Source organism: Streptomyces lancefieldiae (assembly GCF_031845825.1).
In the GTDB taxonomy this organism is placed as follows: Bacteria; Actinomycetota; Actinomycetes; order Streptomycetales; family Streptomycetaceae; genus Streptomyces; species Streptomyces lancefieldiae.
Genome location: NZ_JAVRFH010000019.1, coordinates 1 through 57671 on the forward strand (window position 1 = coordinate 1; position 57671 = coordinate 57671).

At 72.0% G+C, this 57671-nt stretch carries 43 protein-coding genes, 2 tRNA genes and 1 pseudogene (1 of these 46 running past the window's edge); 38 read left to right on the plus strand and 8 right to left on the minus strand.

Translation table 11 applies throughout. From position 1 onward, the window contains the following. From RM812_RS19635 to obgE, 8 genes and pseudogenes are all read left to right on the plus strand, one after another. Nucleotides 1-342 (plus strand): annotated as a pseudogene (locus tag RM812_RS19635) (hypothetical protein); the annotation flags it as partial. Between the two features lie 79 nt (nt 343-421). Further along, entirely contained in the window at nt 422-1489 is a 1068-nt protein-coding gene (locus RM812_RS19640; RefSeq protein ID WP_311574195.1) for a hypothetical protein, read from the plus strand. A 48-nt stretch (nt 1490-1537) separates the two neighbouring features. Then, nucleotides 1538-2314: a TIGR03936 family radical SAM-associated protein gene (locus tag RM812_RS19645; RefSeq protein WP_311574197.1), complete on the plus strand. Its 777-nt coding sequence runs from the start codon at nt 1538-1540 to the stop codon at nt 2312-2314. 274 nt (nt 2315-2588) lie between these two features. Beyond that, nucleotides 2589-6704: an Rne/Rng family ribonuclease gene (locus RM812_RS19650; protein WP_311574199.1), complete on the plus strand. Its 4116-nt coding sequence runs from the start codon at nt 2589-2591 to the stop codon at nt 6702-6704. 141 nt (nt 6705-6845) lie between these two features. Continuing rightward, the gene (locus RM812_RS19655) at nt 6846-7907 is read left to right on the plus strand and encodes an iron-containing alcohol dehydrogenase family protein (protein WP_311574201.1); all 1062 of its coding nucleotides are present in this window, start codon (nt 6846-6848) and stop codon (nt 7905-7907) included. 201 nt (nt 7908-8108) lie between these two features. Continuing rightward, a complete protein-coding gene (gene rplU / locus RM812_RS19660; RefSeq protein ID WP_004931419.1) occupies nt 8109-8429 on the plus strand; it encodes a 50S ribosomal protein L21 in 321 nt (106 codons plus the stop codon). 14 nt (nt 8430-8443) lie between these two features. After that, nucleotides 8444-8698 (plus strand): 50S ribosomal protein L27, encoded by a 255-nt coding sequence (rpmA, locus tag RM812_RS19665; protein ID WP_003976205.1) that lies wholly within the window; start codon nt 8444-8446, stop codon nt 8696-8698. A 105-nt stretch (nt 8699-8803) separates the two neighbouring features. Beyond that, complete coding sequence (gene obgE / locus RM812_RS19670; RefSeq protein ID WP_311574226.1) at nt 8804-10240, plus strand: GTPase ObgE; 1437 nt, start codon at nt 8804-8806, stop codon at nt 10238-10240. 488 nt (nt 10241-10728) lie between these two features. On the opposite strand, the gene RM812_RS19675 is transcribed toward obgE, so the two are convergent. The 4 genes from RM812_RS19675 to RM812_RS19690 form a co-directional block, all read right to left on the minus strand. Continuing rightward, on the minus strand, nt 10729-11943 hold the full coding sequence (locus tag RM812_RS19675; protein ID WP_311574227.1) for an acyltransferase family protein: 1215 nt from the start codon (nt 11941-11943) through the stop codon (nt 10729-10731). 452 nt (nt 11944-12395) lie between these two features. After that, the gene (locus tag RM812_RS19680; protein ID WP_311574402.1) at nt 12396-13595 is read right to left on the minus strand and encodes a glycosyltransferase; all 1200 of its coding nucleotides are present in this window, start codon (nt 13593-13595) and stop codon (nt 12396-12398) included. Nucleotides 13596-13600: 5 nt separating this feature from the next. Further along, entirely contained in the window at nt 13601-16450 is a 2850-nt protein-coding gene (locus RM812_RS19685; protein WP_311574229.1) for a bifunctional glycosyltransferase/CDP-glycerol:glycerophosphate glycerophosphotransferase, read from the minus strand. A gap of 370 nt (nt 16451-16820) precedes the next feature. Then, nucleotides 16821-19067 (minus strand): bifunctional glycosyltransferase/CDP-glycerol:glycerophosphate glycerophosphotransferase, encoded by a 2247-nt coding sequence (locus RM812_RS19690; protein WP_311574231.1) that lies wholly within the window; start codon nt 19065-19067, stop codon nt 16821-16823. A 344-nt stretch (nt 19068-19411) separates the two neighbouring features. Here RM812_RS19690 and galE point away from each other — a divergent pair, with 344 nt between their 5' ends. After that, nucleotides 19412-20380: a UDP-glucose 4-epimerase GalE gene (galE, locus tag RM812_RS19695; protein ID WP_311574232.1), complete on the plus strand. Its 969-nt coding sequence runs from the start codon at nt 19412-19414 to the stop codon at nt 20378-20380. Nucleotides 20381-20421: 41 nt separating this feature from the next. Here the strand turns inward: galE and RM812_RS19700 are convergent, their stop codons facing one another. Then, a complete protein-coding gene (locus RM812_RS19700; RefSeq protein WP_394816487.1) occupies nt 20422-22626 on the minus strand; it encodes a hypothetical protein in 2205 nt (734 codons plus the stop codon). Between the two features lie 266 nt (nt 22627-22892). On the opposite strand from RM812_RS19700, the gene proB reads away from it, so the two are divergent. From proB to RM812_RS19725, 5 genes are all read left to right on the plus strand, one after another. Beyond that, nucleotides 22893-23996 carry a glutamate 5-kinase gene (gene proB / locus RM812_RS19705; protein ID WP_311574404.1) on the plus strand — a complete coding sequence of 368 codons (1104 nt, stop codon included), beginning with the start codon at nt 22893-22895 and terminating at the stop codon, nt 23994-23996. Between the two features lie 137 nt (nt 23997-24133). After that, the gene (locus RM812_RS19710; RefSeq protein ID WP_311574235.1) at nt 24134-24682 is read left to right on the plus strand and encodes a hypothetical protein; all 549 of its coding nucleotides are present in this window, start codon (nt 24134-24136) and stop codon (nt 24680-24682) included. Nucleotides 24683-24800: 118 nt separating this feature from the next. Then, nucleotides 24801-26087, plus strand: coding sequence for a glutamate-5-semialdehyde dehydrogenase (locus RM812_RS19715; RefSeq protein WP_311574237.1), 1287 nt, complete (start codon nt 24801-24803; stop codon nt 26085-26087). Nucleotides 26088-26219: 132 nt separating this feature from the next. Further along, nucleotides 26220-26789 carry an SCO2584 family spore wall biosynthesis protein gene (locus RM812_RS19720; RefSeq protein WP_449657844.1) on the plus strand — a complete coding sequence of 190 codons (570 nt, stop codon included), beginning with the start codon at nt 26220-26222 and terminating at the stop codon, nt 26787-26789. Nucleotides 26790-26875: 86 nt separating this feature from the next. Further along, complete coding sequence (locus RM812_RS19725; RefSeq protein WP_311574241.1) at nt 26876-27940, plus strand: SCO2583 family membrane protein; 1065 nt, start codon at nt 26876-26878, stop codon at nt 27938-27940. Between the two features lie 269 nt (nt 27941-28209). Here the strand turns inward: RM812_RS19725 and RM812_RS19730 are convergent, their stop codons facing one another. Then, on the minus strand, nt 28210-29352 hold the full coding sequence (locus RM812_RS19730) for a M48 family metallopeptidase (protein ID WP_311574405.1): 1143 nt from the start codon (nt 29350-29352) through the stop codon (nt 28210-28212). 142 nt (nt 29353-29494) lie between these two features. Between RM812_RS19730 and RM812_RS19735 the strand changes: the two genes are divergently transcribed. The 19 genes from RM812_RS19735 (at nt 29495) to holA (ending at nt 47487) form a co-directional block, all read left to right on the plus strand. Continuing rightward, nucleotides 29495-29656, plus strand: a complete 162-nt coding sequence (locus RM812_RS19735; protein ID WP_311574243.1) for a hypothetical protein — start codon at nt 29495-29497, stop codon at nt 29654-29656. A gap of 121 nt (nt 29657-29777) precedes the next feature. Continuing rightward, complete coding sequence (locus RM812_RS19740) at nt 29778-29945, plus strand: hypothetical protein (protein ID WP_311574244.1); 168 nt, start codon at nt 29778-29780, stop codon at nt 29943-29945. A gap of 58 nt (nt 29946-30003) precedes the next feature. Continuing rightward, nucleotides 30004-30714 carry a nicotinate-nucleotide adenylyltransferase gene (gene nadD / locus RM812_RS19745; RefSeq protein WP_311574246.1) on the plus strand — a complete coding sequence of 237 codons (711 nt, stop codon included), beginning with the start codon at nt 30004-30006 and terminating at the stop codon, nt 30712-30714. Between the two features lie 16 nt (nt 30715-30730). Beyond that, nucleotides 30731-32539, plus strand: coding sequence for an LCP family protein (locus RM812_RS19750; RefSeq protein ID WP_311574248.1), 1809 nt, complete (start codon nt 30731-30733; stop codon nt 32537-32539). 85 nt (nt 32540-32624) lie between these two features. Then, nucleotides 32625-33071 carry a ribosome silencing factor gene (rsfS, locus tag RM812_RS19755; protein ID WP_311574250.1) on the plus strand — a complete coding sequence of 149 codons (447 nt, stop codon included), beginning with the start codon at nt 32625-32627 and terminating at the stop codon, nt 33069-33071. Then, nucleotides 33068-33739, plus strand: coding sequence for a histidine phosphatase family protein (locus tag RM812_RS19760; protein ID WP_311574252.1), 672 nt, complete (start codon nt 33068-33070; stop codon nt 33737-33739). The genes rsfS and RM812_RS19760 overlap by 4 nt, the downstream gene beginning before the upstream one ends. Nucleotides 33740-33859: 120 nt before the next feature. Beyond that, nucleotides 33860-33932 (plus strand) — tRNA-Ala (locus RM812_RS19765). A gap of 201 nt (nt 33933-34133) precedes the next feature. Next, a complete protein-coding gene (locus tag RM812_RS19770) occupies nt 34134-34307 on the plus strand; it encodes a hypothetical protein (protein ID WP_311574253.1) in 174 nt (57 codons plus the stop codon). Between the two features lie 3 nt (nt 34308-34310). Next, the gene (locus RM812_RS19775; protein ID WP_311574255.1) at nt 34311-34544 is read left to right on the plus strand and encodes a hypothetical protein; all 234 of its coding nucleotides are present in this window, start codon (nt 34311-34313) and stop codon (nt 34542-34544) included. A gap of 134 nt (nt 34545-34678) precedes the next feature. After that, a tRNA-Ala gene (locus tag RM812_RS19780) sits at nt 34679-34751 on the plus strand. 597 nt (nt 34752-35348) lie between these two features. Next, nucleotides 35349-38243: a leucine--tRNA ligase gene (gene leuS / locus RM812_RS19785; RefSeq protein ID WP_311574257.1), complete on the plus strand. Its 2895-nt coding sequence runs from the start codon at nt 35349-35351 to the stop codon at nt 38241-38243. Between the two features lie 176 nt (nt 38244-38419). Next, nucleotides 38420-39172, plus strand: a complete 753-nt coding sequence (locus RM812_RS19790) for a hypothetical protein (RefSeq protein WP_311574259.1) — start codon at nt 38420-38422, stop codon at nt 39170-39172. A gap of 73 nt (nt 39173-39245) precedes the next feature. Then, complete coding sequence (locus RM812_RS19795) at nt 39246-40091, plus strand: DegV family protein (protein WP_311574260.1); 846 nt, start codon at nt 39246-39248, stop codon at nt 40089-40091. A 113-nt stretch (nt 40092-40204) separates the two neighbouring features. Then, entirely contained in the window at nt 40205-41314 is a 1110-nt protein-coding gene (locus RM812_RS19800; RefSeq protein WP_311574262.1) for a ComEA family DNA-binding protein, read from the plus strand. Between the two features lie 281 nt (nt 41315-41595). Beyond that, nucleotides 41596-44160, plus strand: coding sequence for a ComEC/Rec2 family competence protein (locus tag RM812_RS19805; protein WP_394816488.1), 2565 nt, complete (start codon nt 41596-41598; stop codon nt 44158-44160). A 4-nt stretch (nt 44161-44164) separates the two neighbouring features. Then, the gene (locus tag RM812_RS19810) at nt 44165-44992 is read left to right on the plus strand and encodes an arylamine N-acetyltransferase family protein (protein ID WP_311574264.1); all 828 of its coding nucleotides are present in this window, start codon (nt 44165-44167) and stop codon (nt 44990-44992) included. A gap of 236 nt (nt 44993-45228) precedes the next feature. After that, nucleotides 45229-46110, plus strand: a complete 882-nt coding sequence (locus tag RM812_RS19815; RefSeq protein ID WP_311574266.1) for a YceI family protein — start codon at nt 45229-45231, stop codon at nt 46108-46110. A 42-nt stretch (nt 46111-46152) separates the two neighbouring features. Then, complete coding sequence (locus tag RM812_RS19820; RefSeq protein ID WP_311574268.1) at nt 46153-46398, plus strand: hypothetical protein; 246 nt, start codon at nt 46153-46155, stop codon at nt 46396-46398. Between the two features lie 99 nt (nt 46399-46497). Then, nucleotides 46498-47487 carry a DNA polymerase III subunit delta gene (gene holA, locus RM812_RS19825; RefSeq protein ID WP_311574270.1) on the plus strand — a complete coding sequence of 330 codons (990 nt, stop codon included), beginning with the start codon at nt 46498-46500 and terminating at the stop codon, nt 47485-47487. A gap of 310 nt (nt 47488-47797) precedes the next feature. Here holA and rpsT read toward each other — a convergent pair whose 3' ends face one another. After that, nucleotides 47798-48064, minus strand: a complete 267-nt coding sequence (gene rpsT, locus RM812_RS19830) for a 30S ribosomal protein S20 (RefSeq protein ID WP_311574272.1) — start codon at nt 48062-48064, stop codon at nt 47798-47800. Nucleotides 48065-48349: 285 nt separating this feature from the next. Here rpsT and lepA point away from each other — a divergent pair, with 285 nt between their 5' ends. The 5 genes from lepA (at nt 48350) to RM812_RS19855 (ending at nt 57016) form a co-directional block, all read left to right on the plus strand. Then, the gene (lepA, locus tag RM812_RS19835) at nt 48350-50218 is read left to right on the plus strand and encodes a translation elongation factor 4 (RefSeq protein WP_311574274.1); all 1869 of its coding nucleotides are present in this window, start codon (nt 48350-48352) and stop codon (nt 50216-50218) included. A 294-nt stretch (nt 50219-50512) separates the two neighbouring features. Beyond that, entirely contained in the window at nt 50513-52390 is a 1878-nt protein-coding gene (locus RM812_RS19840; RefSeq protein WP_311574276.1) for an AMP-dependent synthetase/ligase, read from the plus strand. A gap of 200 nt (nt 52391-52590) precedes the next feature. After that, the gene (locus tag RM812_RS19845) at nt 52591-55077 is read left to right on the plus strand and encodes a SpoIIE family protein phosphatase (RefSeq protein WP_311574278.1); all 2487 of its coding nucleotides are present in this window, start codon (nt 52591-52593) and stop codon (nt 55075-55077) included. Nucleotides 55078-55104: 27 nt separating this feature from the next. After that, complete coding sequence (gene hemW / locus RM812_RS19850) at nt 55105-56337, plus strand: radical SAM family heme chaperone HemW (RefSeq protein ID WP_311574280.1); 1233 nt, start codon at nt 55105-55107, stop codon at nt 56335-56337. Nucleotides 56338-56437: 100 nt separating this feature from the next. After that, nucleotides 56438-57016 carry a Uma2 family endonuclease gene (locus RM812_RS19855; protein ID WP_311574282.1) on the plus strand — a complete coding sequence of 193 codons (579 nt, stop codon included), beginning with the start codon at nt 56438-56440 and terminating at the stop codon, nt 57014-57016. On the opposite strand, the gene RM812_RS19860 is transcribed toward RM812_RS19855, so the two are convergent. Beyond that, nucleotides 56994-57671 carry the 3' portion of a DUF3097 domain-containing protein gene (locus RM812_RS19860; RefSeq protein WP_311574284.1) on the minus strand. It continues 135 nt past the right edge of the window, so 678 of the gene's 813 nt are visible here — the last part of the coding sequence; its start codon lies off the right edge, out of view; it ends in the stop codon at nt 56994-56996. The genes RM812_RS19855 and RM812_RS19860 overlap by 23 nt on opposite strands.

A 57671-nucleotide genomic window follows, 5' to 3' on the forward strand; every position in this document is an offset into this window, starting at 1 on the left:
GTGTTGTACGACAACGGTCAGGCGAGTGACGGTGCGAACCGTACGGCGTTGTGGACGTTGAGCAGTACGGGTGCCGGGTTCGGTGCGCCGGTCCGCAAGTGGGACAGCACCGGGGCCATCAGCTGGGGCTGGGAGCGTTCCAAGGTGACGTCGGGTGATTTCGACGGGGACGGCCGCACTGATGTGGGTGTGCTGTACGACAACGGTCAGGCGAGTGACGGTGCGAACCGTACGGCGTTGTGGACGTTGAGCAGTACGGGTGCCGGGTTCGGTGCGCCGGTCCGCAAGTGGGACAGCACCGGGGCCATCAGCTGGAACTGGGGGCGCAGTGAGCTCACCTGACCCCGCGCGCCGCGCGTAGGCCGCGGCACACCGGGCGGTCCGTGGGAGCCGGGCGGGGCGTTTCGGCGTCTGTGCCGGTATGGACCTTGAGAAACGGCCCCTCGGCGGGGACCCGCAGGAGCCGCTGGAGCCGCCGCGGCGATCGGACGCCGAGGGGTGTCTCGTCGTGGCGGTCCGGATACCGGTGCGGATCGCCGTCCTGGTGCTGGTCGTGCCGGTGCGGATGGTGTGGGACGCGCTGGTCGTCGGCGGGCGGGCGCTGCGGGACACGGTGCTGCGCCCGTTGGGGCGGGCGTCGTGGTGGCTCGGGCGGGCCGTGTTCGTGTGGCCGCTGGTCGGGGTGTGGCGGTATGCCGTCGTGCCGGTGGCCAAGGGCCTCGCCCGGCTCGGGAACGTGCTGCTCGTCGTACCGACGGTGTGGGTGTACCGGTGGGTGCTGACGCCGGTCGGGCACGCGATCGCCCGGTTCCTCGAGGGCGTGGGCGCCGTGCTCGCCGCCCTCGGGCGCGGGCTGTACGCCGGTCTCGCGTGGCTCGCGCGGTGTCTCGTGGTCGTACCGGCGGTGTGGCTCCACACCTGGGTCCTCACTCCGGTCGGGCACGCGCTCGCCTGGTGCGGGAAGGGGCTGGTCCGGTGCCTGGGCCTGGTCGTCACCGGGGTCGGCGCGGCGCTGTACTGGACCGCCCGGCTGCTGCTGGTGCTGCCCGCTCTCGCGCTGTGGCGGTGGGTGCTCGCGCCGGTCGGCCGGGGGGTCGCCGTGATCGGCCGTGAGGTCGGGGACGCCCTCGGGCACGCCTGGCGGATCGCGGGGCACCTCTCGCGCGCCGTGGGGCGGTTCCTCGGCACCGTTGTGCGGTGGGCCGTCGCCGAACCGGCGCGATGGGTGTACCGGAGCGTGCTGACCCCGGTGGGGCACGTGGTGCGGGACTCCGTCCTGCGGCCCGTAGCCGAGGCCTCGCGCAGCGTGGGGCAGGCAGCCCGGCAGGCGCTCGCCGCCGCCCGCCTGTCCGTGCGGCAGGCCCGCGCCGACGTGCGGCGGGTGCTGTTCGGGGAGCCGGAACGGGCGCGGCCGGTGGACCGGCGGGAACCATCCGCCGTCGAGGCACGTACTCTTGGTAGCAGTACGACCGCTCTCACGAAGGACTGAACGACACTGGGCAAGCGACAGCCCGAAGGCCCGCCGCCCGTACCCGCGGTGCAGCGCATCCGACTGCGCTACACCAAGCGCGGCCGCCTCCGGTTCACCAGCCACCGTGACTTCCAGCGCGCCTTCGAGCGTGCGCTGCGCCGCGCCGAGGTGCCCATGGCGTACTCGGCGGGGTTCACGCCCCACCCGAAGGTGTCGTATGCCAATGCCGCACCCACCGGCACCGGCAGTGAGGCGGAATACCTGGAGATCGCGCTCACCGAGGCGCGTGACCCGGAGCGGCTCAGGCTGCTCCTCGACGAGTCGCTGCCCGCCGGGCTCGACATCGTCGAGGCGGTCGAGGCCCGGACGTCCGGGCTCGCCGACCGGCTGACGGCTTCCGTGTGGGAGCTGCGGCTGGACGGGGTGGAGGCCGCGGACGCCGAGCGCGCCGTGGCGGCGTTCAACTCGGCCGAGGCCGTCGAGGTCCAGCGCAGGACCAAGAACGGCGTCCGCACCTTCGACGCACGCTCCGCCGTCGCGAGTCTCGAGAGTGCCGGAGCAGACGGTTCACCGGCCGATAGGCCGACCGACCGGCCCTGTGCGATACTGCGGCTGGTTGTTCGGCACGTGACGCCTGCCGTACGACCCGACGACGTCCTGTCCGGTCTCAGCGCCGTGGCCGACCTGGCGCCGCCGGTCCCCGCAGCGGTGACCAGGCTGGCGCAGGGGCTGTTCGATGAAGAGACCGGTGCGGTGACCGACCCGCTCGCGCCCGACCGCGAGGCAGAAGCGCCCGAGCCGCATCCGGCCGCCGCTGCTGCCGCCGCGAAGGCGTCGGCGTAAGGAAGGTTCCGCGTAGGGACGGACGTCGTAGCGCCGCCCTCGAACTCGGGAGCCACCTGGGTCGGGCAGCGCACCGACCACAAGACTTTCGCCAGGCCGTAGCCGACAAGGGGTGCGGAACCGGCGAGACAAGACACGGAGAGCTCCCGAGCGGCGCCCGCGCCCCGGACGGCGGCGACCGCGCATCGCGCGAGCCGCGGACGTCACCGGCGGTCGGCATGACCGACGCCGGACCAGGCGCGGCGCCCGGGAGCCTGACGGGAGAAACCCCCGCATGCCCGAATCGATTGACACCACAAAGTCCTCGACTTCCTCGACGGCGTCGACGGACTCCGAGCTGAACACCCCCAGCGACACCCTGCCGCCGCGTCGTCGGCGCAGGGCCGCGTCCCGCCCGGCGGGTCCGCCCTCCGGTGCGTCCGGCAGGTCTGTGGAGACCGTCGCGCCTGCCGAGGTGACCGCCGCGACCGACGAGGTCGACGAGGCGGAAGAGACCGATGAGGCCGCCGCGGTGACCGAGGCCCCCGAAGCGGCCCCGGAGCCCGTGCCCGCGGCTCGGCCGCGACGCCGCGCGGTGCGCCGCGCCTCCGCGCCCGCCGGGGCTCCGGCGTCGGTGGAGGCGGCCGAGACCGTCGTCCCGGCGGCCTCCGCCCCCGAGACGCCCGTCGAGCCCGAGCCCGCCGAGGCCACCAAGGTCACGGAGGAGGCCGCTCCGCGCCGTACCCGTCGTCGTGCCACGCGCAGTGTGACCTCGCCCGCCGAGCCGGCCGTCGCCGAGGTGGCGGCGTCCCCCGCCACGGAGGCAGCCGCGCCCGCCGAGGCCGCTCCGGCGACCGCCGAATCCACGGAGGAGGCCGCTCCGCGCCGTACCCGACGTCGTGCCACGCGGAAGGTGACCGCACCTGCTCCGGAACCGGCCGCCGCCGAGACCGGCACCGACATGGGTGAGCCCGCGCCGTCCGTCGAGCCCGCCCCGGCCGCCGAGGCCGCGAAGGTCCCCGGGACCGCCGCGCCCGCCGAGCCGGTCGAGGAGACCGCTCCGCGTCGTGCGCGCCGCCGGTCCGCCCGTAAGGCCGCCACCGGTTTCGCCGCGCCGGCCGGGACCGCCGCCGCGGCGTCCGACGAGGGGGAGGCCCCCAAGCGTCCGTCGCGTCCCGCGGTGGCCGTGTTCCAGGCGCCCGTGTTCGCCGAGCCGAAGTTCCAGACGCCCGAGCGGGCCGCGGCCGAGGCCGCCGCCGAGGCGGCCGGTGCCGGTTCGGCACAGGCGCCGCAGGCGCAGGCGCCCGAGGAGACGGAGGAGCTCCCGGAGGAGCAGGCCGCCGGGGCGCGCCGCCGCCGTCGGCGCCGTGGTGCCGCCGCCGAGGAGGGCACCGAGGAGCGGGCCGCCACCGTCGCGCAGGAGGAGCCCGAGACCGAGGCCGACGTCGACGTCGACGCCGACGAGACGGGCGAGGACCACGACGACGCCGAGGGCACCGAGGAGTCCGGCTCGCGCCGTCGCCGTCGCCGGGGCGGCCGCCGCCGTCGCCGGGGCGATGCCTTCGAGGGCGAGTCCGGCGAGTCCGTGGACGGTGACACCGAGCAGGTCGCCGCCGAGCAGGCCGCCCAGGACGCCGAGGACACCGCCGAGCAGGCCGAGGAGGACGCCGAGGAGGGCGAGGACGCCTCGGGCGAGGGCGGTGGCTCCAGCAGCAGCCGTCGTCGCCGTCGGCGCAGGCGCCGTGCCGGGGACGGCTCCGGTGAGCCCGAGTCGTCCGCCGACGACCCCGAGCGCACCGTCGTCAAGGTCCGCGAGCCCCGCGCGAAGGCCGAGCCGTCCGACGAGGTGCAGTCCATCAAGGGCTCGACCCGCCTGGAGGCCAAGAAGCAGCGCCGCCGGGAAGGCCGCGAGCAGGGACGCCGACGCGTTCCGATCATCACCGAGGCCGAGTTCCTGGCCCGCCGCGAGGCCGTCGAGCGCGTCATGGTCGTCCGCCAGCACGGCGAGCGCACGCAGATCGGCGTCCTGGAGGACGGGGTGCTCGTCGAGCACTACGTCAACAAGGAGCAGGCCACCTCGTACGTCGGCAACGTCTACCTCGGCAAGGTGCAGAACGTGCTGCCGTCGATGGAGGCCGCCTTCATCGACATCGGCAAGGGCCGCAACGCCGTCCTGTACGCCGGTGAGGTCAACTTCGAGGCGCTGGGCATGGCGAACGGCCCGCGCCGCATCGAGTCCGCCCTCAAGTCCGGCCAGTCGGTCCTCGTGCAGGTCACCAAGGACCCGATCGGCCACAAGGGCGCTCGCCTGACCAGCCAGGTCTCCCTCCCCGGCCGCTACCTGGTCTACGTGCCCGAGGGCTCGATGACCGGTATCAGCCGCAAGCTGCCCGACACCGAGCGGTCCCGGCTGAAGACCATCCTCAAGAAGATCGTCCCCGAGGACGCGGGCGTCATCGTGCGCACCGCCGCCGAGGGCGCGAGCGAGGACGAGCTGCGCCGCGACGTCGAGCGGCTCCAGGCGCAGTGGGAGGAGATCCAGAAGAAGGCCAAGAGCGGCGGCAGCTCGAACGCGCCCTCGCTGCTGTACGGCGAGCCCGACATGACCGTCCGGGTCGTGCGCGACATCTTCAACGAGGACTTCTCCAAGGTCGTCGTCAGCGGCGACGACGCCTGGCAGACCATCCACGGCTACGTGTCCCACGTGGCCCCGGACCTCGCCGACCGGCTGTCCAGGTGGACCTCCGAGGTCGACGTCTTCGCCACCTACCGGATCGACGAGCAGCTCGCCAAGGCGCTGGACCGCAAGGTGTGGCTGCCCAGCGGCGGTTCGCTGGTGATCGACCGGACCGAGGCGATGATCGTCGTCGACGTCAACACCGGCAAGTTCACCGGGCAGGGCGGCAACCTCGAGGAGACGGTCACCAGGAACAACCTGGAGGCGGCCGAGGAGATCGTGCGCCAGCTCAGGCTGCGCGACCTCGGCGGCATCATCGTCATCGACTTCATCGACATGGTGCTGGAGTCCAACCGGGACCTGGTGCTGCGGCGTCTGCTGGAGTGCCTGGGCCGGGACCGGACCAAGCACCAGGTCGCCGAGGTGACCTCGCTGGGCCTGGTGCAGATGACCCGCAAGCGGGTGGGCCAGGGGCTGCTGGAGTCGTTCTCGGAGACCTGCGTCCACTGCAACGGGCGCGGTGTCATCGTCCACCTGGACCAGCCGGCCTCCGTCGCCGGTGGTGGCGGCAAGCGCCGCAAGCGGGCGCGGGCCGGTGCCGAGCAGCCGCACGAGTACGAGGCCGTGGCCGGCGTCGAGACCGGTCCGACGGCGGAGCAGGAGGCGGACACCGAGTCCGAGGCGGAGGTCGCCGCCGAGGTGGCCGAGCCGGTCGCCCTCCCGGCGCCCGAGTTCGTCCCGGACGAGGAGCTGTACAGCAGCGCCGCCGAGGCCGAGGCCGCCGCCACGCGTGGTCGCGGTCGGCGTCGCACGGGCCGGCGGGCGTCGGCCCCGGCGGGCGCCCCGAAGGCGGCCAGGGGCGAGGCCGCCCGGAGGGAGGCGGCGGCGCTCGCCGAGGCACCGACGGCGCAGGACGTCACGGCCGAGGAAGAGGTCGAGCGTCCGGTCGTGCGGCAGTCGGCCGCCGAGGTCCTGTCCGAGCCCGCGGCCGTCGAGGACGCCGTGTCCGGTGCCCCGGCCCCGGCCGCCACCGAGGCCGCGGCTGCCGCGCAGGCCCCGTCCGGTACCGAGGTGCCGGCCCCGGAGGAGGCCGCGCCGAAGGGCCGTACCCGCCGTCGGGCCACCCGGAAGGTGTCCGCACCGGCCGGTTCCCCCGCGGGCGCCGAGGCCGCCGTGCTGACGGTCCCCGAGACCGTGCCGTCCCGGGAGCCCGCGCAGCCCGAGCAGGCGCCGCAGGCCCCGGCGGCCGCGGAGCCGTCCGCGGAGCCGTCCGGGACGGTCGCCGAGAGCGCCGCCCCGGGCCGTCCGCGGCGTCGGGCCGTGCGCAAGCCCACCACGCCCACCGCGTCCGAGGAGACGGCCGTCGTGGTCGTCCCGTCGGCCCCGGCACAGGACGTGGCGGAGCAGGCCACGGCCGTGGAGGCACCCGAGGCGGAGGCCGCCGAGGAGGCCGCGCCGGCCAAGAAGGCGGCGGCCCGCAAGACGGCCAAGAAGGCCACGGCGAAGAAGGCCGCCACCAAGCAGGCCGCCACCAAGAAGGCCGCCACGAAGAAGGCCGCCACCGAGAAGACCGCGGCCAAGAAGACGACGACCGCGAAGAAGGCCACGGCCAAGAAGGCGGCCAAGACGACGACCGCCAAGAAGGCCACGGCCAAGAAGACGGCGTCGAAGAAGACCGCGGCGGCCGCCCAGCAGGCACCGTCGTCGGTCACGGCCCCCACCGACGAGGGCTGAACCGGCCCGCTGCCGACACACGTGTGGTCCTGTCCGCTCGCAATCCGTCCGGACAGGACCACACGTTTGCCCGGACTTCCTCGGGCGCATCATCACCGACAGCCGTGCCACCGACCCGCCCCCGCGAGGAGAGATGATCACGTGCCGGTACTGACGAGGCTCATTCCCTCGCCGCTCGTCGTGGACATCCGGCCGGGCGCCCTCGACGACCTGGCGAGCGTCCTCGCGGACCAGCGGATCGCGCAGTCCGGAAGGCTCGCCGTGGCGATCAGCGACGGCTCGGGGACACGGCTGCGCCGGCGGTTGTCGCCGTCCCTGCCCGGCGCCGACTGGTTCGAGGTCGGTGGCGGCACCCTCGACGACGCGGTGCGGCTCGCCGACGGCATGAAGGCGGGCCGCTACGACGCGGTCGTCGGGCTCGGCGGCGGCAAGATCATCGACTGTGCCAAGTTCGCCGCGGCACGCGTGGGCCTGCCCATGGTCGCCGTGGCCACCAACCTCTCCCACGACGGCATCTGCTCGCCCGTGTCGATCCTGGACAACGACGCGGGCCGTGGCTCGTACGGCGTGCCGACGCCCATCGCGCTCGTCGTCGACCTCGCGGTGATCCGTGAGGCGCCGATCCGCTACGTGCGCTCCGGGATCGGCGACGCCGTCTCCAACATCTCCGCGGTCGCCGACTGGGAGCTGGCCCACCGGGTGGGCGGCGAGAAGGTCGACGGCCTCGCCGCGGCCCTGGCCCGGCAGGCCGGCGAGGCGGTGCTGCGCCACCCCGGCGGCTGCGGCGACGACGCCTTCCTGACCGTGCTGACCGAGGGCCTGGTGCTGTCCGGCATCGCCATGACGATCGCCGGGCACACCCGGCCCTCGTCCGGCGCCTGCCACGAGATCAGCCACGCGCTCGACCTGCTGTACCCGGGGCGCGCGGCCAGCCACGGCGAGCAGGTCGGCATCGGCGCGGCCTTCGCGACGCATCTGCGGGGCGATCACGAAGGCGCCCTGCTGATGGCGGGGACGCTGCGCCGGCACGGGCTGCCGGTGGTGGCCCGGGAGATCGGGTTCGACGACGACGAGTTCGTACGGGCCGTGGGGTTCGCCCCGCGGACCCGGCCCGGCCGGTACACGATCCTGGAGCACCTCGACCTGTCGCCGGTGCGGGCCGGGGAGGCGTACGCCGAGTACGTCGCGGCGGTGGCCGACTGAGGCGCGGGGGCCCGGTTTGACCCCTGTCGTGCGGGCCCGTAATCTTGACCGTCGGCGTGTCGACTGACGCGTCACATCCCCGTAAACCTCTTTCCTTCCGGGTGCGGGCCGTCATGGGCCCCGGCCGGGAGAGGCTGTCCGCGTGTTACCGGGCGGCTGGACTGCGGGGGTGCCGTTCCCGAGCGAGAGAGTGAGATCCGCGTGTACGCCATCGTGCGCAGCGGTGGTCGCCAGCACAAGGTTGCTGTCGGCGACATCGTTGAGGTTGACAAGATTTCCACCGCCAAGGTCGGCGACACGGTCGAGCTCTCGACCCTGCTCGTTGTCGACGGCGACGCTGTGACCAGCGACCCGTGGGTGCTGGCCGGCATCAAGGTCCAGGCCGAGGTCGTGGACCACCACAAGGGCCAGAAGATCGACATTCTGCGCTACAAGAACAAGACCGGCTACCGCCGCCGTCAGGGCCACCGCCAGCAGTACACGGCGATCAAGGTCACTGAGATCCCCGCGGCCGCGAAGTAAGGGACTGAGAACAGATGGCACACAAGAAGGGCGCATCGTCCACTCGGAACGGTCGCGACTCCAATGCCCAGCGGCTCGGCGTGAAGCGCTTCGGCGGTCAGGCCGTCAACGCGGGTGAGATCCTGGTCCGCCAGCGCGGCACCCACTTCCACCCGGGTGCGGGCGTCGGCCGTGGCGGCGACGACACGCTGTTCGCGCTGCAGGCCGGTGCGGTGCAGTTCGGCACCCACCGTGGCCGCAAGGTCGTGAACATCGTTCCGGTCGCCTGATCGGAAACTTTCGCGAGGCGGACCTCACTTCCCCCGGTGGGAAGCGGGTCCGCCTTTCGCGTGTTGGTCAAAGAGACATTCCCGTAGTAACTGGAGGCACATCCCATGACCACCTTCGTGGACCGCGTCGAGCTGCACGTCGCCGCGGGTAACGGAGGCCACGGCTGTGCCTCCGTCCACCGTGAGAAGTTCAAGCCGCTCGGCGGCCCGGACGGCGGCAACGGCGGCCGTGGCGGCGACGTGATCCTCACCGTCGACCAGTCGGTGACCACGCTCCTCGACTACCACCACTCCCCGCACCGCAAGGCCACCAACGGCAAGCCCGGCGAGGGCGGCAACCGCTCCGGCAAGGACGGCCAGGACCTGGTCCTGCCCGTGCCCGACGGCACCGTGGTCCTCGACAAGGCGGGCAACGTCCTCGCCGACCTGGTCGGGCACGGCACCTCGTACGTCGCCGCACAGGGCGGCCGGGGCGGCCTCGGCAACGCGGCGCTGGCCTCCGCGCGGCGCAAGGCGCCCGGCTTCGCGCTGCTCGGCGAGCCTGGCGATCTCCAGGACATCCACCTGGAGCTGAAGACCGTCGCCGACGTGGCGCTGGTCGGCTACCCGAGCGCCGGCAAGTCCTCGCTGATCTCCGTGCTGAGCGCGGCGAAGCCGAAGATCGCGGACTACCCGTTCACGACGCTCGTGCCGAACCTCGGCGTGGTGACGGCCGGCTCGACCGTCTACACCATCGCGGACGTCCCCGGTCTCATCCCCGGCGCCAGCCAGGGCAAGGGCCTCGGCCTGGAGTTCCTGCGGCACGTGGAGCGGTGCAGCGTGCTGGTGCACGTCCTGGACACGGCCACGCTGGAGTCGGACCGCGACCCGGTCTCCGACCTGGACATCATCGAGGCGGAGCTCAGGGAGTACGGCGGGCTGGACAACCGGCCCCGGATCGTCGTCCTCAACAAGATCGACGTACCCGACGGCAAGGACCTCGCCGAGATGGTGCGGCCCGACCTGGAGGCGCGCGGCTACCGGGTCTTCGAGGTGTCGGCGGTGGCCCACATGGGGCTGAAGGAGCTGTCCTTCGCGCTGGCCGAGCTGGTGGCGACCTCGCGTGCCGCCCGGCCGAAGGAGGAGGCCACGCGGATCGTCATCCGGCCCAAGGCCGTGGACGACGCCGGTTTCACCGTCACCCTCGAGGAGGACGGCCTGTTCCGCGTGCGCGGCGAGAAGCCCGAACGCTGGGTGCGGCAGACCGACTTCAACAACGACGAGGCCGTCGGCTACCTCGCCGACCGCCTCAACCGCCTCGGTGTCGAGGAGCGGCTGCTGAAGGCCGGCGCCCGCGGCGGCGACGGCGTGGCCATCGGCCCCGAGGACAACGCGGTCGTCTTCGACTGGGAGCCGTCGGTGACGGCCGGCGCCGAGATGCTCGGGCGCCGCGGCGAGGACCACCGCTTCGAGGCGCCCCGTCCCGCCGCCCAGCGACGCCGGGACCGGGACGCCGAACGGGACGAGGCTGAGCGGGAGTTCGACGGCTTCGAGCCCTTCTAGTGCCGCGGCAGGCAACGTCCGTCCGGTAAGGAGCGGCGTCCGGTGCGTGCTCTCGGCGTGCCGGCCGGAAGCCCTCGTACTGGACGTACTCGGGCTTTCGGCCGGTGCGGCGAGAGTGCGTGCCGGGCGTCGCGACGGGGCGAACGTTGCCTGTTGCGGCACTAGCTCCAGACCTGGGCTCCGGCCCGCCCGGCACCGCCTGCGGTGGGTGTCGATCCGGTGCCCCTCTCCGCCACGCCGGCCACGGCCGCACGACGCGGGAAGGGGGCGCCGGACCAGCCGCACGGTGCCTTGGTCCGTATGGGGCGACGCCGGTGAGCGGCCGCCCGCGCCAGGCCGGCCGCTCCGGCGCAGAGTCCGCGGGGACGGAGACAGCCGCAGCCTGTCGCGTGGTACGACTGCGCCGACGGCGGCGAACGTCCACCGGTGACGCCACGGCTACGGCGACTCGGCTTGGCGGACCCATTCCGTACAGGCGGGAGCGGCCGTCACGTGTCGCGGCGTCGCGGCGGCGGCTTGAGGCTGAAAGCGGCGCTGTTCAGCCAGCGCCGCGCGGCCCGGGCCACCGGGCGCTCGACGAACCGCTGCATCACGTACGACAGCGCGACCAGGCCGGCGACGGTGATCCCGACCACCACCCAGGGATCGGCACGGTCGCCGAAGTGGTGCACCACGGTGACTCCGACGACGTCGTGCAGCAGGTACAGCGGGAAGGTCAGCGTGCCCGCCAGGGTCAGCCACCGCCAGCGGATCCTACGGGTCCAGCCGAGGGCGACGGCGGCGACCAGCAGGAAGAACACCGTGGTCACCAGGACCAGCCAGCCACGCCACGGCGCCCAGGTGGCCCAGTTGTTGCGTCCGCCGTGCGGTGCCAGGAGGAAGTGCAGCGCCAGCAGCCACGACATGGCGACGATGCCCCACAGCAGCGGCGTCGGCCGGTAGCGGTACATCAGGTAGAAGGCCAGGCCCGCGATGAAGAACGGCGCGGACGTCGGATTGACCAGCGTCGTGAGCAGCGGAATGCCGGCCCGGGGCGCCAGCACCGCGGCGACCGTCCACACACCGCAGTAGATCACCACGCGCTGGTAGGTGAGGCCCTTCCACACCACGACCGCGAAGGTGAGGTAGAAGCAGAGCTCGGGCCAGAGCGTCCAGTAGACCGGGTCGAGGTTGTCCACGCCGAGCGGGCTCTGCAGCATCGTGAAGTTGGCGAACAGCAGCCGGGGGTTCGGGTGTCCGAACGGGGTGTCGAACGCGTAGATGACGCAGGCCGACACCACGATCGCCACCCAGTACATCGGGTACAGCCGGGTCACGCGCGAGATGAAGAAGTCGCGCGGAGTGCGTCCCCAGGCGCTCATGCAGATGACGAAGCCGCTGATGAGGAAGAACAGCTCGACGCCGAGCCGGCCGAAGGCGAAGTAACCGTGCGCCTCCGGGAAGAGCTCCTCGTACGGGCGGCCCCAGACGAAGTGCATGGCACCCGGAGTCTGGCCGACGAAGTGGAAGAGCACGACCGACAGGGCGGCCAGGAACCGCAGCCCGTCCAGCGCGGCGAGCCGGTTCTTGCGGACGACCGGACCGGCCTCGGCGACACGGGCCTCGGCAGCGGCCCGCGGCGGTGACACCCGTGTGGCGTCCGCGCCCTCGCGCGGCTGCTCCGTGGAATGGTCCGCCGGTGTCCGTTGATCTGTCTGACCCACGTCTGTCCTTTCAGCCCTGTCTCCGACCCCCCTCAGTGAGGACCTGCTACCCAAACGACCGGCAGGCAGCGGTAATGGTTGTAGGCACCTTTCAAGTACTTACGGACCATTAGCCCCCCCCCAGATCGGTGGGCGCGACGGCGGGCCGCTGCTGACTCGCGCGACCGTAGGGGCGAGGAGCACCGCATCCAAGGCGTCCGGCAGGGCGGGGACCCGGTGGTGGCGCCACCACCGGGTCCCCGCCCTGCCCACCTAGTGCCGCAACAGGCAACGTTCGCCCCGTCGCGACGCCCGGCACGCACTCTCGCCGCACCGGCCGAAAGCCCGAGTACGTCCAGTACGAGGGCTTCCGGCCGGCACGCCGAGAGCACGCACCGGACGCCGCTCCTTACCGGGCAAACGTTGCCTGCCGCGGCACTAGTGCGAGTGGCGGACAGGGAGAGGGACAGGTGTCACCGCTCGAGGAGAGCGAAGAGTTCCTCCCAGCGAGTGACGATCCTGTCGGTGGAGTAGCGCCGGATGTTCGCGCGGGCCGCCTCGCCCATCCGGTCGCGCATCTCCTGGTCGGAGATCAACTTGCAGAGCTGGCGGGCCAGCTCGGAGGTGTTGCCGGGCGGGGCGAGGAGGCCGTCCTCACCGTCGTCGATGATCTCGTGCACGCCGGGGGCCACGTCGAAGGCGACGCAGGGCACGGCGGTGGCCATGGCCTCCATCAGGGCGAGCGGGAAGCCCTCGCCGCGGGAGCTGAGTACGAACAGGGAGCTCTGCCGCAGGGCGCCCGGGACGTCACTGGTACGGCCCATCCACTCCACCGACGACTCGATCCCGAGCTCGGCGGCCTGCTTGTGCAGCGCGGACTCCTCGGGGCCCGCGCCGTAGATCCGCAGCGTCCAGTCGGGGTGCTCGGGAACGACCTCGGCCCAGGCCGCCAGGAGCAGGTCGACGCCCTTCTCCTCGTGCAGTCGGCCGATGCTCACCACGGTCCTGGACTCGCGGCGCGAAGGCGTCTCCGGGAAGAACGGCAGCGGGTTCGGCATGAACCCGACGTTGTCCATGCGCTGGCGGATCCACCGGTCCGCGTCCTCGCGGGTCAGCGTGAGCATGCGGTCCACGTCCGCGTAGTAGCGCTTCACCCGCTGGAAGCGAGAGGACTTGCGGCAGGTTTCGAACGACTCGTGGCTCATGCCGATCAGCGTCACGTTCGAGGTGTCGGCGAGGGCTACCCACTCCATCGCCCACACCTGCGTGACGATGACGACCGAGCCCGGGCGGGCCGCCCGGAACATGGCGGTCAGCTTGGCCGCCTGCTCGCGCACGCCGGCGTCACGGGCGGCCTGGCGGCGATGCTCGACCAGGTCGAGGCGGCCCTTGAGACCGGACGTGGACTTCACGCCGGGCGGGTGGACGTCGTACAGCGTCGTCACCCGGGGCGCCAGGTCGTCGCCGATCTCGGCGGCGCGGCCCTCGGGCGGGGGGACGATGCCCACGAGGTGCACCTGGTGGCCGCGGTCACTGAACAGACGGGCCATCTGGTGGGACCAGCTGGTGATGCCGCCCAGCTCGTTCACGCTGTTGGAGACGAAGAAGATGTCCCGCAAGGGGGAGGCCGCCTGCGGGGCCTCGGCGGATTCGGTCCGGGATGCGGTCTGCATGGCCATCAACGGCTCCACTCGGCGAAGAACTGGTCGACGATGCTCTGGGCGGCGTTGCCCTGGTCGTATTCGCCGAACCGGGCGACGAACCTTTCACGTGCCGAGGCGTAGTCGAGTGCCTGGGTGTCCAGGGATTTCACCGCGGCGTACAACTCCTCTTCGGTGGAGAACACCGGACCGGGCGCTGACTCGTGGAGGTCGAAGTAAGTGCCGCGGCTCTCGTGGGCGTACTCGTCGTAGTCGTACGCGAAGAAGAGCATGGGGCGGTCGAGGAGCGCGTAGTCGAACATCACGGAGGAGTAGTCCGTGATCAGCGCGTCCGCGAGCTCCAGGATCGGAGTGATGTCGTGGTGACCGGACACGTTGATGACGCGGCCGCGCACGGTCGGCGGCAGCACCACGTGGTTGAGGTAGTGCGCGCGCACCAACAGCACGTAACGGTCGCCGAACTCCTCGGCGAACCGCTCCACGTCGAAGGGCAGCTCGAAGCGGTTGTACCGGCCTCCGGTCCTGCGGAAGGTCGGGGCGTACAGCAGCACGGTCTTGTCGGCCGCGATCCCCAGCTCCGCGGCGAGCGAACCGGCCCCGTCGCGGCCCTCGGCGAGCTCCTGACGACGGGTGCGGACCAGCGAGTCGTTGCGCGGGTATCCCACGCGCAGCAGTGTCTTCTCCTGCAGCCGGAACGCCTTGGCCAGTGTGCGCACGTCGTGCTCGGAGCGGACCAGGAAGCGGTCGAAGCGGTCCAGTGCGTCCTGCTGCGCCTGCTGCTGGGCCCGGGACATCCTCTTGAGCTCGGCGAGGTCGAAGCCCATGCGCTTGAGCGCCGAGCCGTGCCAGGTCTGGATGTACGTCGTCTCGGGGCGCTTGGTCAACTTCAGCGGGAAGCCCTGGTTGTCCACCCAGAACTCCGCCTGGGCCAGCGCCTTGAGATAGGGGAGCGACCAGCGGCGGACCAGCGTGGCGTCCTTCGGGAAGTCCTTCGGTGTGTCCGTGTACGACCAGATCGCCTCGAACTTCAGCCCTCGGCGACGCATCTCCTCGTAGATGGCGCGCGGGCTGTCGCTGTACTGGCGGCCGAGGTGGCTCTCGAAGACGACGGTGCGCTTCTTGATTGGGAGGCGGCTGAAGACCTCGTGGTAGAAGCGGAGCTTGGTGTCACCGGAGGTGAGGGTCTTGCGCAGGGACTCCGCCCGGCGGTAGCTCGACTTGGCGAGCGCGCCCGGTCTGCCGCGCACTCCGCGGTCGATGAACGCCTGCGCCCGTTGGCCGGTGCGGCTCTCGGTGACCAGTTGGAAGGCGAGGTGCCCCTTGGCGGAGACATGCGGCTTCAGGTGGTCGGCGACGATGCGGGTCAGTCGTGGCCGCACCGGTAGGTTGCGCTGGGACAGGTCGGTGTCGCCGACGGTGAGCCGGGTGGTGGTGCGCGTGCCGTTCACGTCCAGGTTGAGCCGCACGTCCCAGACGACGTCGACGATGCCCAGCGGACGCAGGCCGTCGGTGAGGTCGGCCTCGGCTTCCCAGTGCACGCTCTCGCCGTCGTGGCGCAGGGCACGCACCGGGAAGCTGAAGGACTGGAGGCTGCGGCGGCGGGCACTGAACAGCAGCTCGCCCTTCAGCTCGGTGTCGGCCGGGATCACGCCCAGCGGGTTGGTGATGTCGCCGGCCATGCGCACCGTGTGGTCCGTGACGGCGAAGTCCGAGAGCTGGTTGCGCAGGAACATCTTGTCGAGCGGCTTCTCGTGGTAGCCGAGGTCCGTCACGTCGAGGACGGCGCGGCCCCGCTCGTCGTCCAGGTGCTCGGCGCACCAGTAGATCCTGCCGTCCCGCTCGGCGAGCGGAGAGGAGATCTTGCCGCGGTGGGTGAGGGTGTCGACGGCCGGGATCAGCCGCTCCCAGTCGCCCTGCTGCAGCAGATAGGCGCAGATGGCCTGGATCGGCGGGACGTTGGCGAAGGCTTCCGGGCTCAGCGTGGCCAGGTACTCCTGGGACAACGCCGCGAACTCGCGGCGGTAGGCGTCGTCACGGAACGGCAGGTCGCGCAGGTGCAGCACCAGGTCGTGCTTGAGGAACTTGACGTCCTTGGCGAGTTTCATGTCGGTCAGACCGTGCTCCGCCAACAGGGCGTCGATACGCCGGTGGATCTCCAGCCGGTGCACGAAGTTGGTCATGTCGTGTCGGCTGTTGGTCACCGACTTGTTCTCGGCCCGTTCGTGGACGTGCCAGAAGTAGACCTGGTTGGGTATGAGGGTGATTTTCTCCGCGGCCAGGTAGGCCTCGGCTATGAACATCAGGTCCTCGTAGAACATGCCCTTGGGGAACCGCAGGTCATGATCGATGAGGAAGTCGCGCCGGTAGCACTTGTTCGTTGACAGGGTGTCCCATACGAGGAGGTCCGGCAGTTCCGTGACGGAGGACACGGTGCGGGTGGTGTTGTACAGCCAGGGGTACCACTCGTTGCGCCGCTCGTTGCGCGTGTCCTTGTGCAGGCGCACACACAGGCCGGAAACCATGTCGGAGCCGGTCTCGTCGGCGGCTTCGAGCATGTTTCGGCAGGCGTTGCGCTCCAGGACGTCGTCACTGTCCAGGAACATCACGTAGCGGCCGTTGGCCTGCTGGATGCCCAGGTTGCGCGGCTCGCCGCCGGCGCCGCTGTTCTCCGGCAGTTGGAACGCGCGAACCCGGTCGGGGTGGGCGGCCTGCAACTCCTGCGCCACCCGGAAGGACCCGTCGGAACTGCAGTCGTCCACAATCACGACTTCGACATTCCGCAGTGTCTGATCCAGCACGGACTGGACTGCGGTCGGCAGCCGCTCGGCGTCGTTGTAGACGATCACCACTACGGAGATGTCCGGCACAGCAACCTCAACCCTCGTTTTGGATAACTTCGGCTTTAAAGATATCGCCCTGGTACGCATACGATGACGGCTGGCGGGGAAGCGGTGACCGAACAGGCGGCCGCGCGGCAGCGGCGCCTGGCCGGAGTTGCGGAAGCGTGACCCCGAGGGGCGGTTCGGCTGGGTTGAGGCCGGTTGCGGCGATGCCACCCGGCCCGGTGGCCACGACTCCCCGCCCCCGCGGTCCTTGCCGGGTCTCACCGGCCTGCGCGTTCGCCTCGCTCTCCCTGACGGGGTGATGAGCCTCCCCCTTCATCAGATGTCACGCGGACGACGCGCTGTCGGTTCCCGGGCGGGCGGACGGGCGACCGCCGAGCGTTCTCGGCGGCCCTCAGGACGCGACGGGTTCCTCCGCCTGGTCCGCCGTGAGCGCCTCGGCAGGCGTCGGGACGTGCCGGCGTTCGTCGAATCGAACCACGGGCAGCAGCTCCTCCTCGCCGAGGAAGACCCGTCGTACGACGCGTTCGGCTGCGTGTCCGTCGTCGAATTCGCAGAAACGCCGACGGAAGACGTCCCGGCGCTCGGCCGTCTCCGGGCTGTCGTAGTCGCCCGAGGCGAGCAGCCGCAGCAGCTCCGCCTGTGTCGTGGCCACCGCGCCGGGCGGTTCCTGGAGCAGGTCGAAGTAGGTGCCGCGCACCGCGGAGTAGACGTCCCAGTCGGGGACGTAGCTGATGATCGGGCGGTCCAGCACGGCGTAGTCGAACATCGCCGAGGAGTAGTCCGTGATCAGCGCGTCCGCGGCGAGGTAGAGCTCCTCCACCCGGGCGTGCCCGGACACGTCGACGATGCGGCCGGTGCGGCGCAGTTCCGACACGTGCGGGGAGCTGCCGTAGAAGTAGTGGCCGCGCACCAGCACGGTCACGTCCGGGCCGAGCTCGTCGGCGAGCCGGGCCAGGTCCAGCGGCGGTGTGAAGCCCGGCTGGTACTCGCGGTGCGTCGGCATGTACAGGAACGCCTTGGCGCCGTCGGCCAGCCCCAGCGCCGCACGCGCCGCGCGCACGTCCCCCCAGGTGGCGTTGGCGAGGACGTCGTTGCGCGGGTAGCCGGTCTCCAGCGTGGTGTAGGAGCAGGGGTAGACCCGCTCCCAGATGACGGTCGAGAACCGGTTGGAGCTGATGCTGTAGTCCCAGCGGTCGCACCGCTTCAGGAGCTTGTCGAAGTTCATGTCGGTGGAGGCCGGGAACTTCTGCTGGTCCAGGCCCATGCTCTTCAGCGGAGTGCCGTGGTGGGTCTGCACATGGATCTGACCCTCGCGCTTGACCACGGAGTCCGGGAAGTTCACGTTGTTCACGAGGTACTTGGCGCGGGCCACGGCAGCCCAGTACTCGCGCGAGCCCACCCGGACGACCCGCACGCCCTTGGGCACCTTGGCCACGTGCTCCGCGTGGACCGCCCAGACGCGGCGCATCCGTGGGGCCAGCCGGGCCAGTTCGGCGTCGATGGCAGCCGGGTTGCAGGAGACGCTGCGGCTCCAGTAGGCGGAGAACAGCACCAGGTCCTCCTCCAGCGGCAGCCTGAGCTGCGACTGGTAGAAGGCGCCCATCGCTCCACGCTTGGACCGGTTGAGCGCGGTGCGGGTACTGGTGCGGACCCGCCGGCGGAACTTCGCCGCGGCGAGGACGCTGACCATGGCCGCGTACGCGTCGCGCTCCAGTATCCCGTACTTGTGGCCGCGGCCACCGGCCGGGCGGGAGAAGCCCTTGGGCACACGGGCGCGGTAGTCGGCCGCGGCGCGGTGGAAGAACTCCGCCCGCGCGTCCTGCGGCAGGCGGCCCGGCCGCTCCAGGACGGTCAGGTAGTGGTCGACCATCTTGCGGAACAACGGGCCGCGCCACTGCGCGAGTTCCTCGTGCGCGTCGAGGTGGTCGAAGACGCGGCGGTACTGGTCGAAGACGTCGAAGTGCTTGCGGCTGACGGTCTTGAGGATGTTGCCGCCCTCGCGGCGCTGCCGGTAGTGCACGCAGACGCGGTCCAGTACGGCGATCCGCTCGGCGCTGATCAGGGAGCGGAACGTCCAGGGGGCGTCCTCGTAGTACCCGGGCGGGAAGGTGAGCCCGGCGCGCGTCACGAAGTCGCGACGGTAGGCCTTGTTCCAGACGATCTGCAGCAGGTCGAGCAACCGGGGGCGCTCGGCGAGGGAGAAGACGTCCGGGCCGTCCTCCTTGAGCAGGTCCGCGCGCATGTTCGGGCGGACGCTGCCGTTCCAGTAGGTGCGGGCGTAGTCGAAGACGAGGATCTCGGGATTGCCCGTGGCTTCGAGCCGGTCGTGGATGGCGGACAACGCGCCGTCGGACAGCGTGTCGTCACTGTCCAGGAACAGGACGTACTCACCGGTGGCCTTTTCCAGCCCGGCGTTGCGCGCCCGCCCCAGTCCCACGTTCTCCGTGAGGTGAATCACACGAATTCTGGAGTCACGCTTGGCGTACTCGTCGAGGATGGCCCCTGACCCGTCGGGCGAGCAGTCGTCGACCGCGATGATCTCGAAGTCCGTGCAGTCCTGTCCGAGTACGGAGTCAAGGCATTCGGGCAGATAACCCTGCACCTTGTGGACGGGGACGACGAGGGAGAGTTTGGGCATCCTTACAACCTGTTCCGAGTACTGACCACGGGACCGCGGGCTGGGGTCGGAACGCGCTCCCGGCGCCGTGGGGGCATGAAGCGCGCCGTCGGATCAGCGTAGAGGATTCACGTGAAGTTTCCGTGAGCACGGTAGGCGGCCGTTCCGCCCCCGCCACGGCGGGGAATGCCCGGGGTCCAGGGGGTGAATCGATCACTTCCGGGCGGCTGGAGAACTTCCTCACAGTCCACCCCCCTGTCCCCTTTAGTGGGTTTTCGTGACCTTCCACCCCATGTGCCCGACTCGATTTTCCCTGGCGTACGGACGAGTCTGCACCCAGTGACGAAGACCTGGGAGGCATGAGGATGAGCTGGCTGGTCACGGGCGGTGCCGGGTACATCGGTGCGCATGTGGTGCGCGCCCTGGTCGACGGCGGGGAGCAGGTGGTCGTGTACGACGACCTGTCCACCGGCAGCACCGACCGCGTGCCCGAGGGCGTGCCGCTGGTGGTCGGCAGCGTGCTGGACGGGGCCCTCCTGGAGGGCGCGATGCGCGATCACGCCGTGACGGGTGTGGTGCACATCGCGGCCAAGAAGCAGGTGGGGGAGTCGATGGAGCGGCCGCTCCACTACTACCGGGAGAACGTCACGGGCCTGCAGACCCTCCTGGAGGCCATGACGTCGACGGGCGTCGGCCGCCTCGTCTTCTCCTCCTCCGCCGCCGTGTACGGCATGCCGGACGTGGACCTCGTCACCGAGGACACCCCCTGCCTGCCGATGAACCCCTACGGCGAGACCAAGCTGATCGGCGAGTGGCTGATCAACGCCGCCGCCCGGGCCCACGGCATCCGGGCCGCCTCCCTGCGCTACTTCAACGTCGCGGGCGCGGCCGGACCCGAGCTGTCCGACTCCGGCGCCTCCAATCTCATCCCCATGGTCTTCGAACGCCTGGAGGCGGGCGACGCCCCCCGTGTCTTCGGCGCCGACTACGCCACCCCCGACGGCACCTGCGTACGGGACTACATCCACGTCCAGGACATCGCCTCCGCCCACCTCGCGGCGGCCCGGCGCCTGACCGACGCGCCGGAGGGCGCCGCGCTCACCCTCAACATCGGACGCGGTGAGGGCAGTTCCGTCCGGGAGATGGTGGACCGCATCCTCAAGGTCACCGGCAGGCAGGACGTCGCCCCCCAGGTGACCGACCGCAGGCCCGGCGACCCGGCCCGCGTCGTCGCCTCCGCCGACCGCGCCCGTGAGGAACTCGGCTGGTCGGCCCGCCACAGTCTGGACGACATGATCGAGTCGGCCTGGCAGGGCTGGTGCCACCGGCACTGAACCGGTCTGCGGGCCGAGATCGCCGGGTGCGGCGGTCCGGGCTAGCGCACCCGGGGCCGGCCGGCCGGATCGCCGGCGGTGGCGGTGGCGGGCGGGGACGCGGGCGGGTGCTGCCGGGGGCCGGGCAGCGGGGACGGCGGCATCAGCCGTTCCGCCCTGCGCGCCCGGTGCTCCCCGGCCTTCGCGCACAGTGCCCGTACGGCCGCCGCGAAGCGCTCCTGGGACGGCGGCTCGGCCGGGCCCAGCAGTCGCAGCGCCAACGCGGCGCGCGCACCGGCCAGTTCGTCCCGCTCCGGATGCCGGACCGCGTCCAGCAGCGCGGGCACGCCGGTCGCGTCCGGCGTCAGCACGGTCGCCGCGGCCACCGTCGGGAACGACGTGCGGAACACGTCCTCGGCCAGCCCGCTGGTGTTGGCCACCGCGTACGGCTTGCCGCTCGCCAGGAAGTCGCTGACCACGCTGGACACATCGCTGATCAGCAGGTCGGCTTGGTTGAAGCAGGCGTAGAGCGGCGGCCGGACGTCCGTGACGACCTGGTGCTCCCAGGCCGGCCGCGAGGCCCAGTACGCCTCTTCCCAGGCGGCCGTCGCCCGCGCCACCGCCCCGGCCCGCCCCGGCTCCGGCGCCGGCTGACGCAGCATCCGCTCCGCCTGGTCCGCGGCGGAGCGGAACGCGGCCGTCGTGAGCCGGTCCAGCTCCGCCGTCCGCCGGCCCAGCTCGGCGGCCGCCGACGCGTCCGGCCGAGGGCCGCTCCGCTCCCGGTTCGCCGCCCGGACCAGCTCCCGGATCCGCAGGTCCGCGGCGCGCGCCCGCGGATCCACCGAGCCCGTCAGCGGATGCGGCTTGTACAGCAGCCTTACGCCCGGGTCCGCGAGCAGCGCCCGTACGAGGTTCTCGCCGGCCTCGATCACCGACGTGTTCCCGGGGTTGCCGTCCCAGCCCTCCCAGGTCGGCGCGTACAGGACGGTCGTGTACGCGCCGGGAGCGGGCGGCCCCGCGTACGGCCGTACGGCGCCCAGCTGCGGACGGCCGATCTCCACCACGTCCTGGTCCTGGACGCCGACCTCGGCCAGCGCGTACCGCTCACGCGCCGCCGGACCGGCCACCCACACCTCGTCGTACGCCTTCACGTACGGGTTGCACGAGGACAGCTTGTCACTCTCCCCGTGGTTCACGAAGGCGTGCTTGATCGTGGGGATGCGCAGGACCTGCGAGGTCTTCCCGGAGTTCGAGGGATGGAGGAGGACCCGGAGGGTGGAGTGCTCCAGGCGCATCAGCGTGGACACCTTCGGCAGGCACACGACCGGGATGTCGGTCGCCGCGATCCGCTGCACCATGAGCCGCTCCCGCAGCACGATCAGCGGTCGCCCGTCCAGCCGCGCGAGGGGCTCCAGCCACATGTTGGCCTGGTACGCCGAGGACGCCCCGCCCGAGAAGTACAGGCCGACGGTGGGCCGGTACTCCGCCAGCCACGCGTCGAACCACTCGAGGACCTCCTGCTCGCCCGCCGGCCGGCGCCCCGGCAGCAGCCGAAGCACCAACGCGCCGAGCCCGGCCAGCGCCACCGCCAGGGACAGTGCGAGGCCGGCCGCGCCGTACACCGGCGCGTCGGTGGCCGCCGTGGCCAGCAGACCGGCCGTCGCCGGCAGCCCGAAGACCGCCAGCCGGTGACCGGGGCGGCGCAGCAGCGCGGGCGGTGCCGGGGACAGGCGCAGCGCCGGGACGTCGATGTTCCGGGTCACCACGGGCAGCGTCCGGGTGCGCCGGACCAGGACCGAGACCGCCTGGATCGCCCAGTGCAGCCCGTAGAAGGCGAGCAGACCGGCGACGAGCGGGGCGTACACCGTCTCCCGGTGCTGCTCGCCGAGCCGCAGCAGGCCCACCACGAGCAGCAGGTCCCGCAGCACGTGCCGCACCGTGACGTCGGCGTGCGACTTGGCGAAGAGCGACACCATGCCCCGCTGCCACCGGTACAGCACGCCCTCGGCGGCCAGCGAACCGGCGGTCGCGGCGAGCAGCAGCGGCACGTGCGGCAGCAGCGCGCCCACGACCTGCGCGGCGGAGGCGGCCGCCAGAACCCCCACGACGAGCAGCTTCACGGCGGTCCGCCGACGCGGGAGCCAGAGACGGGACAGCCAGAGACGGGACAGCCAGAGACGGGACAGGCCGAGACGGGGGAGACGGCGGCGGGGAAGACGGCGGGGCGGGGATAGGGGCACTGCGGTCGCTCCAGGCTCGTCGCACATCGGACGTCCGGGTTAACGCCCGGCGACCTCCCGACGACACGCGCGTGTTGACCACACCCTTGACGCGCCGGGCGCCGGCCCCTGCCCGCAGCCCGGTCCCCAGCCCGGTCGCCAGCGCGGTCCCCAACCCGGCCCCCAGTCCTGTCCGCAGCCTGGACCGCGACGCGGGGCGCGATCCCCTTCGCGTAGATTGCCTGGCGAGCGTGCGGACCGGCACGCGTCGACGCGGGAGGGCGGACGGCACAGTGACAGGGGAAAGGCAGGCCGTGGGCGAGGCCCGCAGGATCGTCGTCAAGGTCGGTTCCTCGTCGCTGACCACCGCCGCGGGCGGCCTGGACGCCGACCGGGTCGACGCGCTCGTCGACGTGCTGGCCAAGGTGCGGGGGACGGACAAGGAGATCGTCCTCGTCTCCTCCGGCGCCATCGCCGCCGGCCTCGCCCCGCTGGGCCTGCGCCGCCGCCCCCGGGACCTGGCCCGCCAGCAGGCCGCCGCCAGCGTCGGCCAGGGCCTGCTGGTCGCCCGCTACACCGCCTCCTTCGCCCGCTACGGCGTCCGTGTCGGCCAGGTGCTGCTCACCAGCGACGACATGAGCCGCCGCGCCCACCACCGCAACGCCTCCCGCACCCTCGACAAGCTGCTGGCGATGGGCGCCTTCCCGATCGTCAACGAGAACGACACCGTCGCCACCGACGAGATCCGCTTCGGCGACAACGACCGGCTCGCCGCCCTCGTCGCCCACCTGGTCCGCGCCGACCTCCTGGTGCTGCTCTCCGACGTGGACGGCGTGTACGACGGCGACCCGAGCAGGCCGGGCACCTCGCGACTGGCCCAGGTGCGGGGGCCGGCCGACCTCGCGGGCGTCGACATCGGCAGCGCGGGCAAGGCCGGCGTCGGCACCGGCGGCATGGTCACCAAGGTCGAGGCGGCCCGGATCGCCGCCGCCGCCGGCATCCCCGTGGTCCTGACCAGCGCGGTGCACGCGGCCGACGGCCTGGCCGGCAGGGACACCGGGACCTACTTCCACGCCACCGGCAAACGCTCCGCCGACCGGCTGCTGTGGCTCCAGCACGCCTCCACCCCGCAGGGGGCGCTCGTCCTCGACGACGGGGCGGTGCGCGCGGTCGTCGAGGGCCGCAAGTCGCTGCTGCCGGCCGGGATCGCGGCCGTCGAGGGCGAGTTCGCCGCGGGCGACCCCGTGGAGCTGCGGGACGCCGCGGGGCGCGCGGTGGCCCGGGGGCTCGTCAGCTTCGACGCCAGGGAGATCCCCCGGCTGCTCGGCCACTCCACCCGGGAACTGGCCCGCGAACTCGGACCGGCGTACGAACGCGAGATCGTACACAGGGACGATCTGGTGATCCTGCACCCGTAATAGGGGGAAACGTCCCTGAATCGGCGGTGGACGTTCCGTGAAACCGCCCCGCGATCTTCTGTGGGCTGCTCAACTTTCCTCAAGGGACAAGCCCGGCCCACCACCGGGCCGAGCCGTGTGCGTGAAGGAGGCCCGTCGTGAGCGAAGTGCGCCCTGGGGCGGCGGCGCCCCACGGTGGTACGGGCTCCCGCAGCGGCACCGGCTCACGCGGCGCGGGCTCCCGCGCCGGCACGGGCGCCCGCGGCGGCACCGGCTCACGCGGCGGATCCCGCACCACCGGCGAGGAGCGCGCCCTGACCAGTGTCTCGGCCGGCGACCGGTTCCGGAGCGAGGAGCCCGAGCACACCCCGCGCCTGTGGCACGTCACCCTCAGCGTCTCCGGCGCCCGGGCCCCGCTCACCGAGGTCCGGCGCGCCCTGGAGCAGCTCGCCCACGACCACCCCTTCCTGCTGACCAGCAGATACGCCGACGACCACGCGGAGATCCGGTACTGGGAAGAGGCCCGCGACCTGCACGACGCCGCCGCCGTCGCCCTGCGCCTGTGGGGTGAGCACCGGCAGACCGCGGGACTGCCGCCCTGGGAGATCGTCGGCCTGGAGGTCATCGACCGGGTGACCTACCACCAGCGCATCGCCGCGGGGTACGGACCGGCACCCGCGACACCGGTCGGAGTCCACCCCTTCTGATCCCGTCCGGGTACGTGTCACCCCTGCCCGGTACGCGCCTTTCCGCCCTGTCCGGCACCTGTCTCGGGGTTCGGGACGGGCGGCGGCCGGTTCGGCCGGGCCCACTACCCTTCCCCCCATGACCACGCTCTCGCCGTACGACTCGATGTCCCCGGTCACCCGGGCCGCCTACCGGGCCAAGGCCGCCGCGGCCGACCTCGCGCCGCTGCCGCGGGCCGCCAAGGACGACGCGCTGCTCGCCGTCGCGGACGCGCTGGAGGTCCGTACGAGCGAGATCGTCGAGGCCAACGCCCAGGACGTGGCCAAGGCGCGCGCCGCCGGGACCAGCGAGGCCATCATCGACCGGCTGACGCTGACCCCGGAGCGGGTCCGCGCCATCGCCTCCGACGTGCGCGACGTCGTCGCGCTGCCCGACCCGGTCGGCGAGGTCGTGCGCGGCTCCACCCTCCCCAACGGCATCGACCTGCGCCAGGTCCGCGTACCCCTCGGCGTCGTCGGCATCATCTACGAGGGCCGGCCCAACGTCACGGTCGACGCCGCCGCCCTGTGCCTGAAGTCCGGCAACGCCGTGCTGCTGCGCGGCTCCTCCTCCGCCTACCAGTCCAACACCGCCCTCGTCCGGGTCGTCCGCGACGCCGTCGGCGGGGCCGGGCTGCCCGCCGACGCCGTGCAGCTGGTGCCCGGCGAGAGCCGTGAGAGCGTGCGCGAGCTGATGCGGGCCCGCGGCCTGGTCGACGTGCTCATCCCGCGCGGCGGCGCCTCGCTGATCAACACGGTCGTCCAGGAGTCCACCGTCCCCGTCATCGAGACCGGCACCGGCAACTGCCACGTCTACGTCGACGCGCAGGCCGACCTCGACATGGCCGTCGACATCCTGATCAACTCCAAGGCGCAGCGCGTGAGCGTCTGCAACGCCGCCGAGACCCTCCTGGTCCACCGGGACATCGCCGCCGACTTCCTGCCCCGCGCGCTGGACGCCCTCGCGGCGGCCGGGGTCACGGTGCACGCCGACGAGCGCGTGATGGCGTACGCCGCGGACTCCAAGGTGACGGCCGTCGAGGCCACACCGGAGGACTGGGAGACGGAGTACCTGTCCTACGACATCGCCGCGGCGGTCGTCGACTCCCTCGACAAGGCCGTCGAGCACATCCGGCTGTGGACCTCCGGCCACACCGAGGCGATCGTGACGACCTCGCAGCAGGCCGCCCGGCGCTTCACCCAGCTGGTCGACTCCACGACGGTGGCGGTGAACACGTCCACCCGCTTCACCGACGGCGGCCAGTTCGGCTTCGGTGCGGAGATCGGCATCTCCACGCAGAAGCTGCACGCCCGGGGCCCGATGGGGCTGCCGGAGCTGACCAGCACCAAGTACATCGTCACGGGTGACGGGCACGTGCGGCGCTGAGGCACCCGCCGGGGGCATGTGCGACGGGCACGCGCCGCGGGCCGCGCCCATGACCCGAACGGGGCATCTCACCCACTGGATGAATTTCCCCGCCGTCTGCCCAAAATGACCCACCAGGTCTACTGTGGACCCGTGCCGGAGGACGTGGGGGGTAGGCCGTTCCCTGACGGCTGGGAGCCCGACGACGACCACGACCACGGGGTGTCGGACGAAGAGTTCGCCTCCGTGGTCTTCGACGAGGCCTTCGTACAGGCGGCCGAGGTGCACGAGCCGACCGCCGTCGAACGCCTCCTGGCCGCCGCGGAGGCCAGAGCCGAGGCCACCGAGGCGGAAGCGGCCCGCCGGGGCCGCACCCGGGCCGAGCGCTACGACGACGGGTACGGCGACTTCGGCCATGATCCCGACTTCGACGATCCGGACGACGACCGCGACCTCCTCGACCGCCCGTACGGCGCTCCCGCGGCGTACGGCAGGCAGGTCCGCTGGCACCGGCCCGTCGCCTGGATGCTCGCCGTCGTGATGGGCGTCGGCATGGTCGCGCTGGCCTTCGTGGCCGTCTACCGGGGAGCGTCCGGGGGCAGCAGCACGGAACAGGTGCCGCCGCCCGCCTCGACCGGTCCCGAGCAGGGCGGCCCGGTGGCACCCTCGGCCTCCGCCGACTACTCCCAGTCGGCCGTCCCGGTCATTCCGCGCAGCCCCTGACCTGCAGTCTCCGGCGGCACGAACCTGGCCCAACTTGACCTGCACCGGCGCGTTTACGCGACCTTCCCCGGACCTACCCTGAAGGTATGGCAGGGCCTGGCGACCCGCCCGGAGGGACGCCCGAGGGCGCGCCCGGAGGCGGAGAGGACGAGTACCGATCCGTCGTCTTCGACGAGTCGTTCGTCCGTGCTGCCCGGCTCCAGGAGTTCTCCGCCCAAGAGCGCATGGCCGACCACACGCCGGCCGTACGCCGCCGCGCGCCACTGCACCGGGGGCTGTCCCGACAGGCCCTGATCCTCGTCGTGCTGATCGCCGTCGCCTTCGGCACTGCGATCTACATGGGCGTGCGGCACCCGTACCAGAGCCCCTCCGCGCGGCCCGCCGAGCCGGTGCGGATGACCGTCGTCCCCCTGGCCCCCCAGGGCAGGGTGCCCGGTACCGAGGACGTGGCCCACCTGTACGAGCGCAGTCCCGCCGCGCACTTCCGGACCGGCGCCGCGGGCATCCCGCTGCCGGCCGCCCCGCGCACCGCGCACTTCTCGGACGAGCAGGTGCGGAACGCGCTGACCACCGCCAAGACCTACATCGTGCGTTCGGCGCTGGACCCGGACGTGCTCGGTGGCGGGGAGGTCCGCTCGGTGCGGGTGCTGCTGGATCCGGACCAGCTCGGCCAGTTCGACGCGAGCTTCGGCCGGCCCGCCGCGGACGGCCGGCACGCGCCCACCGGATGGCTGGTGCGCTTCGACCCGGCGCGGGCCGAGCTGGCCGCCGACGAGATCCGGGTGCGGGGAAGCCTGCGGGTCGCGGAGAGCGACGCGTCCACGCTGGAGGTCACCGCCGACCACACCGTCGTCTACCCGCTGCGGCCGGCCGGTGAGGAGCGGGCCGAGGTGTCGCTGTTCACCGTCCGGCGCGAGCTGCACTTCCGCTTCGACCGGGACGACCTGCGGCTGCACCAGACCCAGCTCGTCGCCACCTCTGTGCAGGCCGGTCCGCTCTCCTGCGTCGAGGACTCGGCCAACCACCTCCGCCCGCTGCTCGCGGGCCAGACGGCCAGGAGCGGCGGCCCCGCCGACACCGACCCGTACACCACGCACAACGCCACCGCCCTGTGCGGCACCCTCGCGAAGGGCGCCCAGCCGGCGGTCTGACGGCGGCCGGGGCACCATCCGGCGGGCGGTACCGGCGCCGAGCGGCCGGCGCCGCGGAGGGTGCGGGTCGGGCTCCGCGCCGGCTGAGCGCGCCGCACCGGCCGAGTGTCCGGCGTCGGCGCCGTGCCCCTGCGTACGCGTGCGGTCGGACGGGCACCGACGCGGCCGGGTTCGGGTGTGGGCCGGCGTCCGTGGCGGGCCGGGCGGCGCGTTCGCGCCGACGGGCACCGCCGGGTTCGGCTCGTGGCCCGTCCGCCCGAGGCGGAGGCTCAGGCGCCGTCGCGCGGTGGGCGGTCGTCCGGGGTCTGCGGGCCGTCGCCGGCGTCCCCGGGGCCGTCCGGGCCGTCCGGGTCCTTGGGCGGCCTCGGCTGGGAGGCCGTGAAGCCGCCGAAGCCCCGCCGCACCCGGTCGCCGAGGTCACCGGCGCCGCCGGCGATGTCGTTCACCAGCTTCATCAGGGGGTCCTTGGAGCTGCGGACGTGCGTGGCGTAGCTGGAGGCCGAGTCGCGGAAGGAGTCCCGGACCGAGGTGTCCTTGTCCTCGTCGCGCCGCGGGTAGTGACCGTCCATGATCCGCTGGTAGTCCCGGGAGGCCGCCCACTTCTTCAGCTCGGCGGCCCGCACCGTGGTGAAGGGGTGCGAGCGGGGCAGCACGTTGAGGATCTTCAGCACGGAGTCGCGCAGGTCGCCCCCGGCCTCGTACTCGTCGGCCTGCTCCAGGAACGCGTCCACGTTCATCTCGTGCAGGTGGTTGCCGCCCGCGATCTTCATCAGGCCCCGCATGGAGGCCTGCAGGTCCTGGCCGACCAGCAGGCCCGCGCGGTCGGCGGACAGCTCCGACTTGCGGAACCACTCACGCAGCGCGGTCACGATCGCCATGATCGCCAGGTTGCCCAGCGGGATCCAGGCGACCCGGACCGCGAGGGAGGTCAGGAAGAGCAGGACGGTCCGGTACACCGAGTGCCCGGACAGCGCGTGCCCGACCTCGTGCCCGACGACCGCCCGCATCTCCTCCTCGTCGAGCAGCTCGACGAGGCCCGTGGTGACGACGATGATCGGCTCGTCCAGGCCGATGCACATCGCGTTCGGAGTCGGGTCCTGGTTGACGTACATCGGGGGGACCTTCTCCAGGTCCAGGATGTAGCAGGCGTCGCGCAGCATGACGTGCAGATGGGCGAACTGCCGGTCCGAGACGCGCACCGAGTCGGACAGGAACAGCAGCCTCAGGCTCCGCTCCGGCAGCAGGCCGCTCAGCGCCTTGAAGACCGTGTCGAAGCCGCTCAGCTTGCGCAGCGCCACCAGCGCGCTGCGGTCGGCCGGATGCTCGTACGCACGCGAGGAGATTCCCGGGTAGCGCCTGCGCTGCCTGCTCGGCACGCTCTCGTGCCCGTTGTGCTGCCGGCCGTCGGACATGTCTTCCCCCATGTGCGTATGTGTGGCCTGTGCGTATGTCTGGCCCTTTGCGAACCCTTGTGCGGCCCTTTGCGCCCCCGAAGCCGTGCCCGGCCCCGGCGGAGATACCGTGGACGGGCAGTACAGCGAAGGAGTCCACGTCATGGCGCACACCCCCCACACCGACTGGCTCGCCGCGGCGGCGACCGCGGCCGGAGAGCAAGGGCCGGGAAATCTGCTCCGGATCGTTCTGATCGTGATGGTGCTGGGCTGTGTGCTGACGGCGTGGTTCCTGCTGCGGGGGTACAAGCGGAAGGACGACTGAGGCGATCCGAAGGTTCCCCGGAGCGTCCCCAACGGCGGAGTCGGCGTGATCGCCGCCGAGGCGCCCGCATACGATGAGCGGACGTCTTTGTCCCGCCCACACCGGATAGGTCCTGCCGAAGATGAGCTTCCCCAGCACCGCTGCCCAGTTTGTCACCCTTGCCGCCGAGGGCGGCGAGGAGCACGGCGGCAACCACGAGAGCCTCAGCCCCTACGTCACCGGCATCGGCGCGTTCGTCATCCTGATGCTCCTGCTGTGGATCACCACCCGGTTCAACCGCGACCGCTGAGCGCGGGGTCCATGGGCCCGGCCGGAGCCCTCGGGCCGGGCCGGTAGGGTCTGCACGCATGGGAGAGCAGGACATGCCTACGGGGCCGGCGCACGACACGGCGCACGCCCCGGCGCGTGGCACGCAGAACCGCGCCGTGCCCGCCCGTGCCACCGGCCCGGGCAACGGCCCGTCGCGGTCGGGCAAGCGCCGTCTCGGCGTCATGGGCGGCACCTTCGACCCGATCCACCACGGGCACCTGGTGGCGGCCAGTGAGGTGGCCGCGCAGTTCCACCTCGACGAGGTGGTGTTCGTGCCCACCGGGCAGCCGTGGCAGAAGAGCCACCGCACGGTCTCGGCCGCCGAGGACCGCTACCTGATGACGGTCGTCGCGACGGTCGAGAACCCGCAGTTCTCGGTGAGCCGCATCGACATCGACCGCGGCGGCCCCACCTACACCGTGGACACCCTGCGCGACCTGCGGGCACTCAACCCCGACTCGGACCTGTTCTTCATCACCGGCGCCGACGCCCTCGCGCAGATCCTCACCTGGCGCGACAGCGAGGAGCTCTTCTCCCTCGCGCACTTCATCGGCGTCACCCGGCCCGGTCACACGCTGACGGACGCCGGACTCCCCAAGGGGGGCGTCTCGCTCGTCGAGGTCCCCGCCCTCGCCATCTCCTCCACGGACTGCCGTGCGAGAGTCGCCAAGGGTGATCCCGTCTGGTATCTGGTGCCGGACGGAGTAGTGCGCTACATCGACAAGCGCCGGCTGTACCGCGGCGAGTGAGCCGAGAGGGGCACCGGTGAACGACGGATACGACGCGGGGTACGGGGGCGGCGACCCGTACGAACTCGTCGGCTACGACGAGTACGGCCGGCCGGTGTACCGCCCGGCCCAGGCCCAAGGACCTGTCCAAGGACAGGCCCAAGGACAGGCCCCGGCCCAGCCCGGCCCGCAGCAGCCGTACGACCCGTACGCGCAGCAGCAGGGCCGGCAGTACGGCCAACAGGACCACGGCTACGACCCGTACACCACGGGCGGCCGGCAGCCCGGCCGGGAGCCGTACGACCCGTATGACGCCTACGGCTCCCAGACCGGCTACGACACCGGTCGGCAGTACGCGGCGTACGGCGACGGCCACGCCGGCCCCCAGGGCGGCCCGCCCACGCAGTCTCCGTACGGGTCGTACGGGTCGTACGACCCGTACGGCGAGGCCGCGACCAGTGGCCCGCAGCCCCGGGTCGCCGAGCAGACCGCCCACATCCCGCAGCAGGCGGGCCCGCCCGAGGAGGCGGAAGCCGCAGCACCGGCGGGCGGCCCCGACGAACCCGACCGGGAGTACCACACCGAGCAGTTCGCCTTCGTCGAGGAGCCGACCGACGACTCCGAGGACGTCATCGACTGGATGAAGTTCACGGAGAACCGGACCGAGCGCCGTGAGGAGGCCCGGCGTCGCGCACGCGCGCGTGTCGTCGCCCTGGCCGTCGTCCTGGCGCTGGTCGTGGTCGGCGGGGTCGGTTACCTCTGGTACGCCGGGAAACTGCCCGGCCTGTCCTCCTCGGACTCCAAGCCGGGCGGTACGACGGCGGCGGGTGCCCAGAAGCGGGACGTGATCGCCGTCCACCTGCACGACACCAACGGCGGCGGCACCTCCACCGCGCTGCTCGTGGACAACGCCACCACCAAGCGGGGCGCCGCCGTCCTGGTGCCGAACTCCCTCACTCTGACCGGCGACGACGGCACCACCACCACGCTCGCCAAGTCCGTCGACGACGACGGCCCCGACGCCACCCGTACCGCGCTCGACTCGGCCCTCGGCACCGACATCGAGGGCACCTGGCGCCTGGACACCCCGTACCTCCAGGTCCTCGTCGACCTGGTCGGCAACATCGACATCGACACCGACACCGACGTCCCCGACCCGCAGGCCAAGAACAAGGGCGCGACGCCCCTCGTGCGCAAGGGCCAGGGCCAGACCCTCAGCGGCAAGATGGCCGTCGCCTACGCCACCCACCGCGGTTCCGGCGAGCGGGCCGACGCCCAGTTGCAGCGGTTCGGGCAGGTCATGCAGGGGGTGCTGCGCAAGCTCTCCTCCGACCCGCAGGCCGCGACGACCACCATCCAGACCCTGGGGCTGATCCTCGACCCGCCGCTGACCGAGAAGGACCTCGGCTCCTTCCTCGCCGGCCTCTCCGACCTCGCCAAGGGCGGCGACTTCAAGACCGAGCTGCTGCCCGTGGAGGACGACGGCAGGCTCGGTGCCGAGGCCGCCGACGGCGTCGTCAAGGACGTCCTCGGAGGCACCGCGAAGAGCCCCGACAAGGACGCGGCCGTCAGCGTCTCCGTCCGGAACGCCACCGGTGTCGAGGACCGCGCCGGCAAGGCCCGCGTCGTCCTCCTCAACGGCGGATTCACCTTCCTGGAGGGCGGCACCGCGTCCGGTACCGAGGCCACGTCGAAGGTGGTCTACGCCGAGGCCGCCGACAAGGAGGACGCCGTCCAGGTCGCCAAGACCCTGGGCCTGCCCACCGACTCCGTCACCCAGGGCGAGGTCTCCGCCAACGCGAAGGTCTCGGTGGTTCTCGGCCGGGACTACGCACCGGCGTCGTAGCGGGCGGCGTCGTTCGCCACGTGGGGTGTCGTCGGCGGTCGTGAGACCCTTGAGGTCAACCGACCGCCGACCCGAAAGCCAGGCAGTGACCGCGACCGACCGCTCCATCGAACTCATCAACACCGCCGCGCAGGCGGCCGCCGACAAGCTCGCGCACGACATCATCGCCTACGACGTCAGCGACGTGCTGTCGATCACGGATGCCTTCCTGCTGGCCTCCGCGCCCAACGACCGCCAGGTCAAGTCGATCGTCGACGAGATCGAGGAGCGGCTCAGCAAGGAGCTCGGCGTCAAGCCGGTCCGCCGTGAGGGCGACCGCGAGGCCCGCTGGATCCTGCTCGACTACGTCGACATCGTCGTCCACGTCCAGCACAGCGAGGAGCGCGTCTTCTACGCCCTGGAGCGGCTGTGGAAGGACTGCCCCGAGCTGGAGCTGCCCGCCGACGCCAAGGAGACCCGCGGCAAGGCGGAGGAGCACGCCAGGCTCCAGGCCGCCGAGGAGGCGACGGAGACCGACGGGGACTGGCGATGAGCGCCACCGGTGAGGTGACGGCCGGGCAGCCGGGCCGCGGCCGGCGCGTCATCCTTTGGCGGCACGGCCAGACCTCGTGGAACGTGGAGCGCCGCTTCCAGGGCTCCACGGACGTCGACCTCACCGAGACCGGCGTCGCCCAGGCCCGCCGCGCCGCCCAGCTGCTCGTCCACCTGCGGCCCGACGCGATCGTCGCCTCCGACCTCGAGCGGGCCGCGCGCACGGCCGCCGAGCTCGCCGCGCTCACCGGCCTGGAGGTGACCCTGGAGGAAGGCCTGCGGGAGACCTACGCGGGCGTCTGGCAGGGGCTGACGCACGACGAGATCATCGCCCGGCACGGCGAGGAGTACGCGGCGTGGAAGCGCGGCGAGCCGGTCCGCCGCGGCGGCGGCGAGCTGGAGACCGAGGTGGCCGACCGCGCCGCCCCCGTGGTGCTCCGGCACGCCGAGAAGCTCCCCGAGAACGGCACCCTCGTCGTGGTCAGCCACGGCGGCACGATCCGTACCACCATCGGCCGCCTCCTCGGGCTGGAACCGCACACCTGGGAGAGCCTGGGCGGCCTGACCAACTGCTGCTGGTCCGTCCTCGGCGAGGGCGCCCGCGGCTGGCGTCTGCTGGAGCACAACGCCGGCACGCTGCCGGAACCGGTGCTCGGCGACGACGACTGAGCCGCAGGTGACGGGGCCCGGGGCCCGGATTTCACTTTCCGGCAGGTCGCAGGCTAAAGTTCTTCTTGTTCGCCCCGCCGAGCGGGGCGAAACACCACACGGCCCGCCGGGTGGTCGCAAGGGGCTATAGCTCAGTTGGTAGAGCGCCTGCATGGCATGCAGGAGGTCAGGAGTTCAATTCTCCTTAGCTCCACAGCCCACGGACGAATCCCGTCCCCCTCGGGGGGCGGGATTTTTCGTTTGCATCCGCTTGAGCAACAGGAGTCCCACCGGCGTACACCCACGGGGGACTCCGTGTCCGGACTGGTACTGAGGCGTCGCTGACCGTATTGGCCCGGTCGTGGCAGAATCAAACGGCCGGCTGGGGTCCGCGGCCCGACGGGAGGGAGTGGCGATGCCTGCGAGCATCCTCGAGGAGGTCGGTCACCTCCTCGGCGGAGCGGTGGCACGGAACACGGTCACCCGTCTCAGCTGCCCTTCCTGCGGTTCCGCGCACGTGGCCCAGGTCCTCGGTGACAACGGCGGAATCTCGTACGTGTGCACGGCCTGCGGCCACAGCTGGAGCTGATCGATGGGTGCACACAGGCGGAAGTGCGACTGGTGCGGCAGCGGCACCCCGATCGTGCGGGACATGGAGCCGGTCAATCCGCAGTACCAGTACTGGTGCGAGGAGTGCGCGCGGGCGCTGATCATAAAAGGCGACCCCATCGAGACGTACCGCGAACTCGAGGGCGAGCCGATCTACGGCCGGCTTCTCGAGGAGCACTGCACGCTCAAGCGGTTCTACTCGTTCGTGACGGCCTGATGGCCCCATATGCTGCCAAATCGGACAGAACGGAAACGATTTGGTGTTTGGCCCGGTGGACCGTGTAATGTTGGCGTCGCCGCCAGGGAAACCAGGCGGGGCAGAAAACATGCGGTTTCGCCGCATGAAGGCAAGGGGCTATAGCTCAGTTGGTAGAGCGCCTGCATGGCATGCAGGAGGTCAGGAGTTCAATTCTCCTTAGCTCCACAGGAAGAACGAACCTCCCGGATCACTGATCCGGGGGGTTCGTTCGTATGTCAGCGCCCGAGCGCCCGGCGTCCCCGGCCCTGGGGCCAGGGCCGGGGAGATCGGTGCGTGAGGACGTGACCCGTCGCCGGGTGTCCTCCTCGATGCGGCGTCCCGAGAAGAGCCCGAGGGGGGCGACTCCGAAGCGGTTCGGGAAAGCGGTCCCGGTGCCAAGTGGCGCCATACCCGCGAGTGCGGGGTTTGAGTGGTTGCGTTGTCTCAAACGACTGCGTCCGTCGTGATGTCCCTTAGTGGTCGTTACGCGAAGTAACCTTTGTCCTTGGTTCAGGTCTGTCGGCCGCAGGGCCCGGAACGTGCCCCGCCCGCAAGCCCGTCGCGGGCCGCTCGACGACTGCGGTACCCTGACGCCATGCGTGCCGTACGCCTTCTGCTTAGCGAGCCGCGCTGATCAGTCCCGGCCCCGGTCGTAGTCCGGTGGCCGGAATCGGCGCGGCGTCCCCTCCTGTGCGAGGGGATTTTTCATTTCCCGGCAATCGCAGCCGCTGGTCATGAATGTCGCAGCCGCTGGCAGAGACGATCGATGGAGCTTTGAGGATCATGAGCGAGACGAACCCCGCGGCGACCGCCCCCGTGTCGGCGGACGCCGCGCCGCACCGCTACACGGCTGCCATGGCCGCCGAGATCGAGGCACGCTGGCAGGACTTCTGGGACGCCGAGGGGACGTACGCCGCGCCGAACCCCAAGGGTGACCTGGCGGGCGACCCGGAGCTGGTCGCCAAGCCCAAGAAGTTCATCATGGACATGTTCCCGTACCCCTCCGGTGCGGGCCTGCACGTCGGTCACCCCCTGGGCTACATCGCCACCGACGTCTTCGCCCGCTTCCAGCGGATGACCGGCCACAACGTCCTGCACACCCTGGGCTTCGACGCCTTCGGCCTGCCCGCCGAGCAGTACGCCGTGCAGACCGGCACGCACCCGCGGGTGTCGACCGAGGCCAACATGGAGAACATGAAGTCCCAGCTGCGCCGGCTGGGCCTGGGCCACGACAAGCGCCGGTCGTTCGCCACGATCGACCCGGAGTACTACAAGTGGACCCAGTGGATCTTCCTGCAGATCTTCAACTCCTGGTACGACCCGGAGGCCGGGAAGGCCCGCCCGATCGCCGAGCTGGTCGCCCAGTTCGAGTCCGGTGAGCGCGCGCTGCCCGGGGGCGGTTCCTGGGACCGGCTGACCGACGCCGAGCGCGCCGACGTCCTGGGCGAGTACCGCCTGGCCTACGCCTCCGACGCGCCCGTCAACTGGTGCCCCGGTCTGGGCACCGTGCTGGCCAACGAGGAGGTCACCGCCGACGGCCGCTCCGAGCGCGGCAACTTCCCCGTCTTCAAGTCCAAGCTGCGCCAGTGGAACATGCGGATCACCGCCTACGCCGACCGGCTGCTGAACGACCTGGACGAGCTGGACTGGCCCGAGGCCATCAAGCTGCAGCAGCGCAACTGGATCGGCCGCTCCGAGGGCGCCCGCGTCGACTTCCCCATCGACGGCGAGCACATCACCGTCTTCACCACCCGCCAGGACACCCTGTTCGGTGCCACCTACATGGTGCTGGCGCCCGAGCACCCGCTGGTCGAGAAGTTCACCCCGGCCGCCTGGCCCGAGGGCACGCACCAGGTGTGGACCGGCGGCCACGCCACCCCGACCGAGGCCGTCGCCGCGTACCGCGCGCAGGCCGCGTCCAAGTCCGACGTCGAGCGGCAGGCCGAGGCCAAGGACAAGACCGGCGTCTTCATCGGCGCCTACGCGACCAACCCGGTCAACGGCGAACAGATCCCGGTCTTCATCGCCGACTACGTCCTGATGGGCTACGGCACCGGCGCGATCATGGCCGTCCCGGCCGGTGACCAGCGCGACTTCGAGTTCGCGCGCGCCTTCGAGCTGCCGATCCGCTGCGTCGTCGAGCCGACCGACGGCCGGGGCACCGACCCCGCCACGTGGGAGGACGCCTTCGGGTCGTACGACGCCAAGATCATGAACTCGTCGAACGACGAGATCAGCCTGGACGGACTGGGCGTCGCCGACGCCAAGGCCCGCATCACCGAGTGGCTGGAGCGCACCGGAGTCGGCGCGGGCACCGTCAACTTCCGGCTGCGCGACTGGCTGTTCAGCCGCCAGCGCTACTGGGGCGAGCCCTTCCCGATCGTCTACGACGAGGACGGCATCGCCCACGCCCTGCCCGAGTCGATGCTGCCCCTGGAACTGCCCGAGGTCGAGGACTACTCCCCGCGCACCTTCGACCCGGACGACGCCGACACCCGGCCCGAGACCCCGCTGTCACGCAACGAGGACTGGGTCAACGTCACCCTGGACCTGGGGGACGGCCGCGGTCCGCGCACGTACCGGCGCGAGACCAACACCATGCCCAACTGGGCCGGCTCCTGCTGGTACGAGCTGCGCTACGTGGACCCGCACAACAGCGAGAAGCTGGTCGACCCGGAGATCGAGCAGTACTGGATGGGCCCGCGCGAGGGCCTGCCGCACGGCGGCGTCGACCTGTACGTCGGTGGCGCCGAGCACGCCGTGCTGCACCTGCTGTACGCGCGCTTCTGGTCCAAGGTCCTGTTCGACCTGGGGCATGTCTCCTCGGCCGAGCCGTTCCACAAGCTGTTCAACCAGGGCATGATCCAGGCCTACGTCTACCGGGACAGCCGCGGCATCGCGGTGCCGGCCGCCGAGGTGGAGGAGCGCGACGGCGCCTACTACTACCAGGGCGAGAAGGTCTCCCGGCTGCTGGGCAAGATGGGCAAGTCCCTGAAGAACGCGGTCACTCCCGACGAGATCTGCGCCGAGTACGGTGCCGACACCCTGCGCCTGTACGAGATGGCGATGGGCCCGCTGGACGTCTCCCGGCCGTGGGACACGCGCGCGGTGGTGGGCCAGTTCCGGCTGCTGCAGCGGCTGTGGCGCAACGTCGTCGACGAGAACACCGGCGAGGTGACGGTGGCGGACGTCGCGGACTCCGACATCGACACGGACACCCTGCGGGCCCTGCACAAGGCCATCGACGGCGTGCGCCAGGACCTGGAGGGCATGCGCTTCAACACCGCCATCGCCAAGGTCACCGAGCTGAACAACCACCTGACGAAGGTGGGGGGCGTGGTCCCGCGGTCGGTCGCCGAGCGCCTGGTGCTGCTGGTCGCGCCGCTGGCCCCGCACGTCGCCGAGGAGCTGTGGCGCCGGCTGGGTCACACCGACTCCGTCGTCCACCAGGACTTCCCGGTCGCCGACCCGGCCTACGTCGTGGACGAGACCGTGACCTGCGTCGTCCAGATCAAGGGCAAGGTCAAGGCACGGCTGGAGGTCGCCCCCTCGATCTCCGAGGAGGAGCTGGAGAAGGTGGCGCTGGCCGACGACAAGGTCGTGGCGGCACTGGGCGGGGCGGGGATCCGCAAGGTGATCGTGCGGGCGCCCAAGCTGGTGAACATCGTCCCCGCCTAGGCGGCGACCACGGGCTCGGACCAGCCCCCTACGGGCAGGTTCGGGGTTCTGTGCGGGCAGGTTCGGGGTTCTGCCGGAACCCTGGGCCTGCCCGCTGCGTTTACCGTGGAAGAGCGGCGTGGCGGTTGCCGTGCCGCGGCTCGCCGGTCCGCGGGCCGGACGTCAGGAGGAGCTTCGTGGAAGCAGTGATCACAGTCGTCGCCCTGCTTTTCGTGCTCGCCCTCGTGCTGGGCGTCTACGCCACGGTCAAGGCGGTCGGCGCGGCCAAGCGCGGCGTGGACCGCGGCATCACCCAGGCCCGCCGCACGGTCGAGGACCACACCCTGCGGGCCAGGTCCCTCGTGCAGACGGGCCCGGCGAGCGAGCTGGCACAGCTGCGGCTGACGCTGCGCACCTCGATGCGGGCCACGCAGGACGCGCTGCAGGCGGGCGTGGCCGAGGACGCGTCCCTCAAGGAGTCCCTCGCCCTGTTCGAGCGGCTCAGCGCGCACGGCTTCGAACTGGACGGCGAGCTCAGGCGGCTGGAGTCCGACCCCGACCGCGCCACGCTCGGCGAGCGTCTCCCCGCGCTGCGCGAGCGCACCGAGCGCATCACCCGCTCGGCGGAGGCCCTGCGCTGGGCGGCCCGCGACCGGGCCCGCCGCTTCGCCGACGACGACCTGGACTCGCTGAGCGCACAGATCGACGTCGAGGCCGGCGCCCTGCGGCACTGGACGGAGAGCGGGACCGAGACCGGGGCGGAGCCCGCCGCCGCACCGCCGCCCTGGCCCGAGACCCAGGCCGCCGACGCCCCGGCCGCCGGGCAGACCCGGCCACGGACCGTGCGGCGGGGTCCGGCGGAGGAAGCCTCGCGCCCCGCCATCACCCCGCCCGGCCAGAGCCCCGTGTACCCCTGGCAGAAGAAGGCCCGCCCGGAGAGCACGACCTGACCACGGGCCCGCGGACGCCCGGTCGTCGGGGCCGGGCTGCCGTCCGGGCGCTACGGCAGGTAACCTCCAGCTCATGTCCCGCCATGTCGCTATCGTCACGGATTCAACGGCCTACCTCCCGGCCCGGACGATGGAGCGGCACGGCATCACCGCGGTACCCCTGACCGTCGTCCTGGGCGACCGGGCGCTGGAGGAGGGCACCGAGATCTCGGCCCGCTCGCTGGCCCAGGCCCTGCAGAAGCGACGCCCGGTCACCACCTCCCGCCCCAGCCCCGAGCTCTTCGCCGAGACCTACCGCAGGATCGCCGAGTCCGGTGCCGACGGCATCGTCTCCCTCCACCTCTCCGCCGAACTCTCCGGGACCCACGACGCGGCCGTCGTCGCCGCGCGCGAGGCCCCGGTCCCGGTGCGCGTCGTCGACACCGGCATGATCGCGATGGCCCTCGGGTTCTGCGCCCTCGCCGCGGCGGAGGCGGCCGAGGCGGGCGGCACGGTGGACGAAGCCGTCACGGCCGCGGAGAAACGGGCCGCGAGCACCTCCGCCTTCTTCTACGTCGACACCCTCGACTACCTGCGCCGCGGTGGTCGGATCGGGGCGGCCCAGGCCCTGCTCGGTTCCGCGCTCGCGGTGAAACCGCTGCTGCGGCTGGACGGCGGCCGCATCGAACCCCTGGAGAAGGTCCGCACGGCGTCCAGGGCCATCGCCCGGCTGGAGGAGATCGTCGCCGACCGTGCGGGCAGCGCGCCCGTCGACATCGCCGTCCACCATCTCGCCGCCCCCGACCGGGCGTCGGCCCTGGCGGACAGCCTGCGGGACCGGCTGCCCGGGCTGGCCGACCTGCATGTGAGCGAGGTCGGCGCGGTGATCGGGGCGCATACGGGGCCCGGGCTGCTGGGGGTCGTGGTCTCCTCGCGGTGAGGAGTCGTCGCGCGTCACCCGTGCGGGGGCCGGCGTTGTCCACAACCCGGCGGTAGTCCCCTGGAATCGAGCATGATCATCGCGGATGTGCCGAGGTGTCCGATCCTCGTCGCATGGCTCTTCGATCACGCTCACGTACGGCGACCGCGACGAGCGGCCCGGGCCGTGGCCCGGCCTCCGACGGCCGGCTCCGCCACCGCCGCCCACCCCACTCCCTCGGCCGGGCACGGCATGGGCACCGTCATGCGTCGGCGGAGGAGCTCCGGCGACGCGCGGAGGCGTTGTTCGACGAACGCGCCGGCCAGGGGGGCGAGTCGGGGAAGGGGCCGCCGGTGGCCGGGACATCCGGCGGCGAGCGCTCCGGTGGTACCGAGGACGGTGGCACGGCATGGAGCGAGGAGGAGCGAGAGACACCAGGCGCCGTCGACGGCGTCGCGGCGGACTGGAGGGGGCGGGCCGGGTCGGCGCTGCGCGAGCGGATGCCGGTGTGGCTGCAGACGCGGTGCGGGCTGGAGCGGCGCAGCGTGGCCGCCCTCGCGGTGCTGCTCGTCGTCGCGGCGGTCTTCGCCGTGCAGCACTTCTGGACCGGCCGCACCCAGCCAGTGGCGGCACCCGAGGTGGTACGGGAGGCGGCGGCATTCGGCCGGGCGAGCGGGGGCGGGAAGCCCGGAGAGGGGGTGTCCGGCACCGGCACCGGCACGTCATCGGCTGAGGCCGGGGCCGAGGGCGGCGCCGGGGCCACGGTCGGCCCCGAGATCGTGGTGGACGTCGGGGGCAAGGTCCGCAAGCCCGGAGTCCACCGACTCCCGGCCGGTTCACGGGTCGCGGACGCCCTGCGCGCGGCCGGCGGCGTACGACCCGGCACCAGGACCGAGGGGCTGAACCGGGCCCGCTTCCTCGTGGACGGCGAGCAGGTGCTCGTCGGCGTGCCCGGACCGCCGGTCACGGGGGGTGCACCCGGCGGTCCGGACGGGTCGGGCGCGCCCGGTGGAGCGGGTGGAGCGGGCGGCCCGGCGGGGGCGGTACCCGCGGGACCGGTGTCCCTCAACACGGCCACCGCCGACCAGCTCGACACGCTGCCGGGCGTCGGCCCCGTGCTGGCCCAGCACATCATCGACTACCGCACACAGCACGGCGGTTTCCGCTCGGTGGACGAGTTGCGCGAGGTCAACGGCATCGGCGAGCGCCGCTTCGCCGATCTCCGGGATCTAGTGCGGCCATGAGCACGCACCCCGGTACGGGCAGAGGGCGGCCGAGGAGCCCCGCCGACCCCCCGACGCGCGCCACCTCCCGCGCCCGGACGGCGCACGAACCCGTCGCCTCCGCCGGCCTCGCTGCTCTCGACGGCCTTGCTGGTCCCGTCGGTCCTGCTGATGCGGCCCCCCTTGCTGGTCCCGCCGATCCTCCCGATTCGGCCGTTCCTGCTCATCCAGCCGATCCAGCCGATCCAGCTGATCCTGCCGTTCCCGCTCGTCCCGCCGTTCACGCCGATTCCGCCGACCGGGTGGCGCGCCCGCGGGCGGCCGTGCACGTCGCTTCCGGTCATCGGCTCGGTGCCGCCCACCCCCGGCAGGAGGCCCCTGCCGACCTGCGGCTGGTACCACCCGCGCTCGCGGCCTGGGCGACGGCGGCGCTGACGCTCGGCGCGCCGACCGTGTGGGCCGTGACTGCCGTGGCCGGCGCTCTGACGGTGGCCGGTGCGCTGTTGCTGCGGACGAGGCGGCGGCGCACACGCGGACGCCCCCACGCGGCGGTCGCCGCCCTGCTCCTCTGCGTCGCCGCGGCCGCCACCTCGGCCGCGCTGCACGGCGCGGACCTGCGTCGTGGGCCCCTGCCGGCGCTGGCGCGGCAGTACGCCACCGTCACCGCCGAGGTGGAGGTCACCGCCGACCCCCGCCTCACCCGCCCCCGCGTCCGGGGAAACCGCGCGGTGCCGCCCACCGTGCTGATCGAGGCCGACGTGCGACGGGTGACGGAGGCGGGCGGCACGGCGACGGCGACACGGACGCCGGTGCTGGTACTCGTCGACGTGGGCAGCGCGGACACCCCCGACGGCCCACCGCTCTCCCGCGCGGCCCCCGTCACCTCACGCTGGCTGGAACTGCTGCCGACCACACGGCTCCGGGTCACCGCTCGGACGGCACCCCCGCGAGCGAGCGGGGACCGGGTTGCGGCCGTGCTGCGGGTGAGGGGCAGCGGGGAGGCGCCGGAGGTGGTGGCCGGCCCGTCGGGAGCGCAACGGCTGGCGGGACGGCTGCGCGCCGGACTGCGGGAGGCCACCGACGGGCTGCCGGCGGACGCGCGGGCACTGCTGCCCGGGCTGGTCGTCGGAGACACCTCGCGCATCACGCCGGAGTTGGAGGAGGCCTTCAAGGAGACCGACCTCGCACACACCCTGGCCGTGTCCGGAGCCAACTTCACGATCGTGCTCGCCCTGCTGCTCGGACCGCCGGGGCTGGCCCAGCGCAGCGAGCGCCGGGGCCTGGCACCCCGTCTCGGCATCTCCCTGCGGACGACCGCGCTGCTCGGCGGGGCCCTCTCGCTCGGCCTCGTCGTCGTGTGCCGGCCCGACCCGAGCGTGCTGCGGGCCGCCGCCTGCGGGGCCGTCGCCCTGCTCGCCCTGGCCACGGGACGTCGCAGATCGCTGCTCCCGGCGCTGGCGACGGCCGTGCTGCTGCTGGTGCTGTACGACCCGTGGCTGGCCCGCAGTTACGGCTTCCTGCTCTCGGTGCTGGCGACCGGCGCGCTGCTCACGCTCGCCCCGCGGTGGAGTACGGCGCTGCGCCGGCACCGGGTTCCTCCTCGGCTGGCCGAGGCGCTGGCCGCCGCGGGGGCGGCGCAGGCACTGTGCGCACCGGTGGTCACCGTGTTGTCGGCGCGGGTGAGCCTGGTGGCGGTGCCGTGCAATCTGCTCGTGGAGTTCGCGGTCGCGCCGGCCACGGTGCTGGGCTTCGCCGCGCTGGCTACGGCGTCGTGGGCGATGCCGGTGGCCAAGGCACTGGCCTGGTGCGGGGGGTGGCCGGCCGGATGGATCGCGGGGATCGCCCGCACCGGTGCCGCGCTGCCCGGCGCGGGAGTGGACTGGCCGGGCAGTTGGGCCGGGGGGGCGCTGCTCGCCCTCGTCACGGTGGGCGTGCTGCTCGTCGGGCGGCGGCTGCTGGGACACCCGTGGTGGTGCGGTGTCTGCGCGGTGCTGCTGGCGCTGGCGGTGGTGCGGCCGGCACCGTTGACCCGGGTGATCACGGGGTGGCCACCGCCGGGCTGGCGGACGGTGATGTGCGACGTGGGACAGGGTGATGCCATGGTGCTCGCGGCCGGTGAGGGGACGGGCGTGGTCGTGGACGCCGGGCCCGATCCGGCGCTGGTCGACCACTGCCTGCGCTCACTCGGCATCACCCGTGTCCCGCTCGTGGTGCTGACCCACTTCCACGCGGACCACGTGGCCGGGCTGCCCGGAGTGTTGCGGGGGCGTTCGGTGGGCGCGATCGAGACGACCGCCCTCGAAGAGCCCGCGGACCAGGCCGAGTCCGTTCGCAGGCAGGCGACGGTACGGGGGATTCCCCTGCGGCACGCCGCCGCCGGGGAGGGGCGCCGGGCCGGCTCGCTGACCTGGCAGGTGGTGTGGCCGCCGGCGCGCCCGCCGACGAGTGCGGTGCCGGGGCCGGAGACCAGTGCGGTGCCGGGCCCGCCGATGAGCGAGGGAGGGCCCAACGACGCCAGCGTCACCCTTCTGGTGCGGACGGCGGGGCTGCGTCTGCTGCTGCTCGGGGACCTGGAGCCACCGGCGCAGCAGGAGCTGGCGCGCTCACCGGTGGCAGCGGCGCTGGAAGGAGTCGACGTCCTCAAGGTGGCCCATCACGGCTCCGCCCACCAGGATCCCGACCTCATACGGAAGGTGGCACCGCGGCTGGCGCTCATCAGTTGCGGTGAGGACAACACGTACGGGCACCCGGCGCCCGGCACGATCGCGGCACTGCGCGCCCAGGGAGCGACGGTGCTGCGCACGGACCGGGACGGGGCACTGGCGGTCACCGGCACGGGTGAGGCGCTGCGGGTGGCGGCAGACTGAGGGCATGGATTGCACACAGGTCGATGCCTACCTCCGCCGTCTGGGAGCCGAGTACCCGGCGTGCCCCACCCTCGACGCCCTGCGCGACCTGCATCTGCGCCATCTGCGGACGGTGCCGTTCGAGAACCTGTCCGTCCATCTGGGCGAGGAGATCGTGCTGGAGGAGAAGCGGCTGCTGGACAAGGTGGTGGGCGCGCGACGGGGCGGGTTCTGCTACGAACTCAACGGTGTCTTCGGCGCGTTGCTCGCAGCGCTCGGGTACGAGGTCACGCTGCTCGCGGCACGGGTGTACGGCGACGGGGGCCGGCTCGGGATCCCGTACGACCACCTGGCGCTGCGGGTGCGGACGGTGGACCGGGGCGACTGGCTGGCCGACGTCGGGTTCGGGGCGCACAGTCACGGCCCGCTGGCGTTCGCGGAGCGGGGTGAGCAGGAGGACCCCGGGGGCACCTTCCGGATCGTCGAGGCGGGGCCGGACGCGGCCGGGGTGCGCGGCGGGCACGACACGGCCCGGACGGCCGATCTGGACGTGCTGTGCGACGGGAAGCCCGTGTACCGGGTGGAGCAGCGCCCGCGGGTGCTCGATGACTTCGTGTCCGGGACGTGGTGGCACAGCACTTCGCCCCGGTCGCACTTCCTGCGGTCGCCGGTCTGTTCGCGGGTGACGGAGGACGGAGGCAGGATCACGCTCAGCGGGCGCAGGCTCACGTCGACGGCCGCCGACGGAGCACGGGAGGAGCGAGAGCTGGGGACGGACGAGGAGGTGCTCGCGGCGTACCGGGATCATTTCGGCATCGGCCTCGACCGCGTGCCCGCCGCGGCCGGACTGTGAGGAGGCGTGGCCCCGTCTGTGTTGTCTCCTGGTACCCGCTGTGATGTCTCTTTGTCCCGGCTGTGAGAAATCCTGCCTGGAGCGACCAATTCGGGGCCACACGGGTCAGTCGTGCGTACAGCCTGCACATGTGCCGGTTTCCCGTGATGTGGTCCCGTGTTGCCTCGAAAGCCTCATCGGTGATCGAATGGATCTTCGGTAAAGATGTTCTTCACATTGTGCAGAGGGTGTCGCAAATGATCGGCCGCTGGCTGGGAAACCGAACGAGGCGGATGCAACGGACGGGTCCCCTGGCGGCGATACAGACCCCGCCGAACGCGGGGGTGCTCGGCTGCCGGGTCCTCGACCCCGTCAACGAGCCGGTGCCGAACGCGGAGTTCGCGGTCAGCGACGCCATGGGGCGCAAGGTGGTCGGCGGCGGGACGGACCCCTTCGGGTCGTTCGTGGCGACGGTGCCCGCGGGGGAGTACCGGCTCGCGGTGTCCGCCGAGGGCTACACGCCGTACCGGGCATCCGTGACGGTCACCGAGGACGCGCTGGCCTCGCTCGGTGACGTGACGTTGCAGGTGGCCCAGCCGCCGGAGCTGCCGGCGCCGGGCGACTGGGAGATCGAGCCGGCGCACTCCTCGATCGGGTTCACCGCCCGGCACATCGGGCTGGCCCGGATCCACGGCCGGTTCAACTCCTTCGCGGGCGCGGTGCGGATCGCGGACGACATGGAGCACTCGGCGATGCACGTGGTGATCGACGCGGCCTCCATCGACACCAACGTGAAGATGCGCGACGACCACCTGCGGTCGGCGGACTTCCTGGACGTGCAGCGCTTTCCGACCCTGGAGTTCTACAGCGACCGGTTCACGCACCGCGGCGGCAACCGCTGGGCCGTCACGGGGGCGCTGTCGCTGCACGGTGTGACGCGCACGGTGACACTGGACACCGAGTACCTGGGAGTCGGCAACGGCATGGAGGGCGAGGTGCGGGCGGCCTGCCGCGCCACCACCGAGCTGCATCGGGACGACTTCACGGTGAGCTGGCAGACGATGCTGGCACGCGGCATCGCCGTGGTCGGTCCCAGCATCAGGATCGACCTCGACGTGCAGATCGTGCAGAAGGGCTGACCCGGCGGTCCGGCTGTCGAGCGGTGGCCGACAATGGCACCCGTGAGTGATGTGAGACATGTGCTGGTGCTGCCCGACCGCGACGCCGCGGAGGAGGTGGCCGAGGCACTCGGGGAGCGGTTCGCGCTTGACGAGGAACCGCAGCTCGTCCGGGACGCCCTGGCCGGCGAGGACGACGCCGAGGACGCCCAGTGGCTGGTCGTCCTGCGCGACGAGGGGGAGCGGCTGGACCCCGGCGAGCTCGACGGGTTCGCGGGGGAGTGGGACGGGTGGCGCGAGGAGCCCTAGGCTCCTGGCCAATCCGCCCGGCCCGGCCCCAGCCCCGCCGGGGCGTGGGGTGTTGCGGGGCGGCTTCCGTTGTCGGTGGCCCGTGCGATGCTTGTCACGATGGCCAGGAAGACTGCGAATGACGACCCTCTCGCCCCGGTGACCCTTGCCGTGGGCCAGGAGGACCTCCTGCTCGACCGTGCCGTGCAGGAGGTGGTGGCCGCCGCGAAGGCCGCCGACGCCGACACGGACGTACGTGACCTGACCCCCGACCAGCTGCAGCCCGGCACACTCGCCGAGCTCACCAGCCCCTCGCTCTTCGCCGAGCGCAAGGTCGTGGTCGTACGCAACGCGCAGGACCTGTCCGCCGACACGGTCAAGGACGTCAAGGCCTACCTCGGCGCGCCCGCCGAGGAGATCACCCTGGTCCTGCTGCACGCGGGCGGCGCCAAGGGCAAGGGCCTGCTGGACGCCGCGCGCAAGGCGGGGGCGCGGGAGGTGGCGTGCCCGAAGATGACCAAGCCCGCGGACCGGCTGGCGTTCGTGCGGGCGGAGTTCCGCACCACCGGGCGGTCGGCCACGCCCGAGGCGTGCCAGGCGCTGGTCGACGCGGTCGGCAGCGATCTGCGGGAGCTGGCTTCCGCGGTGTCCCAGCTGACCGCCGACGCCGAGGGGACGATCGACGAGGCGGTCGTCGGGCGGTACTACACCGGACGGGCCGAGGCCTCCAGCTTCACGGTCGCCGACCGGGCGGTCGAGGGACGGGCGGCGGAGGCGCTGGAGGCGCTGCGCTGGTCGTTGGCGACCGGAGTGGCGCCGGTGCTGATCACCAGCGCGCTGGCGCAGGGCGTGCGGGCGATCGGCAAGCTGTCCTCCGCCCGCGGCGGACGCCCCGCCGACCTCGCCCGTGAGCTCGGGATGCCGCCGTGGAAGATCGACCGGGTCCGGCAGCAGATGCGCGGCTGGACACCGGACGGCGTCTCCGTGGCGCTGCGCGCGGTGGCCGAGGCGGACGCGGGGGTGAAGGGCGGCGGTGACGATCCGGAGTACGCCCTGGAGAAGGCCGTGGTGACCATCGCGCGGGCGGCGCGTTCGCGGGGACGTGCGTAGACCGGCGTAAGCCCCTCGGGCACGTGACAGCGCGTGACGACCATGACGGGTCGCATGACGGGCGCATGACGCGCGTGAACGGCGTAGGCCGAAGAACCGTGAACGGCGTAGGCCGAAGAACGCAGGCCGGTCAGACCGAAGGCCCCGGCGTCCGTCCTGGGGAGGACGGCCACCGGGGCCTTCGGATCAAGCTCGAGGACCCATGCCCGCGTGGCGAACGCAGGCCGCGCATGGATCCGGGGTGCCGGACGGGAGCGGATGAGAGAGGGCCCGCTCTGGGTCCTTCCGGCGATCAGACCAGATAAGGGGTTCAGCCCTTGAGGGCGCCGACCTTCTGCGCCAGCGCCGACTTCTTGTTGGCGGCCTGGTTCTTGTGGATGACGCCCTTGGAGACGGCCTTGTCGAGCTGGCGCGACGCGGCGCGCTGGTGCTCGGCGGCCTTCTCGAAGTCGCCCGCGGCAGCGGCCTCACGAGCCTTGCGGATCGCGGTCTTCAGAGAGGACTTGACGGCCTTGTTGCGCAGCCGGGCCTTCTCGTTGGTCTTGTTCCGCTTGATCTGGGACTTGATGTTCGCCACGAATGAGCCTTTGCAGGTTCAGGCACGAGGCCGCGAAGGTCCCGTGCCGATGATTTCTTGAAGGAGTGCCTCGCGCTGAGAGGGCATGAGACACAGCCACCCACACTACCAGCGGCCGGTCAGCCGCCCAAAACCCGCCCCGAAGCCAGGCCGGGCCCGGCCCGAACCCGACCTCAACCCCTCCCAAACCCATCCCAGCTCCCCACCCGTGGGACGATGGAAGCTACGTATCGATCCGACCCGAGACCGCAGACACTGCGGACGCCTCAAGAATCAGGACCCTGCGTGCCCGCGATCCCTAGCCATGTGCCCGAGCCGAGCCGTACCGACCCGGCTCTGATCCGCAATTTCTGCATCATCGCGCACATCGACCACGGCAAGTCCACGCTCGCCGACCGGATGCTCCAGCTGACCGGTGTGGTCGAGCAGCGGCAGATGCGCGCCCAGTACCTCGACCGCATGGACATCGAGCGCGAGCGCGGCATCACGATCAAGTCCCAGGCGGTGCGGTTGCCGTGGGCCCCGACCCACGACAAGAGCAGCACGCACATCCTCAACATGATCGACACCCCCGGGCACGTCGACTTCACCTATGAGGTCTCGCGGTCGCTCGCCGCGTGCGAGGGCACCATCCTCCTCGTCGACGCCGCCCAGGGCATCGAGGCCCAGACCCTCGCCAACCTCTACCTGGCGATGGAGAACGACCTCACGATCATCCCCGTGCTGAACAAGATCGACCTGCCGGCCGCGCAGCCCGAGAAGTTCGCCGAGGAGCTCGCCAACCTGGTCGGCTGCGACCCCGACGACGTGCTCAAGGTCTCCGCCAAGACCGGGCTCGGCGTCGACGCGCTGCTGGACAAGGTCGTCGCCGAGATCCCCGCCCCGGTCGGCGTCAGGGACGCCCCCGCCCGCGCGATGATCTTCGACTCCGTCTACGACTCCTACCGCGGTGTCGTGACGTACGTCCGTGTCATCGACGGCCAGCTCAACAAGCGCGAGCGCATCCGGATGATGTCCACCGGCGCCACGCACGAGCTGCTGGAGATCGGCACGAACTCGCCGGAGATGCTGGCGGCGGACGGTCTCGGTGTCGGCGAGGTGGGCTACCTGATCACCGGTGTGAAGGACGTCCGCCAGTCCAAGGTCGGTGACACCGTCACCAGTCAGCACAAGGGCGCCGAGGAGGCGCTCGGCGGCTACAAGGACCCCAGGCCGATGGTCTTCTCCGGCCTCTACCCCCTGGACGGCTCCGACTACCCCGAGCTGCGCGAGGCGCTGGACAAGCTCCAGCTCAACGACGCCGCCCTGGTGTACGAGCCCGAGACCTCCGCCGCCCTCGGCTTCGGCTTCCGCGTCGGCTTCCTGGGCCTGCTCCACCTCGACGTGATCCGCGAGCGGCTCGAGCGCGAGTTCGGCCTCGACCTGATCGCCACCGCGCCCAACGTGGTCTACCGCGTGGTGATGGAGGACGGCAGCGAGCACACCGTCACCAACCCGAGCGAGTTCCCCGAGGGCAAGATCACCGAGGTGTACGAGCCGGTCGTGCGCGCCACCATCCTGGCGCCGACCGAGTTCATCGGCTCGATCATGGAGCTGTGCCAGACCCGGCGCGGCACGCTGCTCGGTATGGACTACCTGTCCGAGGACCGGGTGGAGATCCGCTACACCCTCCCGCTCGCCGAGATCGTCTTCGACTTCTTCGACCAGCTGAAGTCCAAGACCCGCGGCTACGCCTCCCTCGACTACGAGCCCACCGGCGAGCAGACCTCCAGCCTGGTCAAGGTCGACATCCTGCTGCACGGCGACAAGGTGGACGCCTTCTCGGCGATCACGCACCGGGACCAGGCGTACGCGTACGGCGTGCGGCTCGTCGCCAAGCTCAAGGAGCTCATCCCGCGGCAGGCCTTCGAGGTGCCGGTCCAGGCCGCCATCGGCTCCCGGGTGATCGCCCGCGAGACCATCCGCGCCATCCGCAAGGACGTCCTCGCCAAGTGCTACGGCGGCGACATCTCCCGCAAGCGGAAGCTGCTGGAGAAGCAGAAGGAAGGCAAGAAGCGGATGAAGATGGTCGGTTCCGTGGAGGTTCCGCAGGAGGCCTTCATCGCGGTCCTGTCCAGCGATGACAGCGCGGGGTCGGGCAAGGGCAAGAAGTAACCGCGACAGCCCTCCGGCTCATCGCATCCACCCCGGTAAAACGGACACGAGGGGGCCCGTCGTGCAAAAGCGCGGCGGGCCCCCTCGCATGTCACGGGTGGCCCTCTGTCGGAAATGGCAGGGCGCGGAGGCTTACGCGGGGGCCGGTCGCCCTTTACCCTGATGCCTGCCCGGTAGTTACTCGTGAGTTAAACAACGCCTGAACAACCGCCCGAGAGTGAAACCAGCCGCACCCAGCCGCACCTGAGCCAGCCGCAACGAGCAGGCCGCACCGTCGCGGGCCCGGAGGATGTCGTGAGCGACACACAGACACTGATCGAGAACCGTCCGCCCTCCGTGGCGGGACTCTTCCTGGAGCGGGTGGCGGCCACGCCGGACGCCGAGGCGTACCGCTACCCGGTGCCACCGGCCGCGGGTGAGGGCCCGGACGACTGGAAGTCGCTCACCTGGGCGCAGGCCGCCGAGCGGGTCTACGCGATCGCGGCCGGCCTGATCGAACTCGGCCTGCAGCCCGAGCAGCGCGTGGCCCTGGCCTCCTCCACCCGGCTCGAGTGGATCCTGGCCGACCTCGGCATCATGTGCGCGGGCGCGGCGACGACCACGGTCTATCCGCAGACCAACGCCGACGAGTCGGCGTACATCCTCTCCGACTCCGAGAGCAGGGTGCTCGTCGCGGAGGACGCCGCCCAGCTGGCCAAGGCCAGGGAGAAGCGCGCGGAACTGCCCGACCTCACCCACGTGGTGGTGATCGACGCGACCGGCGCCGACACCGCCGAGGACTGGATCCTCACCCTCGACGAGCTGGAGCGCCGGGGCGCCGCCCGCCTGGAGACGGACCCGGAGCTGGTCGAGAAGCGGGTCGGCGCGCTCACCAAGGACCAGCTCGCCACCCTCATCTACACCTCCGGCACCACCGGTCGGCCCAAGGGCGTCCGCCTGCCGCACGACAACTGGTCCTACATGGCGAAGGCGATCGCCGCGACCGGCCTGGTCACCAAGGACGACGTGCAGTACCTGTGGCTGCCGCTGGCGCACGTCTTCGGCAAGGTGCTGACCTCCGGCCAGATCGAGGTCGGTCACGTCACCGCCGTGGACGGCCGCGTCGACAAGATCATCGAGAACCTGCCGGCCGTCCGGCCGACCTACATGGCGGCCGTCCCCCGCATCTTCGAGAAGGTCTACAACGGCGTCGCCGCCAAGGCCAGGGCCGGCGGCGGGGCGAAGTACAAGATCTTCCAGTGGGCGGCGGAGGTCGCGCGGGAGTACGCCAAGGTCACTCAGGACAACTTCAAGCGCACCGGCACGCGCACCGCGCCCTTCGGGCTCGCCGCCAAGCACAAGGTCGCCGACGCCCTCGTGTACGCGAAGATCCGCGAGGCGTTCGGCGGGCAGCTGCGGGCCTGCGTGTCCGGCTCGGCCGCTCTCGCTCCGGAGATCGGGTACTTCTTCGCCGGCGCCGGCATCCACATCCTGGAGGGTTACGGCCTCACCGAGTCCTCCGCCGCGTCCTTCGTGAACCCCGGTGAGGCCTACCGCACCGGCACCGTCGGCAAGCCGCTGCCCGGCACCGAGGTGCGCATCGCGGACGACGGCGAGATCCTGCTGCGCGGCCCCGGCATCATGGAGGGCTACCACAAGCTGCCCGAGAAGACCGCCGAGGTGCTGGAGACGGACGGCTGGTTCCACACCGGCGACATCGGCGAACTCTCGCCCGACGGCTACCTGCGCATCACCGACCGCAAGAAGGACCTGATCAAGACGTCGGGCGGCAAGTACATCGCGCCCGCCGAGGTCGAGGGACAGTTCAAGGCGGTCTGCCCCTACGTCTCCAACATCCTGGTCCACGGCGCCGACCGGAACTTCTGCACGGCGCTCATCGCCCTCGACGAGGCCGCGATCACGGGGTGGGCGCAGGAGAACGGCCTGGAGGGAAGGTCGTACGCCGAGGTCGTCGCGGCGCCGGCGACGGTCGAGATGATCGACGGCTACGTCAAGCGGCTCAACGAGGGCCTCCAGCGCTGGCAGACCATCAAGAAGTTCCGCCTGCTGCCGCGTGACCTCGACGTGGAGCACGGCGAGATCACACCGAGCCTGAAGCTGAAGCGGCCGGTGGTGGAGCGGGAGTACAAGCATCTGATCGAGGAGATGTACGAGGGCGCGCGGGAGGCGTAGCGCGCCGGCCGTTCACCCGGCCGACGCTCGAAACAGGCCGTCTTTCGGCCGTCTTTCGGCCGTCTTCGAACGTTCGCCTAGCACGGTTCTCACTCTTGGCGGCGCACTTCGGTAACTCGGCGCTTATGGACGGGGCCGGTCTGTCACTCTGTCGGGCAACGACTGCGAAGTATTCGCACGAACCGCCCGGGGAGCCGTTCATGGGGGCCATTCCGACGCAACGGGAGACAGTCTCCTGTGCCAGTGGTGCGCACGCGCACACTGCTGAGGCATCCGCCCAGGAGTGCGCGCGGGCGCACGCCGTCCTGCTCGGCAGCCCCCTGGCGCCGGGTGCCGCCCGGGCGGCGGTGCGCGCGGCGCTCGCCGACTGGGCCGCGCTCGGCCTGCCCGGCACGGCCCGGCTGACCGAGCACCTCATCGCCGACGCCCTGGCGGTCGTCAGCGAGCTGGTCACCAACGCCGTCGTGCACGCGGGCACCGACGTCGAGGTGGGCTGCCGGCTGGAAGAGACGGGCGCGCTCGTCGTCGAGGCCACGGACTACCACCCCTCCCGCGCACCGAGGGACGACGGCGACGACGGGACACCGCACGAGACGCCCGAGTACGGACGCGGCCTGCGGCTCGTCGCCGCGCTCTCGGAGGAATGGGGCATCACCTACCGCCCGGGCACCAAGACCGTGTGGGCGCGGCTGCCGGTCGCGGGCAGCGAGGTCGCCGAACAGATCGAGGCGTACGCCGGCGGCCGTGCCCTCCGGCACACCGACTTCCCTGTCGCGGAGGCGTCGGGGGAGATGGTGGGTGACCCGGGTGACCTGGGTGGCGTGGGTGGTTCAGGAGCCTGGGGAGGCATGGGTGAACCGGGGGGACCGAAGGGGGCGGATGGTCCGGACGGGCGGGAGGGGCCAGGTGGCCCGCGAGTCTCGGACAACGGGGCGGACGGGTGGGGGGCGGCGGAAGGGTCCGAGGGGACGGACGTGGCCGACGGGTCGGACGGACCTTCTGGATCCAAGGACCCTGAGGAAACTGAGGGAACCGAGGGAACCGAGGGATGTGACGGATCGGACGGACCCGGGGCATCCCGGGGACCTGGGGGCCCCGAGGGAGCCGAGGGTTGCGACGGGTCGGGGAGGACGAGCGGCTTGGGCGGCACGGGCAGGTCGAGCGGCAAGAGCGGCTCGGGCGGGCCGGGCGGGGTGGAAGTATCCGGCCGAGCCGACCGATCGGGTGGAACGGACGGACCGGCAGAGCCCGGGCGCGCGGCCGATCCCGGTCAGTGGGACCTCCCGCCCTGGCCGGACTGGCGGGACCACGCGGCCGGAACCGGCTCCCGCGACGACCCGGCCGGAACCGGCCGGCGCGGAGTCCGCGACCGGGAGTGGCTGGGCCGCGGCGCCCTGTCCTTCCTCGCCGAGGCCTCCGACCTCCTCGCCGGGCAACTCGACGAGGACCTGGTCGCCTCCCTCACCGGGCAGCTGATCGTGCCGCGCCTCGCCGACTGGTGCGGCGTCTGGCTGGAGGACGAGTCCCTGGGCCGGGGAGCCTGGAGCGACGACCCCGGAGCGGCCGTGGGAGCACGGCTGGCCCGTGTCTGGCACGCCAGCGAGAGCCAGGTCGAGGAACTGCGGCTGGCCCTGGAGAAGAACCCGCCCCGCCCGCGCGAGGCGTGGCGCTCCGGCCCCGCAGCCCACCCCTGGCCCGGCGACGCACTCGGCCGGCGGGACGTGCACGGCGCCGCGCTCGCCTACCGCCTCGTCGCCGGCGGCCGGCCGCTGGGCACCCTGGTCATCGGGCGGTCCGGCGTCCCCCGTTTTCCCGAGGAGATCAGCGGCCTCGTCGAGGACCTCAGCCGCCGGGTGGCGCTCGCCATCGGCGCCGCCCGCCAGTACGCCCGGCAGGCCACCATCAGCGCCGTCCTCCAGCGCGGCCTGCTGCCCGGCGCCGTCGCCGAGATCCCCGGCGTGCGCAGCGCGCTCGTCTACGAATCGTGCGACAAGGGCGGCCCCAGCGGCGACTTCTACGACCTGTTCCCGGCCGGCGACGGCCGCTGGTGCTTCACCGTGGGCGACGTCCAGGGCAAGGGCCCCGAGGCCGCCGTGGTCATCGGACTGGCCCGGCCCTGGCTGCGGCTGCTGGCCCGCGAGCAGTACGGGGTCCCCGACGTCCTCGACCGCCTCAACCAGCTCCTCCTCGACGACGCCACGGAGGCCGCGGACGCCGCCGCGCGCGCCCTGGCCGCTGTCGGCGGCCGTCCGGTTGCCCCGGGCGACGGTCCGCAGACCCGTTTCCTGTCCCTGCTCTACGGCGAACTGGTCCCCTTCGACGGCGGCGTCCGCTGCACCCTCGCCTCCGCCGGGCATCCGCTGCCCCTGCTCCTCTCACCCGACGGCACCGTCCGCACGGTCGCGCAGCCGCAGACCCTCCTCGGAGTCATCGAGGACGCGACGTACACCAGCGAGACCTTCGAGCTGCGGTCCGGCGAAACCCTGCTGTGCGTCACGGACGGAGTCACCGAGCGGCGCAGCGGCTCCCGCCAGTTCGACGACGGGGACGGGCTCGCCGCGGCCCTCGCCGGGTGCGCGGGGCTGGACGCCGATCTGGTCGCCGAGCGCATCAGCCGGCTGGTGCACGAGTTCGGCCCCCGGCCCCCGGAGGACGACCTGGCGCTGCTGGTGCTGCAGGCCGAGTAGCCGCGGCGGTACGGGACAATGGAACGCATGCCCTCCGCACTCCCCGACGGCGAACCCGTCCCCGCCGACGGCGCCCTGCCCGCGTCCGCGCTCGCCGGGGCCGCCGACCGTCCCCTCGGTTTCTACCTGCACGTCCCGTACTGCGCGACCCGCTGCGGCTACTGCGACTTCAACACCTACACCGCGACCGAGCTGCGCGGCACCGGCGGCGTCCTCGCCTCCCGTGACAACTACGCCGAGACCCTGACCGACGAGGTCCGCCTCGCCCGCAAGGTGCTCGGCGACGACCCCCGCGAGGTCCGCACGGTCTTCGTCGGCGGCGGTACGCCCACCCTGCTGGCCGCCGACGACCTGGTCCGGATGCTGCGCGCGATCCGCGACGAGTTCGGCCTCGCGGCGGACGCGGAGGTGACGACGGAGGCCAACCCGGAGTCCGTCGACCCGGCGTACCTCGCCACCCTCCGCGAGGGCGGCTTCAACCGGATCTCCTTCGGCATGCAGAGCGCCAGGCAGCACGTCCTGAAGATCCTGGACCGCACCCACACCCCGGGCCGCCCCGAGGCGTGCGTCGCCGAGGCCCGCGCGGCCGGCTTCGAGCACGTCAACCTCGACCTGATCTACGGCACCCCCGGTGAGTCCGACGACGACTGGCGGGCCTCGCTGGACGCGGCGCTCGGCGCCGGCCCCGACCACGTCTCCGCGTACGCCCTGATCGTGGAGGAGGGCACCCAGCTCGCCCGCCGCATCCGGCGCGGTGAGGTGCCCATGACCGACGACGACGTCCACGCCGACCGGTACCTGATCGCCGAGGAGGCGTTGTCGGCGGCGGGCTTCGACTGGTACGAGGTGTCGAACTGGGCCACCTCCGAGGCCGGGCGCTGCCTGCACAACGAGCTGTACTGGCGGGGCGCCGACTGGTGGGGCGCGGGACCGGGCGCGCACTCCCACGTGGGAGGTGTGCGCTGGTGGAACGTGAAGCACCCGGGGGCGTACGCCGGGGCACTGGCGGCGGGGAAGTCGCCGGGCGCCGGACGCGAGATCCTGACGGACGAGGACCGGCGCGTGGAGCGCGTCCTGCTGGAGCTGCGGCTCCGCGAGGGCGTGCCGCTGTCCCTCCTCCGGGAGGAGGGCCTCGCGGCGTCGCGCCGCGCGCTGTCCGAGGGCCTCCTCCAGGAGGGGCCCTACGAGGAGGGGCGGGCCGTGCTGACCCTGCGGGGTCGGCTGCTGGCGGACGCGGTGGTGCGGGACCTGGTGGACTGATCACTCGGGCGAGTGAATCGGCGCGGAACGAGGGTTCGGACCCTAACCTGGTTCGTAGGCTGCCGCCGACAGTACGCGGCGGATGTGGAGGGCCACGGAGATGACCGCTGTGGACGAGCGCGGGATGACCAAGTACTTCGAGGAGCTCGAGCCTCCCGAGGGCGTGAAGGTCGAGCTTCTCCGGGGGGTCATCGTGATGATGGCCAGCCCTGACATCGTGCACAACATGATCGTTGCCGATGTGCAGGACCAGATCCCACGGCAGCGTTGGTCCCGCCTGCAGACCCAGGACGTCGACATCCTCGACGAGGCGAGCGAGCCGGTGCCGGACTTGGTTGTTCTGCCACGTGATCTCCTGCCCGAGTCCGGGCGCCTGCTGCCCTGCCCGTCGGTCACGATGGTCGTGGAGGTCGTCTCCAAGTCCAGCGTCCACCAGGACTACGTCACCAAGCGGTCGATCTACGCGGCGGGGAAGATCCCCGTTTATCTCGTGCTGGACCCGATCATGGCCCAGTGCGTCCTGCTGACGAAGCCCGCAGGCCGGGGGGAGGACGCTGATTACCGGAGTCAGGAGGTCATCAAGTTCGGAGACCGACTGCCGCTGGAAGCCTTGGGAATCGAACTGGACACCAGTGACTTCGGCACCTTCCCCGGCGTCAGGCCCCACCGCTACCCGTGACGAAGTCGATCAGCTCCTCCACCCGCCCCAGCAGCTCCGGCTGGAGATCCTTGTACGAGTGGACCCGCGCCAGGATCGCCTGCCAGACCGCCCCGGTGTTCTCCGTCGGCCACCCCAGCGCCCGGCACACCCCCGTCTTCCAGTCCTGACCGCGCGGAACACGCGGCCAGCCGTCGATCCCCAGGGACGACGGCTTCACCGCCTCCCAGATGTCGATGTACGGGTGGCCCACGACCAGCGCGTGCTCACTCGTCACCGCCTCGGCGATCCGCCACTCCTTCGATCCCGGCACGAGGTGGTCCACCAGGACCCCCAGCCGCGCGTCCGGGCCCGGCGCGAAGTCGGAAACGATCGACGGCAGGTCGTCCACGCCCTCCAGGTACTCCACGACCACGCCCTCGACGCGCAGGTCGTCGCCCCACACCTTCTCGACCAGCTCGGCGTCGTGCCGGCCCTCCACGTAGATGCGGCCGGCGCGGGCCACGCGCGCGCGTGCGCGGGGGACGGCGACCGAACCGGACGCCGTCCGCGTGGGGCGCGCGGGACCCGAGGCGGGCCTCACCAGCGTCACCACGCGCCCCTCCAGCAGGAAGCCGCGCGGCTCCATCGGGAACACCCGGCGTTTGCCGAAGCGGTCCTCCAGGGTCACCGTGCC

Coding starts and splice junctions, on each gene's coding strand:
- galE (WP_311574232.1), top strand. CDS start 19,412: ATGAGCTGGCTGGTCACGGGCGGTGCCGGGTACATCGGTGCGCATGTG.
- RM812_RS19725 (WP_311574241.1), top strand. CDS start 26,876: ATGGCAGGGCCTGGCGACCCGCCCGGAGGGACGCCCGAGGGCGCGCCC.
- RM812_RS19690 (WP_311574231.1), bottom strand. CDS start 19,067: ATGCCCAAACTCTCCCTCGTCGTCCCCGTCCACAAGGTGCAGGGTTAT.
- leuS (WP_311574257.1), top strand. CDS start 35,349: ATGAGCGAGACGAACCCCGCGGCGACCGCCCCCGTGTCGGCGGACGCC.
- RM812_RS19815 (WP_311574266.1), top strand. CDS start 45,229: ATGATCGGCCGCTGGCTGGGAAACCGAACGAGGCGGATGCAACGGACG.
- RM812_RS19735 (WP_311574243.1), top strand. CDS start 29,495: ATGGCGCACACCCCCCACACCGACTGGCTCGCCGCGGCGGCGACCGCG.
- obgE (WP_311574226.1), top strand. CDS start 8,804: ATGACCACCTTCGTGGACCGCGTCGAGCTGCACGTCGCCGCGGGTAAC.
- RM812_RS19730 (WP_311574405.1), bottom strand. CDS start 29,352: ATGTCCGACGGCCGGCAGCACAACGGGCACGAGAGCGTGCCGAGCAGG.
- RM812_RS19740 (WP_311574244.1), top strand. CDS start 29,778: ATGAGCTTCCCCAGCACCGCTGCCCAGTTTGTCACCCTTGCCGCCGAG.
- holA (WP_311574270.1), top strand. CDS start 46,498: ATGGCCAGGAAGACTGCGAATGACGACCCTCTCGCCCCGGTGACCCTT.
- RM812_RS19680 (WP_311574402.1), bottom strand. CDS start 13,595: ATGCAGACCGCATCCCGGACCGAATCCGCCGAGGCCCCGCAGGCGGCC.
- RM812_RS19800 (WP_311574262.1), top strand. CDS start 40,205: ATGGCTCTTCGATCACGCTCACGTACGGCGACCGCGACGAGCGGCCCG.
- rpmA (WP_003976205.1), top strand. CDS start 8,444: ATGGCACACAAGAAGGGCGCATCGTCCACTCGGAACGGTCGCGACTCC.
- RM812_RS19795 (WP_311574260.1), top strand. CDS start 39,246: ATGTCCCGCCATGTCGCTATCGTCACGGATTCAACGGCCTACCTCCCG.
- RM812_RS19845 (WP_311574278.1), top strand. CDS start 52,591: ATGGGGGCCATTCCGACGCAACGGGAGACAGTCTCCTGTGCCAGTGGT.
- RM812_RS19640 (WP_311574195.1), top strand. CDS start 422: ATGGACCTTGAGAAACGGCCCCTCGGCGGGGACCCGCAGGAGCCGCTG.
- RM812_RS19770 (WP_311574253.1), top strand. CDS start 34,134: ATGCCTGCGAGCATCCTCGAGGAGGTCGGTCACCTCCTCGGCGGAGCG.
- RM812_RS19775 (WP_311574255.1), top strand. CDS start 34,311: ATGGGTGCACACAGGCGGAAGTGCGACTGGTGCGGCAGCGGCACCCCG.
- nadD (WP_311574246.1), top strand. CDS start 30,004: ATGGGAGAGCAGGACATGCCTACGGGGCCGGCGCACGACACGGCGCAC.
- RM812_RS19855 (WP_311574282.1), top strand. CDS start 56,438: ATGACCGCTGTGGACGAGCGCGGGATGACCAAGTACTTCGAGGAGCTC.
- hemW (WP_311574280.1), top strand. CDS start 55,105: ATGCCCTCCGCACTCCCCGACGGCGAACCCGTCCCCGCCGACGGCGCC.
- RM812_RS19700 (WP_394816487.1), bottom strand. CDS start 22,626: ATGTGCGACGAGCCTGGAGCGACCGCAGTGCCCCTATCCCCGCCCCGC.
- RM812_RS19810 (WP_311574264.1), top strand. CDS start 44,165: ATGGATTGCACACAGGTCGATGCCTACCTCCGCCGTCTGGGAGCCGAG.
- RM812_RS19760 (WP_311574252.1), top strand. CDS start 33,068: ATGAGCGCCACCGGTGAGGTGACGGCCGGGCAGCCGGGCCGCGGCCGG.
- RM812_RS19715 (WP_311574237.1), top strand. CDS start 24,801: ATGACCACGCTCTCGCCGTACGACTCGATGTCCCCGGTCACCCGGGCC.
- RM812_RS19650 (WP_311574199.1), top strand. CDS start 2,589: ATGCCCGAATCGATTGACACCACAAAGTCCTCGACTTCCTCGACGGCG.